47 protein-coding genes and 1 pseudogene are annotated in these 55,167 nt (G+C 67.6%); 18 read left to right on the forward strand and 30 right to left on the reverse strand.

The window, feature by feature from the left end; translation table 11 throughout:
• The 5 genes from VF649_RS05120 to VF649_RS05140 form a co-directional block, all read right to left on the reverse strand.
• On the reverse strand, positions 1 to 1,042 hold a 1,042-nt coding region (locus VF649_RS05120), incomplete at its 3' end, for a TonB-dependent receptor plug domain-containing protein (RefSeq protein WP_331010882.1).
• Positions 1,043 to 1,220: 178 nt separating this feature from the next.
• On the reverse strand, positions 1,221 to 2,159 hold the full coding sequence (locus VF649_RS05125) for a LysR family transcriptional regulator (protein ID WP_331010883.1): 939 nt from the start codon (positions 2,157 to 2,159) through the stop codon (positions 1,221 to 1,223).
• A gap of 59 nt (positions 2,160 to 2,218) precedes the next feature.
• Positions 2,219 to 3,007: an SDR family oxidoreductase gene (locus VF649_RS05130; RefSeq protein ID WP_331010884.1), complete on the reverse strand. Its 789-nt coding sequence runs from the start codon at positions 3,005 to 3,007 to the stop codon at positions 2,219 to 2,221.
• Positions 3,004 to 3,486 (reverse strand): cupin domain-containing protein, encoded by a 483-nt coding sequence (locus tag VF649_RS05135; protein ID WP_331010885.1) that lies wholly within the window; start codon positions 3,484 to 3,486, stop codon positions 3,004 to 3,006. Before VF649_RS05135 ends, VF649_RS05130 begins: the two co-directional genes overlap by 4 nt.
• Before the next feature lie 194 nt (positions 3,487 to 3,680).
• Positions 3,681 to 4,421: a Crp/Fnr family transcriptional regulator gene (locus VF649_RS05140; protein WP_331010886.1), complete on the reverse strand. Its 741-nt coding sequence runs from the start codon at positions 4,419 to 4,421 to the stop codon at positions 3,681 to 3,683.
• Positions 4,422 to 4,674: 253 nt separating this feature from the next.
• Here VF649_RS05140 and VF649_RS05145 point away from each other — a divergent pair, with 253 nt between their 5' ends.
• The 3 genes from VF649_RS05145 to VF649_RS05155 are packed head-to-tail and all read left to right on the forward strand — an operon-like array spanning position 4,675 to position 5,997.
• The gene (locus tag VF649_RS05145; protein ID WP_331010887.1) at positions 4,675 to 5,430 is read left to right on the forward strand and encodes a Crp/Fnr family transcriptional regulator; all 756 of its coding nucleotides are present in this window, start codon (positions 4,675 to 4,677) and stop codon (positions 5,428 to 5,430) included.
• A 12-nt stretch (positions 5,431 to 5,442) separates the two neighbouring features.
• Positions 5,443 to 5,628: a hypothetical protein gene (locus VF649_RS05150; protein WP_331010888.1), complete on the forward strand. Its 186-nt coding sequence runs from the start codon at positions 5,443 to 5,445 to the stop codon at positions 5,626 to 5,628.
• A 60-nt stretch (positions 5,629 to 5,688) separates the two neighbouring features.
• Entirely contained in the window at positions 5,689 to 5,997 is a 309-nt protein-coding gene (locus VF649_RS05155) for a hypothetical protein (RefSeq protein WP_331010889.1), read from the forward strand.
• A 10-nt stretch (positions 5,998 to 6,007) separates the two neighbouring features.
• On the opposite strand, the gene VF649_RS05160 is transcribed toward VF649_RS05155, so the two are convergent.
• Positions 6,008 to 7,096: a glycosyltransferase family 1 protein gene (locus VF649_RS05160; protein WP_331010890.1), complete on the reverse strand. Its 1,089-nt coding sequence runs from the start codon at positions 7,094 to 7,096 to the stop codon at positions 6,008 to 6,010.
• Positions 7,093 to 7,962: a UDP-2,3-diacylglucosamine diphosphatase gene (locus tag VF649_RS05165; RefSeq protein ID WP_414713643.1), complete on the reverse strand. Its 870-nt coding sequence runs from the start codon at positions 7,960 to 7,962 to the stop codon at positions 7,093 to 7,095. The genes VF649_RS05160 and VF649_RS05165 overlap by 4 nt, the downstream gene beginning before the upstream one ends.
• Positions 7,963 to 8,230: 268 nt before the next feature.
• On the opposite strand from VF649_RS05165, the gene VF649_RS05170 reads away from it, so the two are divergent.
• Both VF649_RS05170 and VF649_RS05175 read left to right on the forward strand, forming a co-directional pair.
• On the forward strand, positions 8,231 to 8,899 hold the full coding sequence (locus VF649_RS05170; protein ID WP_331010892.1) for a class I SAM-dependent methyltransferase: 669 nt from the start codon (positions 8,231 to 8,233) through the stop codon (positions 8,897 to 8,899).
• A 19-nt stretch (positions 8,900 to 8,918) separates the two neighbouring features.
• A complete protein-coding gene (locus VF649_RS05175; RefSeq protein WP_331010893.1) occupies positions 8,919 to 9,527 on the forward strand; it encodes a hypothetical protein in 609 nt (202 codons plus the stop codon).
• 1 nt (position 9,528) lies between these two features.
• Here the strand turns inward: VF649_RS05175 and VF649_RS05180 are convergent, their stop codons facing one another.
• Positions 9,529 to 11,193 (reverse strand): aminotransferase class III-fold pyridoxal phosphate-dependent enzyme, encoded by a 1,665-nt coding sequence (locus tag VF649_RS05180; protein WP_331010894.1) that lies wholly within the window; start codon positions 11,191 to 11,193, stop codon positions 9,529 to 9,531.
• A gap of 35 nt (positions 11,194 to 11,228) precedes the next feature.
• On the opposite strand from VF649_RS05180, the gene asd reads away from it, so the two are divergent.
• Complete coding sequence (gene asd / locus VF649_RS05185; RefSeq protein WP_331010895.1) at positions 11,229 to 12,098, forward strand: archaetidylserine decarboxylase; 870 nt, start codon at positions 11,229 to 11,231, stop codon at positions 12,096 to 12,098.
• 12 nt (positions 12,099 to 12,110) lie between these two features.
• Here asd and VF649_RS05190 read toward each other — a convergent pair whose 3' ends face one another.
• The 4 genes from VF649_RS05190 to VF649_RS05205 form a co-directional block, all read right to left on the reverse strand.
• Complete coding sequence (locus tag VF649_RS05190) at positions 12,111 to 14,051, reverse strand: alpha/beta hydrolase family protein (protein WP_331010896.1); 1,941 nt, start codon at positions 14,049 to 14,051, stop codon at positions 12,111 to 12,113.
• Positions 14,052 to 14,121: 70 nt separating this feature from the next.
• Positions 14,122 to 15,585 (reverse strand): mannitol dehydrogenase family protein, encoded by a 1,464-nt coding sequence (locus VF649_RS05195; protein WP_331010897.1) that lies wholly within the window; start codon positions 15,583 to 15,585, stop codon positions 14,122 to 14,124.
• Positions 15,582 to 16,748: a mannonate dehydratase gene (gene uxuA, locus VF649_RS05200; RefSeq protein WP_331010898.1), complete on the reverse strand. Its 1,167-nt coding sequence runs from the start codon at positions 16,746 to 16,748 to the stop codon at positions 15,582 to 15,584. Before uxuA ends, VF649_RS05195 begins: the two co-directional genes overlap by 4 nt.
• A 243-nt stretch (positions 16,749 to 16,991) precedes the next feature.
• Complete coding sequence (locus VF649_RS05205) at positions 16,992 to 17,780, reverse strand: FadR/GntR family transcriptional regulator (protein ID WP_331010899.1); 789 nt, start codon at positions 17,778 to 17,780, stop codon at positions 16,992 to 16,994.
• 114 nt (positions 17,781 to 17,894) lie between these two features.
• Between VF649_RS05205 and VF649_RS05210 the strand changes: the two genes are divergently transcribed.
• A complete protein-coding gene (locus VF649_RS05210) occupies positions 17,895 to 18,797 on the forward strand; it encodes a sugar kinase (protein ID WP_331010900.1) in 903 nt (300 codons plus the stop codon).
• Between the two features lie 57 nt (positions 18,798 to 18,854).
• On the opposite strand, the gene VF649_RS05215 is transcribed toward VF649_RS05210, so the two are convergent.
• The 3 genes from VF649_RS05215 to purS form a co-directional block, all read right to left on the reverse strand.
• Positions 18,855 to 20,831: a DUF4394 domain-containing protein gene (locus tag VF649_RS05215; RefSeq protein ID WP_331010901.1), complete on the reverse strand. Its 1,977-nt coding sequence runs from the start codon at positions 20,829 to 20,831 to the stop codon at positions 18,855 to 18,857.
• Positions 20,832 to 20,975: 144 nt separating this feature from the next.
• A complete protein-coding gene (purQ, locus tag VF649_RS05220) occupies positions 20,976 to 21,635 on the reverse strand; it encodes a phosphoribosylformylglycinamidine synthase subunit PurQ (RefSeq protein WP_331010902.1) in 660 nt (219 codons plus the stop codon).
• A gap of 4 nt (positions 21,636 to 21,639) precedes the next feature.
• The gene (gene purS / locus VF649_RS05225; protein WP_331010903.1) at positions 21,640 to 21,870 is read right to left on the reverse strand and encodes a phosphoribosylformylglycinamidine synthase subunit PurS; all 231 of its coding nucleotides are present in this window, start codon (positions 21,868 to 21,870) and stop codon (positions 21,640 to 21,642) included.
• Positions 21,871 to 22,004: 134 nt separating this feature from the next.
• On the opposite strand from purS, the gene VF649_RS05230 reads away from it, so the two are divergent.
• On the forward strand, positions 22,005 to 22,646 hold the full coding sequence (locus tag VF649_RS05230; protein WP_414713641.1) for a DUF1345 domain-containing protein: 642 nt from the start codon (positions 22,005 to 22,007) through the stop codon (positions 22,644 to 22,646).
• Positions 22,647 to 22,691: 45 nt separating this feature from the next.
• Here VF649_RS05230 and VF649_RS05235 read toward each other — a convergent pair whose 3' ends face one another.
• Positions 22,692 to 23,396: a cytochrome c family protein gene (locus VF649_RS05235; RefSeq protein ID WP_331010905.1), complete on the reverse strand. Its 705-nt coding sequence runs from the start codon at positions 23,394 to 23,396 to the stop codon at positions 22,692 to 22,694.
• Positions 23,397 to 23,530: 134 nt separating this feature from the next.
• Here VF649_RS05235 and VF649_RS05240 point away from each other — a divergent pair, with 134 nt between their 5' ends.
• Positions 23,531 to 24,442: a prephenate dehydratase gene (locus VF649_RS05240; protein ID WP_331010906.1), complete on the forward strand. Its 912-nt coding sequence runs from the start codon at positions 23,531 to 23,533 to the stop codon at positions 24,440 to 24,442.
• Here VF649_RS05240 and nudC read toward each other — a convergent pair.
• Genes nudC through VF649_RS05255 form a run of 3 tightly spaced genes read right to left on the reverse strand, consistent with a single transcriptional unit; the run spans position 24,439 to position 27,595 of the window.
• Positions 24,439 to 25,314: an NAD(+) diphosphatase gene (gene nudC, locus VF649_RS05245; RefSeq protein WP_331010907.1), complete on the reverse strand. Its 876-nt coding sequence runs from the start codon at positions 25,312 to 25,314 to the stop codon at positions 24,439 to 24,441. The two genes, VF649_RS05240 and nudC, sit on opposite strands and share 4 nt — an antisense overlap.
• Positions 25,311 to 26,558 carry a serine hydrolase domain-containing protein gene (locus VF649_RS05250; RefSeq protein WP_331010908.1) on the reverse strand — a complete coding sequence of 416 codons (1,248 nt, stop codon included), beginning with the start codon at positions 26,556 to 26,558 and terminating at the stop codon, positions 25,311 to 25,313. The genes nudC and VF649_RS05250 overlap by 4 nt, the downstream gene beginning before the upstream one ends.
• A complete protein-coding gene (locus VF649_RS05255; protein ID WP_331010909.1) occupies positions 26,555 to 27,595 on the reverse strand; it encodes an A/G-specific adenine glycosylase in 1,041 nt (346 codons plus the stop codon). The genes VF649_RS05250 and VF649_RS05255 overlap by 4 nt, the downstream gene beginning before the upstream one ends.
• Before the next feature lie 14 nt (positions 27,596 to 27,609).
• On the opposite strand from VF649_RS05255, the gene VF649_RS05260 reads away from it, so the two are divergent.
• The 5 genes from VF649_RS05260 to VF649_RS05280 all read left to right on the forward strand — a co-directional run bounded on the left by VF649_RS05260 (position 27,610) and on the right by VF649_RS05280 (position 34,012).
• The gene (locus VF649_RS05260; RefSeq protein ID WP_414713642.1) at positions 27,610 to 28,200 is read left to right on the forward strand and encodes a DUF721 domain-containing protein; all 591 of its coding nucleotides are present in this window, start codon (positions 27,610 to 27,612) and stop codon (positions 28,198 to 28,200) included.
• A 2-nt stretch (positions 28,201 to 28,202) separates the two neighbouring features.
• Positions 28,203 to 28,895 carry a thioredoxin domain-containing protein gene (locus VF649_RS05265; protein WP_331010911.1) on the forward strand — a complete coding sequence of 231 codons (693 nt, stop codon included), beginning with the start codon at positions 28,203 to 28,205 and terminating at the stop codon, positions 28,893 to 28,895.
• A 26-nt stretch (positions 28,896 to 28,921) separates the two neighbouring features.
• The gene (locus tag VF649_RS05270; protein ID WP_331010912.1) at positions 28,922 to 29,680 is read left to right on the forward strand and encodes a thioredoxin domain-containing protein; all 759 of its coding nucleotides are present in this window, start codon (positions 28,922 to 28,924) and stop codon (positions 29,678 to 29,680) included.
• Between the two features lie 27 nt (positions 29,681 to 29,707).
• Positions 29,708 to 33,121: a chromosome segregation SMC family protein gene (locus tag VF649_RS05275; protein WP_331010913.1), complete on the forward strand. Its 3,414-nt coding sequence runs from the start codon at positions 29,708 to 29,710 to the stop codon at positions 33,119 to 33,121.
• A 72-nt stretch (positions 33,122 to 33,193) separates the two neighbouring features.
• On the forward strand, positions 33,194 to 34,012 hold the full coding sequence (locus tag VF649_RS05280) for an aldo/keto reductase (RefSeq protein WP_331010914.1): 819 nt from the start codon (positions 33,194 to 33,196) through the stop codon (positions 34,010 to 34,012).
• A 44-nt stretch (positions 34,013 to 34,056) separates the two neighbouring features.
• On the opposite strand, the gene VF649_RS05285 is transcribed toward VF649_RS05280, so the two are convergent.
• The 5 genes from VF649_RS05285 to VF649_RS05305 form a co-directional block, all read right to left on the reverse strand.
• The gene (locus VF649_RS05285) at positions 34,057 to 35,448 is read right to left on the reverse strand and encodes a UdgX family uracil-DNA binding protein (RefSeq protein WP_331010915.1); all 1,392 of its coding nucleotides are present in this window, start codon (positions 35,446 to 35,448) and stop codon (positions 34,057 to 34,059) included.
• Between the two features lie 43 nt (positions 35,449 to 35,491).
• On the reverse strand, positions 35,492 to 36,739 hold the full coding sequence (locus VF649_RS05290; RefSeq protein WP_331010916.1) for a putative DNA modification/repair radical SAM protein: 1,248 nt from the start codon (positions 36,737 to 36,739) through the stop codon (positions 35,492 to 35,494).
• 92 nt (positions 36,740 to 36,831) lie between these two features.
• Positions 36,832 to 39,327 carry a PhoX family protein gene (locus VF649_RS05295; protein ID WP_331010917.1) on the reverse strand — a complete coding sequence of 832 codons (2,496 nt, stop codon included), beginning with the start codon at positions 39,325 to 39,327 and terminating at the stop codon, positions 36,832 to 36,834.
• A gap of 107 nt (positions 39,328 to 39,434) precedes the next feature.
• Positions 39,435 to 40,547, reverse strand: coding sequence for a glycerophosphodiester phosphodiesterase (locus VF649_RS05300; RefSeq protein WP_331010918.1), 1,113 nt, complete (start codon positions 40,545 to 40,547; stop codon positions 39,435 to 39,437).
• Positions 40,547 to 42,907 carry a TonB-dependent receptor gene (locus tag VF649_RS05305; RefSeq protein ID WP_331010919.1) on the reverse strand — a complete coding sequence of 787 codons (2,361 nt, stop codon included), beginning with the start codon at positions 42,905 to 42,907 and terminating at the stop codon, positions 40,547 to 40,549. Before VF649_RS05305 ends, VF649_RS05300 begins: the two co-directional genes overlap by 1 nt.
• A 194-nt stretch (positions 42,908 to 43,101) precedes the next feature.
• Here VF649_RS05305 and VF649_RS05310 point away from each other — a divergent pair, with 194 nt between their 5' ends.
• Both VF649_RS05310 and VF649_RS05315 read left to right on the forward strand, forming a co-directional pair.
• The gene (locus tag VF649_RS05310; RefSeq protein WP_331010920.1) at positions 43,102 to 44,721 is read left to right on the forward strand and encodes an alkaline phosphatase D family protein; all 1,620 of its coding nucleotides are present in this window, start codon (positions 43,102 to 43,104) and stop codon (positions 44,719 to 44,721) included.
• Positions 44,722 to 44,839: 118 nt separating this feature from the next.
• Positions 44,840 to 47,179: a TonB-dependent receptor domain-containing protein gene (locus VF649_RS05315; RefSeq protein ID WP_331010921.1), complete on the forward strand. Its 2,340-nt coding sequence runs from the start codon at positions 44,840 to 44,842 to the stop codon at positions 47,177 to 47,179.
• A gap of 6 nt (positions 47,180 to 47,185) precedes the next feature.
• Here VF649_RS05315 and VF649_RS05320 read toward each other — a convergent pair whose 3' ends face one another.
• The 5 genes from VF649_RS05320 to VF649_RS05340 all read right to left on the reverse strand — a co-directional run bounded on the left by VF649_RS05320 (position 47,186) and on the right by VF649_RS05340 (position 51,713).
• Positions 47,186 to 47,701, reverse strand: coding sequence for a hypothetical protein (locus VF649_RS05320; protein ID WP_331010922.1), 516 nt, complete (start codon positions 47,699 to 47,701; stop codon positions 47,186 to 47,188).
• Between the two features lie 68 nt (positions 47,702 to 47,769).
• Positions 47,770 to 48,183 carry a hypothetical protein gene (locus tag VF649_RS05325; RefSeq protein ID WP_331010923.1) on the reverse strand — a complete coding sequence of 138 codons (414 nt, stop codon included), beginning with the start codon at positions 48,181 to 48,183 and terminating at the stop codon, positions 47,770 to 47,772.
• A 65-nt stretch (positions 48,184 to 48,248) separates the two neighbouring features.
• Positions 48,249 to 49,634 (reverse strand): dihydrolipoyl dehydrogenase, encoded by a 1,386-nt coding sequence (locus VF649_RS05330; RefSeq protein ID WP_331010924.1) that lies wholly within the window; start codon positions 49,632 to 49,634, stop codon positions 48,249 to 48,251.
• A 10-nt stretch (positions 49,635 to 49,644) separates the two neighbouring features.
• Positions 49,645 to 50,847: a S41 family peptidase gene (locus VF649_RS05335; protein ID WP_331010925.1), complete on the reverse strand. Its 1,203-nt coding sequence runs from the start codon at positions 50,845 to 50,847 to the stop codon at positions 49,645 to 49,647.
• Positions 50,844 to 51,713 carry a hypothetical protein gene (locus VF649_RS05340; RefSeq protein ID WP_331010926.1) on the reverse strand — a complete coding sequence of 290 codons (870 nt, stop codon included), beginning with the start codon at positions 51,711 to 51,713 and terminating at the stop codon, positions 50,844 to 50,846. Before VF649_RS05340 ends, VF649_RS05335 begins: the two co-directional genes overlap by 4 nt.
• 99 nt (positions 51,714 to 51,812) lie before the next feature.
• Between VF649_RS05340 and VF649_RS05345 the strand changes: the two genes are divergently transcribed.
• Together VF649_RS05345 and VF649_RS05350 are read left to right on the forward strand one after the other, a co-directional pair.
• Positions 51,813 to 52,721 (forward strand): ROK family protein, encoded by a 909-nt coding sequence (locus VF649_RS05345; protein ID WP_331010927.1) that lies wholly within the window; start codon positions 51,813 to 51,815, stop codon positions 52,719 to 52,721.
• Between the two features lie 33 nt (positions 52,722 to 52,754).
• A complete protein-coding gene (locus VF649_RS05350) occupies positions 52,755 to 55,016 on the forward strand; it encodes an NADP-dependent malic enzyme (protein WP_331010928.1) in 2,262 nt (753 codons plus the stop codon).
• 29 nt (positions 55,017 to 55,045) lie between these two features.
• On the opposite strand, the pseudogene VF649_RS05355 reads toward VF649_RS05350, so the two are convergent.
• Positions 55,046 to 55,167 (reverse strand): annotated as a pseudogene (locus tag VF649_RS05355) (IS630 family transposase); the annotation flags it as partial.

A 55,167-nucleotide genomic window follows, 5' to 3' on the forward strand; every position in this document is an offset into this window, starting at 1 on the left:
TCCCGGTGTCGAGCGAGATATCGCCGGCCAGCCCCCAATAGTGATTGTCGAGAAACGGCGTGCGCAGTGGTGCCGGGTTGATGAAGCTGCCGGGGATGACCTGCTGCGCGAAAAAGGCGCGCGCGGCGGGCGAAAGAAGACCGGTATAGGGACCGAGATTGGACGGCTGGAACGTGTAATTGGCAGGGGACGTTGCAGTCGCAGGAGTCCCCGGCGAAAATTGTTCGATACCGATATAGCTTGAACCCGGGCCGAAGCCGCCCTGGTGCGAATAGTCGGCGGAGATCCGTACCGACAGAGTGTCGGTCGGTTCGACAAGCAGTTGCGCGCGCACCGCCTGCCCCTTCTCGTCGGAGGTGCCATCGTCATTGTAACCGTCGCGGTCGACGATCTTGCCGGCGACGCGCAATGCAGCACGGCTGCCGATCGGGACGTTCGTCGCGGCTTCGATGTCGCGCGCATCATAATTGCCATATCCGAGCTGCACGGCGGTAGAGGTGACGCCAAGTTTCGGGCGCGCCGGGATGACGTTGATGGCGCCGCCGGTCGCGTTGCGCCCGTACAGGGTGCCCTGCGGTCCTTTCAGCACCTCGATCCGGTCGAGATCGAAGAAGGTACCGGTGGTGGAGGTCGGGCGGCCGAGATAGACGCCGTCGAGATTGAACGCGACCGCCGGATCCGAATAGCCGTTGTTGGTGAAATTGCCGACGCCGCGCACGAAGAAGGTGGCGTTGGCGCCGCCGCCCTGCTGCACCGTCAGCGACGGCACTGCCGCGTTCAGCGTGGCCGCCGTCACCACGCCGGTGGCCGCAAGGTCGCTGGCCGAGACGACATCCACCGCAACCGCCGCCCGTTGCAGGCTTTCCGAGCGGCGTTGCGCCGTGATGATGATGTCGCTCAACCCCGTTTCATCCTGCGGTGCCGGCTGAGCGGCATTGCCGGTGACGGTCGGGGGAACGGGACTGGCGGTTTGTGCATGGGATGCCGTCGCCGTTGCCAGCGCGGTCAGCCCAATTGACGCGATCATCGTGGTACGTCCCATCTCGAACATCCTCTCCTTGCGCCGATGTGACCGGCTTCTGGGCAAAGGGTGGAGCGACCGTGATCATCAGGGAAGACGTTTGTTTTGATCGTTATCGATCCAGAAATGTAATGGGAGGTCGGGTGTGACGGCGGCGCCGCATCGTGAAGCGTGAAGCGTGAAGCGTGAAGCGGCGCGACTATCCGCTGGTCTGGGATGAAGGATAGATGGACGCGATCGGCGACGCGTGCTTGCAGATCTGTTCGCGTAGCCAGATCAGACCGGGATCCTGGGCGCGCGCCGGATGGCACTGGATCACTTCGCGCATGACCGGGAAGTCGAACGGGATCGGCGCGATCGCGAGCGGATGATGTTGTGCCATCATCCGCGCGAGCCGCTCGTGCATCAGCGAGATCCGGGGCGTGCCGACCAGCAGCCATGGCACGATGGTGAAAGAGGATACGATCATATCGATCTGCCGGCGTTTGCCGAGCCTGTTCATCTCGCGGTCGCCGAATACGAGCGTGCGTTGCGCACCGATCGCCACCTGGATGTGACTGGCGCCGAGGAACGCGTCCTCATCCAGTTCGGTGGCGAACAGCGGGTTGTCGCGCCACCCCACCACCACATGCTGTTCATCCAGAAGATGGTCGGCCGGCAGATCCCGCGCGATATAGCCGTCGGGCGTCACCAACAGATCGATCATGCCCTGTTCCAGCTGGCCATGGCTGGTTTCGTCATTGAGCAGCAGTTCGATGCGGACATGCGGCGCAAGTGTCGCGAGCGACTGCGCAAGCGGAACGAACAGCGCCGTCGCGATATAGTCCGAGCATGACAGGCGAAAGGTCCGGTGCGACGACTGCGGATCGAAGCGGGTCGACGTCGCAATCAGGCTTTCGACCGCACGCAGGCTGTCGCGGACCTGCGGCAGCAGGCTTTCGGCGTGCGCGGTGGGCAGCATCCGCTTGCCATACGCCACCAGGATCTCGTCCTCGAAATAGTCGCGCAATCGTTTCAACGCGGAACTGATGGCCGGCTGGCTGAGATTCATCGCCTCCGCGGTCCGCGACACACTGCGCGTCCGCATCAGCGTGTCGAAGACGCTCAGCAGGTTGAGATCAAGACCCTTGAACCGCATGTCGCATTCCGATGGACGACCTTCGCAATGTTCGCGCAGCGCGACGTGCGGTGCCGGACTCAGTTGCCATCGGAGATGGTGGTGCCGCCATCGGCAACCAGATTATGCCCGGTGACGAACCCCGCGGCGTCGCTGGCCAGGTACAGGATGGAGGCCGCGATTTCGCCCGCTTCGCCGGCCCGCCGCAGCGGAGTCAACCCGATCCGCCGCGGCAGATAATGGGGATCCTCCAGGATCGGGCGTGCGAACGGCGTGGCGATCAACCCTGGTGAAATCGTGTTGACCCGTACGCCCTGCGGTCCCCATTCGACGGCCAGGTTGCGTGCAAGCTGCGCCAAGCCGGCCTTGGCGATGCCGTACAGGCCGATGGCCTTGTTGCCGCGCAAGCCCGCGATGCTGGCGACCAGTACGATGCTGCCGCCGCCCCGCGCCGCCATGGCGGGTGCCAGCGCGCCCGTCAGCGTGAGCGCGCTGTAGAGGTTGACGGCAAACAACCGCTCGATCGCAGCGGCACTGGCGGTTCCGAGCGGCCCGACATGCCCCTCGATCCCGCCGTTGCAGACGAGAATGTCGATCGGCCCCGCCGCGCCCGCCATGGCGTGAACCGCCGCCTGATCGGCGAGGTCGGCGGGCAGCGCACGGCCGTGCAGTTCCTCCGCCAGCGCAGCGCAGCGATCGCCCTCGTTGCTTGTGAGCACGAGGCTGGCGCCCGCCCGCGCGAACAGTCGGGCGGCGGCCTCACCAATGCCGCCGGTCGCCCCGGTGATCAACGCGGTTCTGCCGTCCAGGCGAAAGGGGTCGATCACTTCGCCGGGCCGCGCTGCGTCGTTCAGAATGCGGTCGTTCATGGGTGCACCTCCTCCATCACGCGACCATCGCAGACGATGGGGGCGGCCTCGATCAGGACGAACGCGATCCGGCAGGGCGTATCCGGCGAAGGATTATGCCACAGGTGGTTGGTTCCGCGTTGCACGACCACGTCGCCGGCCTTCAGCGCGATTCGGTCGCCACCGTCGAGCACGAGTTCGAGCGCGCCAGACAGGACGATGCCGTAGTCGATCGAGAAACTGCGGTGCATCGGCGATGTCCGGCCCGGCAGCAGATCCACCATGCGGAACACGGATCCGCCGGAGAGGGTCAGGCCCGCCTCGTCCCGCCCGTCATGATCGCCGTTCATGTCGGCGGGAACGGTCGGCGTGGCCCAGACAAACCGGAACGCGGCGTCGCCGCTTGCGATCGTCTGTGGTTCGAGCATGTCGATGCTCCGCACCACCGAATTGCCTTTCGCGTCATGAGTGGTGACGACACGCTGGAATCCAGGCTCCACGCTTCTTCCTCTCCGCTGAGATCAAGCTGCATCGGTACGGCCCGAGCCGGTAGCGTGCAACGTCGCCGGAGATCATAATCGGACCAAGAAGCCGACCAGCGCCGGGTGTCGGGCTGCGACGGGCAGCCGGAGGCCACCGGACCCGGCGTCGGACCGGACGACCAAAGGCCTGAATTATCAGAGGTCCCGCTGGCTCAGGATGGCAGGGTCGGCGATCGTCCGAAGGGACCGATCAACCGTCGGTATTCCGCTTCGGGCGCTCCGTAGGAACTGCCCGCAATCTCTTCGAGGCGGGCGCGGTCGAGGACCGTCACCAGTCCGCGCCTAGCCTGGATCGCGCGGGTGCCCTCCAGCTGGTGCAGCGTCACGGTGACGGAGGACCGCCGGACCGCCAGCATGATCGCCATGAATTCATGGGTGAGTTCCAGTTCGTCCCCGCGGATCCGATCGTGGCACATCAACAACCAGCGGGCGAGCCGTTCGGCCAAGGCATAATGCGCGTTGGACGCGGCCGTCTGCGCCGCCTGGATGATCGCGGTCTGGACGAACCGCAGCAGCACCGCCTGCAGATCCGAGCTTTGCCGACAGGCGATGTCAAGCGCCGCGGCCTCGATCCGCAACGCGGTTCCACCGCCGATCTGCATGAGGGCGCGTGCCGGGGTCTGACCGGCGCGCAGGATGACGGGAATGCCGCACAATCCTTCATCGCCGAAGATGCCGACCTCGATCTCGTCCCCATCCTCCTCGACCGCGATCATCGAACCGACGCCGCCTTCGAGGAAATAGACATGTTCGATCGGCGTATCGGCTTCGATCAGCACCTGTCGCAAGGTGAGGGGAACGCGCTGCAGGTCGGGCTGGAGAAGTGCGAAATCCTCGGAAGTCAGTGCATTCAGCAGGCGATTGGATGTATAGGATTGACTAGGCAGCGGCATTGGAACCCTCCCGATCTTGTGGTCGCCGCAACCGGTGATGCCGGTGCGCGTCAGATCGCTAATGCTGACAATAATAGTCCGGTCGGACTTTCGTGCCAATCAATATGGCGACGATAATATATGTTAGTAACACGCCGGGCGAGTGTCGCCTGCTGCACCCAACTTCAACTTTTCATGTGCGATGGAGAACATATGGATTAACGGGGGGTTAAGCAGCCATAGTGGTTGTGTTTTTATTGCAGGAGTATCCAGCATGACGCAGGACCTTGCCCTTCTGGTCAACCGGCTAGAGCAGCGTCGGCCCCTGGCGCCGCAGGATCGGGAGGCGGTACTGGCACTGCCCTACCAGATCCGCACGATCGCGCATGCGCGGCAGGTCGTGCGGCAGGGGGAACGCAGGGGTGAGTTCTATCTCGTCCTGTCCGGGCTGATCCACCAGCACCGCATCCTGAGCGATGGATCGAGACAGATCACGTCGCTGCATGTGCAAGGTGATATCCTCTGCCTGGAAGACGAGAAGACCGCGTTGAAGTGCGGGGTCGAGAGCATCGGCGAAAGCCAGGTCGCGGTGATCGGGGTGGCGGCGTTCGACCGGCTGTTCGACGCCAGCGCCAGCCTCGCGCGCGCGATCTGGGCAGAGACGTTGGCGGTGGCGTCGCATTACCGGGAGTGGCTCGTCAATCTCGGGCGGCGGAACGCGCGCGAGCGCATCCTGCATCTGCTTTGCGAATTGGGCGTGCGTCTCGAAGCGGCAGGGATTTCGGGCCGCGACCGGTATCAGGTGCCGCTGACGCAGGAACAGATTGGCGACATCACCGGCCTGACGCCGATCCACGTCAACCGGGTGCTGCAGTCGTTGGGGAAAGATGGCGTGATCCGGCGCGATCGCCGCATGATCGTCATCACCGATTGGCCACAGGCTGCGGACATGGCGGGGTTCGATTCGAGCCATATGCAGACGAAGGTGGCGGAAGCCCGCGTGCAGCCCGCAATCTGGCGCGCGGCATGAAGGGACGCCATGATGATCGATCACGACCGTCGTTATTTTCGGGAACGCGCCGAGGCCGAGCTGGATCTGGCACGTCGTGCGACCCATCCGGCCGCGCTGAGAGCGCATCAGGTGCTGGCCGGTTTCTATCTGGACCGGGTGCATAATCCGATCGGCGGTGACGCGGAATCCGGCGGCATCCTGGTCGCCCGCCAATGACCGGCCGGAACTTCCGCCTGCGATCGGCGCTGTGGGATCGGTCCGATCAAGGAGAATGACATGGCGACCAGCCTGACAGCGCGTTTCAACACGCGGCGTGAAGCGGAGATGACGGTCGAGCGTCTGGTGCAGGAACAGGGCATCGATCGCAGCGACATCTTCATCACCGCCGACGATGCGGACAATAGCGCGGGCGAGGCCCTGGCCGGATCCGACACCGAAGCCGGCGCGCCGAGCCCGGAAGATCGGGGCGACGCAGCGCTCAACGGCCGTGTCGCGGTGTCGGTCGACCTGCAGGATGATGCGCGGGTGGCCGACGTGCGGGCGGCTTTTTCCGAATTTCACGCCGACAGCGTGTCCGCCCGCTGAACCAAGACCGTCAGCGCAGCACGGCCTCCGCCGCGGCCGTGCTGCGCGGGGGCGAGGCCGCCATGATCGGTCGCGGCGAGAGACCGGCCACGAATTGGTCGGTGGAGGAGGCCCAGGAAAAGGCCTGCGCATAGGCGGCGCAGGTGTCGCGATCGACCGACAAGGCGCGGGTGATCGCCGCATCGAGATCGTCGTCCAGCGCACCGACCGATCGATCGCCGCCCATGATGCCCCGGCCATCGCGGCCGATGATGTCGAGCGGGCCGGGCACCGGGAAGGCGGCAACGGGAACGCCGCTCGCCAGTGCCTCGATCATCACCAGGCCAAAGGTGTCGGTGCGGCTGGGAAAGACCAGTACATCGGCGGCGCGGTAGGCGGCGGCCAGCGCCGCCCCGTGCAGGGCACCCAGGAACAGGGCGTCCGGATGGGCGGCGCGCAGGTCCGGCAGGGCAGGACCGTCGCCGACGATCAGCTTCGTGCCCGGGCGATCGACCGCGAGGAAGGGGGCAATGTTCTTTTCCGCGGCGACGCGCCCGACGCACAGCATCAGCGGGCGGGGCAGCGCGTCCAACCCGGAGAGTTGCGCCCCGTCGGGTTGGAAGAGGGTGAGGTCGACGCCGCGCGACCAGCGGTGGGTCTGGTGCAGCCCGCGACCCTGCAGTTCCCGTTCCAGCCTTTCGGTCGCCGCGAAGATGCGGGCGGCGGGGGCGTGGAAGCGGCGTAGCACCGGCCAGAACCAATCGGCGGGCATGCCGGTCCGGATCGCGACATAATCCGGAAAGCGGGTGTGGAACGAGGTGGTGAACAGGACGGCGCGATCCCGGCACCAGCGGCGTGCGGCCCAGCCCAGCGGGCCTTCGGTGGCGATATGGACGGCATCGGGATCGGCGGCGGACAGGCGCCGCGCCACGCCGCGTCCGCAGCCGAGCGCCAGCCGGATTTCGGGATAGCTGGGGCACGGGACGGTCCGGAACTGATCAGGAGTGAGCAGCGTCAGCGCGTGCCCGCGATCGCGGAGTTCGGCCGCGGTGGTCTGCAGCGTGCGGACGACGCCGTTGACTTGCGGGGTCCAGGCGTCGCTGACCAGCGCGATCCTCATGCCGCGATCTCCGCGCGCGTGGCCTCCGCCCGCTTGGCCGACAGCGCGGCGCGGGCATGCTCGTGCCAGTCGAGGATTTCCATGCGGCCGTCGGCATGCTCCACCAGTGCGGTACAGCTTTCGACCCAATCGCCGTCATTATAATAGGTGATATCACCGAACGTACGGATTTCGGCGGTGTGGATGTGACCACAGACCACGCCGTCGACCGTGCGATCGGCGGCGGCATGGGCAACGGTTTCCTCGAACCGCGAGATGAACTGGACCGCATTCTTCACGCGGCGCTTGGCGTAGGTGGACAAGGACCAATAGGGCAGTTCCAGCCGCCGGCGGATCGCGTTGTAGATGCCGTTCGCCTTCAGCAGGATCGTGTAGGCGGAGTCGCCGAGGAAGGCGAGCCAGCGTGCATAGAGCACGACCGCATCGAACGCATCGCCATGGACGATCAGCAGGCGGCGGCCGTCCGCGGTGACGTGGATGTCCTCCATCAGCAGTTCGACACCGCCGAAGTCCAGGCCGACATAATCGCGGAACGCCTCGTCATGATTGCCGGGGATATAGACGACGCGCGTGCCGCGCGCGGCCTTTTTCAGGATGCAGCGCACGACGTCATTATGCGCCTGCGGCCAGTACCACCCTTTCTTGATCTGCCACCCGTCGACGATGTCGCCGACCAGATACAGCGTGTCGCATTCGGTGGTGTGCAGGAAATCGAGCAGCAGGCCGGCATTGCAGCCCGGCGTGCCGAGATGGAAATCGGATACGAAGATGGTGCGATATCGGAGTCGGGGTTCGGGCGCCGTCGGACCATCGCCGCCGGACAACCAGTCCGGAAGCGAACGGCGGCCATCCTTGCGGCCACCCATGGTGATTTCGGTGTGCAGGCGCGCCGCAAGATCGACATCGGAAGACATGCCCCAGTCCCCATGTTTGGAAGCGACCACTTGGCCGCTATGACCCTGAGCACCGCAATATAGATCAAGAAAGGCAGTCGTGCTTCACATGGGTGACAGGCATGTCATCGATCATGCTTAATAGCGTTATCGACCGGCAATATAAATGTCACGCTTTGCCGCCACGGTTGTTCGGTACATGGACGTCATCAACGGCCCTGTCCCGCCCATGTGGAGGATTATGGATCAGGATCTTGATCGCCGGATCGTCGCCCGCGCCTATGACCGCTGGGCGCCGATCTATGACATCATCTTCGGCCCGGTGTTCCGGCGCGGGCGCCGCGCCGCGATCGTCGAGGCGGAAAAGCTGGGCGGCCGCATCCTGGAGGTCGGGGTGGGGACGGGCATATCGCTGCCGGATTATGCCCCCGAAAGCCGGCTGGTCGGGATCGACATTTCCGAGGAGATGCTGGAGCGGGCCCGTCACCGGGTGAACGGGCTTGGCCTGCACAACGTCGAGGCGATCCGGGTGATGGATGCCGAGGCGCTGGACTTCCCCGATGGCGCGTTCGACGTCGTCGTCGCCCAATATGTGGTGACCGCCGTGCCGCACCCGGAACGCGCGCTGGACGAGTTCCTGCGCGTCGTGCGGCCGGGCGGCCTGATCGTCATCACGACGCGGATCGGCGCGGAAGGCGGTTTGCGTGGGGGGATCGAGAAGGCGCTGATGCCGATCACCAGTCGGCTTGGCTGGCGCACCGAGTTCGCGTGGAATCGCTATGCGCGGTGGGCGGCGGGGGCGGCCGGCGTCGAACTGGTCGAGCGACGGCCCTTGCCCCCGCTCGGCCATTTCGCGCTGATCTGTTTCCGCCGGGTCGGCGAGGATGCCGGCGCACAGGTCGCGGCGTGACGAACGGGAGAGACGAGCAATGACCGGATTTCGCACGACCCTGCGTGAACAGCGCTGGGACGATCATCGTTATTATCATCATAGCCTGGCCAATCAGGCGCTGCATTTCGTCAGCGCGACGACGTTCCTGTCGGCCTATGTGATCCTGTTCATCGATCCGGCGATCGCCAGCCTGCTCGGCTGGCTGGTGGCGATGACGACGCGGCAATCGGGCCATTTCTTCTTCGAACCGCGCGGCTATGACCATGCCAACCAGGCCAGCCATGCACATAAGGAAGCGATCAAGCTGGGTTACAACCTGTTCCGCAAATGGGTGCTGGTCGGCATCTGGGCGGCGACGCCGATCCCGCTGCTGATCGATCCGACGCTGTTCGGGCTGTTCGTCCCGCATGACGGGCCGGTGACGTTCCTGCGGCATCTGGGGCTGGTGTGGCTGGGGCTGGCGGTGGCGGGCCTCTGCGTCCGGATGGTGCAGCTGTTCTTCCTGCACGATGTCCAGACCGGGCTGGTGTGGGCCACCAAGATCCTGACCGATCCGTTCAACGATTTCCTGCTGTACCGCAAGGCGCCGCTGCGGTTGTTGAAGGGCGAACGCATGGACCAGTCGCTGATCGCGCACGCGCGCTAGATCAGCGACCCCGGCCGAAGCGCGCGGCCAGCGTTTCCCGCAGGATGCGGCGGCGGATCGCCTTGTTCGTCAGGCCGGGTGGCGACCACCACCAGCCGTCCGCCTGCATCGCGCACGCCGCGGCAACGAACCGATCGGCAACGTCGGCGAAGGCGGCATCGTCATAGTCGAGGCTGAAGATCAGACGGCCCGTCCCGACCCAGCTGAGCGCCAGCCCTTCCGCGCGGAGATAATATTGCAGCATCCAGTTGTAGCGCGAGGGACGGGTGTAGAGCACCGTCCAGACCGAGGACATGTTGGCGACCATGACCGGCACGTCGGCATCGCGCAGCCGCCGGTTCAGCAGGGCGGCCCGTTCGTCCCAGCGTGCATCCAGCCCCTCATAGAGCGCCGCAACCGCCGGGCTGTCGAGCCGGTCGAGAAACGCCGCCATCGCACCCATGACATAGGGATGCGCGTTGAACGTGCCGCGTGCGAAGCAGATATCGACGGGGCGGTCGTCCCGGAACCGGCGCATCAGATCGGCCCGGCCGCACAGGACCCCGACCGGCAGGCCGCCGCCCAGCGTCTTGCCATAGGTGATCATGTCGGGCTGCACGCCGAAATACGCGGCCGCGCCGCCACGCGCGAGCCGGAATCCCATGAATACCTCGTCGAAGATCAGCACGATGCCGCGTTCGGTGCAGACCGCGCGCAGCCGGCGCAACCAGTCGGCATAGCCGGCGCGATCGAACCCGGCCTTGCGGCTGCTGTCCACCAGCGCCGAGTCGGAAGGCGCGCCGCTGTTGGGATGCAGCGCCTGCAACGGGTTGACCAGCACGCAGGCGATGTTGGTGCGCGTCGCCAGGACATGCAGCGTGCGTTCCGACATCTCCGCCAGCGTATAGGTGCCGTCGGCGGGCGTGGGATTGCCGATGCCCGGCTGCACATCGCCCCACCAGCCATGATAGGCGCCGCAGAAGCGCACCAGATGCGACCGGCCGCTATGATAGCGGGCGAGGCGGACGGCCTGCATCACGGCTTCGGTACCGGACATGTGGAACGATACTTCGTCCAGCCGGGATATGGCGCGCAGCCGCGCGACATTGTCCTGTACCACCGGGTGATAGGCACCCAGCACCGGGCCAAGCGCCGCGACCCGCGCCGACCCGTCGGCGATGCAGTCGCGGTAAAAGTCATAGCCGAACAGGTTGACGCCGTAGGACCCGGTCAGATCTTGGAAACGATTGCCATCGAGATCAGTGACGACGACGCCGTCCGCCCGATCCAGGAACGCCCCGACCGGCAGCGCGTCGCGCACGACGCGCGCATATTGAAAGGGAACGCGGTAGCGGCTGGTGAATTGCAGGTCGGACAGACCCTCCCGCAGCCGGCTGGTCTGCTCCAGCGTCTTTGCGAAGCGGGTGCGATACTGCGCCGACAGGCGCGCGAAGCCGGTGCGCCGGGCGGTGACGACGGCATCCGGTGCATCGTCCGACGCGAAGAAACGGTCTTCGCCATAATCGTAGAAGGGAATCTGCCCGGCGAGGCGGCGGCCCCAGCGGGCGTGGCCGGCGATCGAGCGATGTTTCGCCCGCGACAGCGCGAGCCGGGGAACGCCGGCGGCCAGCGCCAGCGCCAGCCCTGCTGCGGATCCGAGGCCGTAGCCGAGAAAGGTGATGTTCATGATCCGGTGCGGTACCGGTCACCGGAGAAAGCTTCATGACACTGCGTGAAACGCTGGGCCGCATCGTCGCGCAGGAGGATCTGAACTTCCTGCTCACCAACCGCCTGCCGCGGCGGATGGCGACCACGCTGGTCGGACGGCTGAGCCGGATCGAGCAACCGCTGGTGGCGCGCGCCACCATCGCGACGTGGCGCTATTTCTCCGACGTCGACCTGAGCGACGCGGCGGAGGATCGGTTCCGGAGCATGCACCACTGCTTCACCCGCGCGCTTCGGCCCGGAAGCCGGCCGCCCGATCCTGATCCGGCCATCATCGCCAGCCCCAGCGACGCGATCGTCGGCGCGTGCGGGCCGATCGACGGCGACACCGTGTTGCAGGTGAAGGGGTCGCCCTATCGGATCGGCGAACTGGTTGGCGACGCGGACGTGGCGGCGCCGTTCCGCGACGGCCGCTATGTCACCTTGCGGCTGACGGCGGGCATGTACCACCGGTTCCACGCGCCGCACGATGCGCGGGTCGATTGGGTGCGGTACCTGTCTGGTGACACCTGGAACGTGAACCCGATCGCGCTGCGCCGGGTCGAGCGGCTATTCTGCCGGAACGAGCGTGCCGTGTTGCGGCTGACGCTGACGGACGGGCAGTGGCCCCTGCTGCTGGTGCCGGTGGCGGCGATCCTGGTCGCGGGTATCCGGCTGCATTTCCTGGATACCGAGCGTTTGTTGCGCGCCGGCGGACCGCGCACCGTGCCCTGCGCGGCGACGGTCGTGAAAGGCGAAGAGATGGGCTGGTTCGAGCATGGATCGACCATCCTGATCTTCGCGCCGCCGGGGTTCACGCTCGCGCCCGGCATCGCGGAGGGCAGCCGCATCCGCGCGGGACAGGCGTTGTTGCGGATGCCGGATTGACGCCGGCGTCGATCAGGCGGGATTATGGCGCTTCAGAAAGGCCTCCATCGCCTCCAGGAAGGTCTTGCGATCTTCGGCGCGGCTGAAATGATGGTCGGCCAGCGGCTGTTCGAGATAGTCGACCGGTTTGCCGGCCTTGCGCAGCCTTTGCACCAGGTTGCGGGATTGGCGGACGGGCACCACCCGATCCTTGACCCCGTGGACGATCAGCATCGGGATCGAGAATTGCGCGGGAAAGTTGATGGGCGAGACGCCGGTCAGATCGGGTGCCTGCTTGCGCAGCCAGTCCTTGCTGGCGCCCGAGCCGAGGAAGCGGCCGTTGTAGCGCAGCATGGCGTTCAGATCCGACACGCCGGCATAGGAGATGGCACAGCGATAGAGCGATCCATCACGCTGCGCCGCCCGTTCCACGGCATAACCGCCATAGGAGGCGCCGACCATGCAGACCCGCTTCGGATCCGCGATCCCCTGCGCCGCCAGCGCGGTGACCGCGTCGTTCAGGTCGTCCTGCATGGCGAGGCCCCATTGTCCTTCCCCCTTGGCGGTGAACGGCGTTCCGTAACCGGAGGAGCCGCGATAATTGGGCTGGATGACCGCATAGCCGCGATCAGCCAGAAACTGCGTCCACCAATCCCATTCCTCGGTATCGCGCGCGAACGGACCGCCATGCGGTAGCACGATCAGCGGAAGGTTGGTCCCTCGTGCCTTTGGCAGCGTAAGGATCGCGGCGATTTCCAGCCCGTCGCGGGCCTTGTACCGCAACGTGCGCACCGGATGCAGCCGGCGGTTGCGGAACGCGTCGTTGGTATAGGCAAGATGATCAAGCGCCCCGGCCTTGCGATTGAACAGCAGCAGCAGGCCCGGCGCATCCGGCCCGCCGGCACGCAGGATCGCGGTCTGGTGATCGTCGCTGACCGACACGATGCTGACGCGGGCGCCCTTCACCATCCTGCCGGCCTCCGCCTCCAGCGCGGCGAGATCCGGGTCGATCCACCGCGTCGCGGGACCTTCCTCGTTGATCCGGACGCCCGTCAGACGATCACCGGCCGGATTGCTCAGCAGTCCTGCCAGATCATAGCCCTTGCTCGCTTCCAGCTGTTTGCCGCGTTTCAGGGTGGTCAGTTCGAGTTCGTACAGCACGCTGAACCCGTCGGCGTCATCGGCGATCATCAGCGCCTTCGTCCGGTCCGGAAGGAATAGCGACGGCATGACGACCGGATCATCGCGGGTCTTGGCGCGATCGATGATGCGGAAGGGCTGATCGGCGGCGGGGCGGTAGAGCACCCGCGTGGAGCGGCCATCGTCGCCGTGCCCCACCCCCATCCGGACGGTGCCTTCGCCATCGGCATACCAGTCCCGGACCCCGACCTTTGGAGCCATCACGGTACGGTGGCGGCCGGTGGAGACGTCGAACGCATCGACATGCGGCCAGAAACCGGGATCGTTGGTGTAGATCGACGTCTGATAGGAGAGCAGGATTTTCGGGGTGCCGTCATGGGCGGACCAGATCATGTCATCCGCATTCTGGCCGGCATCTTTCGCGGCCAGAGGCACGACCTTCTTGCCGTCCGCCTTCACGCCCATCGCGCGGGTGACGTACCAGTCGTCGCCTCCGACGACCTGCGTCTGGCCGACACCGACGGTGAGCCAGTCGTCATTCACCCACCGCCACCAGTTGAGATCATTATCCCCCAGCCCAAGCAGCCGCCGGGGGCTGCCGTCCACCGGCAGGATGGCGAAATATTGCGTGCCGTTGATGGCGATGCGGGCGGCGATCAGACTGCCATTGGGGGAAAGCTGCGGGCTTTCGATGGGCGGCAGCTGCGCAAATTCGGCGACCATATGCACGGTCGGCGACGGGGAGGATGCGGAGGTCGGCACCGTCTCCGCGGCCTGCGCCGGCATGGCCACGGCCATGCCGCCAAGCGCCAGTAGCGCGAGGCTCCGTCCCATCATGTCTTCCCCCGGATCTCGTGTCGTCCCAGGGCGCATGCTGATCGAAGCCGCGAACCGCCGCAAGCGTTCAGATTTCGGCGATGGCCGCGGCCGGTCCCTTTTCGAGCCAGCGGCGGAGGGTGGCCGCAAGCGCGGTGGAAAGAAGCGGGCGATCCCGGAAGCCAGCCGGGAACACGCCGGTATCGGTGACGAACCGCAGGGTCAGGCGATCGACGTCGTGGCTGCCATCCGCCCACAGCAGGCGACACCGGTCCGCCAGCGGATCCGAGACGGCATGGGGGCGGCCATCGCCATGATGCCCGCGCATGTGGACGATCCAGGCCGCGACCCCCAGCATGTGGATCGGGCTGTCCAGGCCGGCATCCGCGCGTTCGATGATCGTGGTGAGCCAGCGTTGCGCGATCTTCTGCGACCCGTCGGCCGCAATCTGTTCCAGCCGGTGGCGCAGGTCGACATTGCGGAACCGGTCGAGCAGCGCCGTGCAGTAAGCGGGGATGTCGAGACCCGGTGCCGGCATGATGCTGGGTCCGGATTCCGTGCGCATCATCCGCTGCACCAGGGGGCCGAGCGCGGAATGGGCGACCGCGTCGGCGACATGTTCGAGCCCGAGCGCCAGACCGGCATAGGCAAGCAGCGAATGGCTGCCGTTCAGCAGGCGGAGCTTGGCGGTTTCGAATGGCTGGACATCCTGCACGAATTGCGCGCCGCCAAGCTCCCAACGCGGGCGGGGGCCGGCAAAGCGATCCTCGATCACCCATTGGTGGAAGGGTTCGGTCGTGATCGCGGCAGCGTCGCGCAGCCCGAGTGCGACGGCAACGCCCTCCAGATCGGCCGGCGCGACGGCGGGAACGATCCGGTCGACCATCGTATCGGGATACGTGACCTTGTCCTCCGCCCAGGCGCGCAACCCGGGATCACGCGCATCGAGATATTCGGCCATGAGGCCGCGGAGCAGCCGCCCGTTTCGCGACAGATTGTCGCAGGAGAGAAGCGTGAGCCCGCCCGCCCCGTCGGCGCGCCTGCGGGCGAGGCCCGCCGCGATCAGCCCGAGCGTCGTGGTGGGGGCGCCGCCGCGCAGTTCGGCGGCGATGGCGGGATCGGCATCGGCCAGACCACCAGTCGCGGGCAGGCGGTGATACCCCTTTTCCGTGACGGTCAGCGTGACGATGTGCGTCGCAGGATCGGCCAGGGCGGCAATCGCCGCGTCCGGCGTTTCGGGTGCGACCAGCACGGTCGCGATCGATCCAATCAGGCGGCGGCGCGTGGTGCCGTTCGCGCGTTCGGCAAGCGTATAGAGCCCGTCCTGCGGCACCAGCGCGTCACGGACCTGAGCGGATCGCAGCGACACCCCGGTGATGAGCCAGTCGCGGTCGCCCGCCGCCAGCGCGGCATCGGTATAGACCGCCTGGTGCGCGCGGTGAAAGGCACCGATCCCGAGATGCACGATGCCGCTGCGCTGTCCCGCGCGAACATAGCCGGGCCGCGCGACATCGGCCGGAAGCGCCATGCAGGTCTGCGACGACAGCCTCATCCGTGGGCCGCGGCATAGGCGATGCCGCGTTCCAGACCGCGCAGTTCGGCCAGACCGCGCAGCCGGCCGATCAGGGAGTAGCCGGGATTGGTATCGCGGCCGAGATCGTCGAGCATCTGATGCCCGTGATCGGGGCGCATCGGGATGCTGCGACCGGATGCCGTCGACAGCCTGTGGACGGCGGCCATGACGGCGGCCATGTTCGCGCTGCCTTCCAGATGTGCCGCCTCGTGAAACACGCCGTCGGGTTCGCGTTGGACCGAGCGAAGATGCAGAAAGCCGATGCGGTCGCCCAGTCGTTCGACCATGCCGGGCAGATCATTGTCCGCGCGCACGCCGAGCGAGCCGGTGCAGAAGCACAGCCCGTTCGACGGGTTCGGCACGCGCGCGAACAGGGTGGCGAGATCGGCTTCCGTGCTGACGATCCGCGGCAGGCCGAAGATCGGGAAGGGAGGATCATCGGGATGCACGACCAATTGCAGCCCCAGTTCGTCGGCGACCGGGCATACCGCCTGCAGAAAGGCGATATGGTTGGCGCGCAGCCGGTCGGCATCGACATCGGCATAGGTGCCGATCGCGTCCAGGAATTGCGGAGAGGTGAAGCTTTCCTCGCTGCCCGGCAGGCCGGCGATGATCGTCCGTTCCAGCCGGGTGCGATCCGCGGCGGACATTGCTGCGTAGCGCGCCGATGCCGCCGCGACCATCGATGGCGCATAGTCGCGGTCCGCGCCCGGCCTGCGCAGGATGTGGATGTCGTAGGCTGCGACCGCTTCGGGTTCGAACCGCAAGGCGCGCGCGCCGTCCGGCAGTTCGTAAGCCAGGTCCGTGCGGGTCCAATCCAGCAACGGCATGAAATTATAGGTGACGACGCGGATACCGCCTGCGGCCAGGTTGACGAGACTTTTCCGATAGTCAGCGATCAACATGTCCCAACGCGGGCCACGAATCTTGATGTCTTCGTGGACGGGGAGGCTTTCCACGACGGTCCAGCCGAGACCCGCCGCCTCGATCAGCGCGCGCCGGTCGCAAATCGCGTCCAGTGTCCAGACCGCTCCGTTCGGCACGTCGTGCAAGGCGGTGACGACTTCGGTCGCGCCAGCCTGTCGAATTCCCGCGAGCGATACCGGATCGCCTGGCCCGAACCAGCGCATCGTCTGCGTCATCAACACCCGATCATGTCCCCCCGGAGTTCTGTCAGCTGGCTCGGCGCGTCAGCGCGGGATCACGACCGCGGGGCGGGCGAGGACGGCGACGGGATGCGCATGTGTCCGCAGGGAAATGCCGTCCGATGTTCGCCGCATTGTACCCCGCTCCGCATCCTCAGGTGATCGGGATAACAGAAGCAAAAGTGGACGACCAGAGCAAGCTATTTTGGTATTACCAAAAATGATGCCGCGATGGTCCCGCTACGATGCCGGGCTGGACGAATAGCGCGCGCGTTTGCTGGCGACGAGCTTGCGCGCCTCTTCGACCGCGCGTTCCTCGGTCGTGAACAGCAGATGATCCATCACGGCCGACAGATGCGCCCGCATGGTGGCGCGTGCCGCGATCGGATCATGCCCCCGCAACGCGAGCACGATCGCACTATGTTCCGCCACGACCGGCCGGATCTTCGCACTGCGCGCCTTGTCATGCAGCAGCGCGCATTCGGGAGAGGTGGAGCGCAGGCGCCACAGATCCTCGATCGTCCGCGCGATGCCCGCATTCCGGGTCGCGCGCGCAATCGCGAGATGGAAGGCCTGATCGGCGTCTTCGGTCACGTCGCTGTGCAGATTTTCGGCGGCGATCGCCTCCACCAGCCGATCCAGCGCGTCGAGTTCGTCGTCCGAGATATGGATCGCCGCCAGGGCCGCTGCCTCGCCCTCGAACACCATCCGAGCTTCGGTCAATTCGAACGCCGTGATCGCGAATCCGCGCATGTCGTCCTGCGCGGGCAATCGGCGAACAAAGGCGCCGGATCCGACCCGCACCTCGATATAGCCCTGCACCTCCAGCGCGATCAGCGCTTCGCGGACGGCCGGGCGACTGACATTATGTTCGGCCGACAATTCGCGTTCCGCGGGCAGGCGATCGCCAATGCCATATTTGCCCGACGCGAGATCGGCGAACAGCCCGCGTGCCAGGCGCTGATATAATCGCTCGCCGGAAATCGCGTCATCACCGGCGAACGTCACGGCCTTTGGCCTCAACGACATACTGCTCTCCAGCGCGCGGACTTACCAATTGAGTTGCGCTTCCGACGATCTATAACGCGGGTCATGCGAACGCAAACGGACGCACCCTGAAAACATCGTGGAAGAGGGGCGTTGATGGCCCGGATCGTGGTAATCGGCGAAGGCATGATCGAACTGGCCAGTCCGGGCGGTGGCTGGCGGCTGGGTTATGGGGGCGACACGCTGAACACCGCGATCCATCTGGCCCGCTTCGGCCATGACGTCGCCTTTGCCACGGCGCTGGGTTCCGATCCGTTCAGCCGGGATCTGACGATCGCGTGGGAGAAGGAGCGGATCGACACCAGCCTGATCCTGACCGATCCGCACCGGATCGCGGGTCTGTATGCCATCCGGACCGATGCCGCGGGCGAACGCAGCTTCACCTACTGGCGCAGCGACAGCGCCGCGCGACAGCTGTGCGGGTTGCCGGACTGGCGCCGGATCGTGGCGGCGGCGGAAGCGGCGGATATCCTGTGCCTGTCGCTGATCAGCCTGGCGATCCTGCCGCCGGCGGGGCGGGAAACGCTGATGGCGCTGTGTCGGCAGGTGCGGGGTGCGGGCGGCAGGGTCGTGCTGGACGGGAATTACCGCCCGCGATTGTGGGAGAATGTGGACATCGCGCAGGCGGTTCGCACGGCCGCGATCGGCTGTTGCGACATCGGTCTGCCGACGCTGGAGGATGAGGCGGCGCTGTGCGGCACGCCCGATGCCGCGACGGTGGCAGACCAGTGGCGTGCGCTGGGGGCTGGCGAGGTTGTGGTCAAGACCGGATCGGAGGGCTGCCGGATCGACGGGACGACGATCGCACCGCCACAGCGGTTGTCGCCGATCGACACCAGCGGTGCCGGCGATGCTTTCAACGCCGGATATCTGCACGGACGCCTGATCGGTCATGATCGACCGGCATCCGCGATGATCGGCCACCGGTTGGCGGGATGGGTGGTGATGCAACCCGGCGCGGTGCCGGCGCAGGCCGCGGATGCGCCCTACGCCGTCTGAACCCCGGTCGGTCGAAATGGCGGCAGCGCGGCCGCCGCCATTCGCGACCCCAAACGATCAGAGCGCCAGGCGCGCGCCGATCGTGAAGTTGTAGAACTGGCGCTGATTGTCGAATTGCGCATCATAGTCGGCGACCAGCGAGAGCGGGCCGTTTCCGGAAATGTTCAACGCCGCGCCGGCATTGTAGAAATCCTTGTAGAGCGGCGTCGTCACGAAGTTGAACTGCGATCCGATCCCCGGCTGCTGGAAATTCGCCACGATGTTGCGGGCCTGATCCCGGAACTCGTACATATAGCCGCCGCGGACCTGCGGGCGGACGGTGGCGCCGGCAATCTCGAACTTCATGCCGACGCGGGCGCCGACGTTGGAACGGATCGACACCCGGTTCATGTCGTTCGGCAGGACCAGCGCGAAGGCCGCGCCGGGCGCTTCGGAAAAGGCGTTGATCTTCAGATCGGCATAACGGACCTGCGCGAAGGGTTCCAACTCGAACTGGCCGAGCTGGAAGCTGAGCCCGGTTGCCGCGCCGCCGGTGACGATGCGGCCGCCCGTCCGCGCGGTCGTCGATCCCGAGCCGTTGCCGAACGTGATGGTACGGTTCAGTTTCCAATCGAGATCGGTGTAGCTGCCCCAGGCATCGACATAGACCGGGCCGACGCTGGCCGTGCCATAGGCGCCGGCGTACCAGCTCTTGAGCGTGCCATCGGCCAGATTGCCGACCGCCAGGCTGGCATTGGTATTGCTGTAGCCGCCGAACACGCCGAGCGCGACCGTCGGGGTCAGCCGGTAATCGGCCCCGCCCAGGAAATGATATTCGTCGGTCTTGGTACGGTAGCGATCCTGCGCGGCATCGATCTTGCCGAAGCGCCCGCCACCGCTGATCCAGGCGCCGACCCTGCCATTTTCATCCAAAGTCGCCCGGCTGCCGTCGGTGTTGACGGCGTTGCCGCGCAGATCGCGGGTGTAGCGAAGCACGGTCGATTCCTGCGATTCCAGGACGCCGTAGGAGATGTCGGGCAGGTTGGAGAAGGCGGCCGGCGTCAGCGCCTGCAGCAGCGCGGATTGCGCGGCGGGGTTCCCGGTCTGCGCATCGATGCCGTTGAAGATGGCGAGCGTCGCGTCGTTCGGGGTGGTCGTGAAATTGTCGAGCACGGTGCCGACATTCTGCTGGTTCTGGGTCTGGCCCATCGACTGGAACGAGGCGAGTTCGACCGCGAGGCCGTTATAGGTCGTGTTGCCGGAGATCGCGCCGAGTGCCGTGGCAGTGCCGTTGGCGAGATTGACCTGGTAGAGCGAGGTCACCCCGGTGGTGGGATTGGTCAGCGTGGCATAGGCGGTGCCGCTGCGGCTGATGTCGAAGCCGACATTGCCGTTGGAAGCGACGCCGGTGCTGCCGACCGAGAACAACGTGCCGCTGTTCGGACTGACCGTGGCATTGCCCTGTGTCGCGAGGCGCGCGGTGCCGCCGGCCGTGTCGATCACATAGAGCGTGGTGGTCGTCGCGCCGGCGATGTTGTTGGTATAGGCGGCACCGGCCAGGGCGGGGGCCGTGCCCGCACGCGCATCGGTCGCGGCGTATGCCAGCGTGCCGTCGGTCGCGGCCAGCGTACCGTTGGTCTGGTTCAGGCGCAGGTCGGCGCCATTGGCGTTGACGTAGCGGATGCGATCGACGGTCGGATTGAAATCGAGCCCGGCGGCGGCACCGTTGACGTTGGCGGCGGCGGTGATCGGCGAGCCGACCGCCGCAGCGACGCCGGTGCGGCCGTTGATCGAATAGAGCTGGCCCGCATTGTCGAGGGCGTAGAGCAGGCGGGGACTGGCCGGGCGATAGTCGAAACCCTGCAGCACGCGATTGGCGGCGATGCCAGTGATCGCGGTCGTCCGCGTGATCGTGCCGGGCGTGGCGGCATTGACGGACACGAGCGCGTTGGTTCCGGACCGAAGCGTCTGGACCGACTGCGCCGATGCGGTTCCACCAAAGATCGCAAGGCTCGACCCGATCAGCAGCGCCTGTCTCAATTTCGTCGTCGGCATGTCCCACTCCCTCGTGTTCCGCCCATTGGCGGGCTGTGCGAGATACGCGTGGGAAGGCGGCATTGATGCAGCCGGTGCAAATCAGCGCCAATAAAGGTCAGGCTGTGGCCTTTATGCACCACAGACCGGGCCGGCATGCAAAGGTCAGTGAGACAGCAATGCTTCGAACAAGCGCCGGCCATCGGTGCCGCCATGCGCGGGTTCGACCCGACGCTCGGGATGCGGCATCATGCCCAGCACGTTGCCGGCCGGATTGACGATGCCGGCGATGGCGCGCGCCGAGCCGTTGACTGCGCCGGCGTAGCGGAATGCGACCCGGCCCTCCCCCTCCAGCCGATCAAGCGTATCGGCATCGGCGGTATAGTTGCCGTCATGATGCGCGACCGGTACCGTGATGGTTTCACCGAGCTGGTAGCCGCGCAGGAACGGGCTGTCCGCCGCGCCGACCGTCAGATCGACATCGCGACAGACAAAACCGAGCCCGGCGTTGCGCATCAGCGCCCCCGGCAGCAAGCCGGCTTCCGTCAGCACCTGGAAACCATTGCAGACGCCGAAGACGCTGACCCCGCGATCGGCCGCCGCCGCGACGGCGCGCATGATGGGGCTGCGCGCGGCCATCGCGCCCGAGCGCAGATAATCCCCGTACGAAAAGCCGCCGGGCACGCCGACGAGATCGATCCCGTCCGGCAATTCGGTTTCCCGGTGCCAGATCATGACCGGCGCGGTGCCGGTGACGTCGCGCAGCGCCACCGCAAGATCGCGATCGCAATTGGAACCGGGAAAGACGATGACCGCGGTCTTCATGGCGTCAGGCCCGCTCCATCCGGTAGTTTTCGATGACGGTGTTCGCCAGCAGCTTCCGACACATCGCATCGATGTCGGCATCCGTGGTGCCGTCCGCCAGATCGAGTTCGATCAGCTTGCCGACGCGGACATCGTCGACACCGGAAAAGCCGAGCCCCTCCAGCGCGTGCGCGATGGCGCGGCCCTGCGGATCAAGGACGCCGGGTTTCAACGTGACGTGGATACGGGTCTTCATGGCCTGCCTTCGGGCTGGTTTTCGCGCGCTCTATGACGGGGCTGGCGCGCGGGGGCAAGGTGATACCGACTCCCGCAGTGCCCGGCGGCATGGCATGGCGGGTGGGGACGAGCAGGATGACGCAGGAGAAACGCGTGGCGACAGGCATCACCCACCGGATCGCGCCGCCGCGATTCCTGCTGTTCGCGCTGCTCGCGTCGATCGGCGTGCCGGTGGCGGTGATGCTGTTCGGGTGGCGCCTGGGCGTGATGGCGGGATTCGACGTGGCGGGAGCGGGATTCCTGCTGTCCACGATCCCGCTGTTCGGGCGGCAGGTGGACAGTATCCGGCGGTCCGCCCCGAACAACGATGCCAACCGCGTGCTGTTGCTGGCGATCACGGTGGGCGTGATGCTGGTCATTCTGGTCGCGGTCGCGGATGAACTGTCGCAGAAAGGCGCGCCGGAACGCGGGACGGTGCTGCTGATCCTCGCGACGCTGGTCTTGGTCTGGACGTTCAGCAACATGGTCTATGCGCTGCACTACGCGCACCTGTTCTACCTGCCCGACGCGAGCGGTGCGGACCAGGCAGGGTTGGGTTTTCCCGACACCGAAACCCCGGATTATTGGGATTTCCTGTATTTTGCCTGCACGCTGGGCATGACGTTCCAGACATCGGATGTGGAGATCCGGTCACGGCAGATCCGGCGGGTGGTGCTGTTCCACTCGCTGGCGGCCTTCGCGTTCAACCTGGGCGTGGTCGCGTTCAGCATCAACGTGCTGGGCGGAGGCGGATAGACCGGTGACGCCCACCCCCTCCCCCGAGGGGGAGGGGCGTAACACCTATTCCTTTTCCTGCGCGCTGGTGCCGGACGTGGCGGGCGCGGCTTCGCCAGCGACGTTGCCCTTGGGGCTCTTGGCGGCCTGTGCCTCGGTCTGGACCGTGGAGGCGCCGCCTTCCGGCGTGCTGGGCGTACCGGACGTGCCGGCGGCAGGCGGCGCGGCAGCCGCCTCCGCCGGTGCGGCGGGCATCGGCAGCGGACTGTCGCTGGTCGAGTTCAGATAGGCGATGACGTTCGCGCGATCCTCCGGCTTGGACAGGCCCGCAAAGGTCATCTTCGTGCCGGGGGCATAGGCTTTCGGACTGGTCAGCCACTTGTTGAGATTGGACCAGTCCCAAACGCCCGGCACGCCTTTCAGCGCATCGGAATAGGGAAAGCCGGCAACATGGCCGTGCGGCTTGCCGACCGCGCCGTAGAGGTTGGGGCCAACGCCGTTGGGTCCACCCTTTGCATCGGTGTGGCAGGCGGCGCATTTCTTGAAGACCTCCGCACCCTTTTCAGGGCTGGCGGATGCCAGATAGAATTCGATCGGCTTTTCCGCGGCAGCGGCACCTTCGCCGGCCTCCGCCTCGACCCCTTCGACGACATAGCCCATTTTTTCGGGCCGGCCGCCGTGGAAATATTCGCCGGTCACGATCGACAGGCCAAGGGCGGCGATGCCGCCGAAGAGCACCCAGCCCGCGATGGTATTGCCGCGATCGTCCATGCCGTACGAAACTCCCCTGGGTGTGCGCCCCCGGTCGTTTCCGCGCCGGGCCAGCGACCTTTAAGTGGCGAACGGGCGCATCGCAAGCGTGCTTGCCGCTTCTGCCGTTCCTGCCTAAGCGCGGGCGCGTCGATATGGAAACCTATCCCGCCCCCGCCCGCGCGCTTGTCGCCGCGATGACCGCCGCCGTATCGGTCGACCCCGACCGGGGCGTTTCGTTCCAGGGGGCGCCCGGCGCCAATTCGCATATCGCGGCGCGGACAGCGTTTCCGGACGGCCTGCCGCTGCCCTGTTTCGCGTTCGAGGACGCAATCGATGCGGTGCGCGACGGGCGTGCCGACTGTGCGATGATCCCGATCGAAAACTCGCTGCACGGCCGCGTCGCGGACATTCATTTCCTGCTGCCCGAATCGGGACTGGTGATCACGGGCGAGCATTTCATGCCGATCCGCTACTGCCTGATGGCCTTGCCGGGCACGGGATTGGCGGAGGTGCGGGAAGCGGTCAGCCATCCGCAGGCGCTGGGCCAGTGCCGCGGCTGGCTGCGCACGCGCGGGATCCGGCCGGTGAGCTATCCGGATACGGCCGGGGCGGCGGCGCTGGTGGCCGAACAGGGCCAGCGGTCCCAGGCGGCGATCGCGCCGGAAATGGCGGCGGCGCTCTATGGGCTGGAGGTGATCGCGCACGGACTGGAGGATGCCGCCCACAACATGACGCGGTTCGTGGTGCTGGCCAAGGCGCCGCCGGCGGGGCCGCCGCCGGAGGGGCCGAGCATGACCACCCTGATCTTCGAGGTGCGGAACGTGCCGGCGGCGCTGTACAAGGCGATGGGCGGGTTCGCGACCAACGGCATCAACATGACCAAGCTGGAAAGCTATCAACGCGGCGGCAGTTTTGCGGCGACCGAATTCTACTGCGATGTCGAGGGTCGGCCGGAGGATCCGGGGCTGCACCGCGCGCTGGAGGAACTGGCGTTCCATACCAAGTGGATGCGGGTGCTGGGCACCTATCCGCAGGCGCGCGCGCGCGGCGTGATCCGCGCCTAGCCGCCCTGTTCCGCCAGCCAGCGCGCGAACAGCGTATGGGCGATGGCGTAGGACGGCGGCGCGATGAAGCGCGCACCCGGCGTGGCGGAAAGCGCCGCGCGAACATTGTCGGCGCTGGCCCAGAAGGCATGTTCCAGTTCGTGGTCGTCCAGCCGGAGCCGATTGTCGGCGACCGGGGCGATGCAGGCGATCATCAGTTGCGACGGGAACGGCCAGGGCTGGCTGACCAGATAGCGGACCGTGGTGGCGGTTACGCCGGCTTCTTCCGCCAATTCGCGGGCGACCGCCTCCTCGATCGATTCGCCGACCTCCACGAAACCCGCGAGCGCGGAGTAGCGCCCCTGCGGCCAGGCGCGTTGACGTCCCACCAGCACATGGCCGTCATGTTCGGCCAGCATGATGACGACCGGGTCGGTGCGGGGAAAATGTTCGGCGCGACATGCGGGGCAGCGGCGGCCCCAGCCGGCGCGGAACAGCGCGGTCATCGTGCCGCAATTCGCGCAGAAGCGGTGGCGGGCATGCCAGTCGATCAGGCTGCGCGCGACCGCGAAGGTGGCGGCTTCTGATGGGGACAGCCGATCGAGGATGATGTTGAGCGCGGGGCTGCGCCGCGCCGCCGGTGGGACCGGGAATGTCAGCGCGACGAAATGCGGCCGACCGTCCATCAGGCCGAGCAGCGCAAGTTCGGCGTCGGGCGCGGCTTCGGCCAGACTGCCCCAGTCCAGCGCATCATCCGCGGCCAGTACCGGATCGAGTGCCGTCATGCGGAGCAGGCGCGCCCCGCGATCGGACATCGCATCGGACAGCGCATCGGCATTCTGGCGGAGATGATCGACCCGGTCCAGCCGAGAGCCGGTGAAACCGGGGATCATGCCGCGACATCCCGGTAGACAGCGGTTCGCAGATCCTCGTTCACCGACAGGGTCGCAGGCGGCATGTAGTTCAGGAACACCCCACCACGCAGCGCCCGGCGGCGATCGACCCAGCCGATCGTACCGGCGGCACCGGCCCAGCCGAACGTACCGGCCCCCGGCCCACGGAGCGAAACCCGTCCCCCCGCGCCAAACCCGCCACCATCCGGGCCGCCGAAGTCGGCGGGCAGGATGGCATTTGCGGGGAGCAGGTTCGACATGGCGAGCCGCGCGGTGGCGGGCGCCAGGATGCGGGTGCGGCCGATCGCGCCCTCGCCCAGCAGCATGAGCAGGAAGCGGTCATAATCGCGCGCGCTGGACACCAGACCGGCCCCGCCGAACGGAAATGCGGCCGGATGCGCATAGACGCTGGTCGGTCCGGGATCGAGCGGCTTCAGCCCGTTCTTGCCCACGCCGTAGTTGGTGGCCAGCCGCGCGAGCGCTGCGGCCGGGACGGTGAAGTGCGTGTCGCGCAGCCCGAGCGGCACGAAGATGCGGGTGGCGAGGAACTGATCGAAGGGGATGCCGCTCGCGACCTCGATCACGCGGCCGAGCAGGTCGAGCCCGAGCGAATAGCGCCAGGCGGTGCCGGGATCCGTGAGTAGCGGCACCGTGGCGAGGCGATCGGCAAAGGCCGCCAGCGACGGCGCGGTGGCCGGGCCGGGATCGTTGGCGCCGACGCGCGCCGGGGTGAGGCCGAGCCGGATATAATCGTCGCGGAGCGGGCTTTCGCCATCGATATGGTAGCTGAGACCTGCGGTGTGGGTCAGCAGGTGGCGGACGGTGATCGGCGCCTTCGCCGGGCGGGTGGTGCGATCCTTGCCCGGATTGGCGAGCACGCGGAGCGTACCGAAGGCCGGCAGGAAATCGGCGATCGGCTGGTCCAGCCCGAGCTTGCCCTGTTCGATCAGCAGCATCGCGGCGATGCCGGTGATCGGCTTCGTCATCGAATAGATGCGCCACAGGCTGTCGCCGCCGACCGCCGGCGCCGCGGGGTCGACCGCAAGCCGGCCGCGCGCGATGATGATGGGCGGAGCGAAGCCGCGACCGATGGCGACCACCGCACCGGGCAGGCGAGCCGGCACGAAGCGATCCAGCACTGCGTTCACCGCCGGATAGGCCGGGCCGCGTGCCAGCGCAGCAGCCGGTGCGAACGTGGAGAGGCCAGCGAGCAGCGTGCGGCGATCGAGCAGCAGATCAGTCATCGGGGCGTCTCCAGAGCCAGGGTCGCGGCCTTTGCGAACAGGGTAGGAAGCCCCGCGGCCCGCAACGCGTCGCGCGGCCACCATGTGCCGCCCATTTCGGGTGCGATATCGCGTTCGACCACCGCGCGAAAGAGGGTGAGCGTCAGGCGGAAATGGGTGAAGGCATGAACGACCGTGCCGGGAACAGGATGCCAGTCGGCCTGGATCGGCGGCGTTTGCGCGACCGGCGCGTCGGTCCAGTCGCCCGTCGGCAGCGCGCGCATGCCGCCGAGCAGCCCACGGGGCGGGCGCCGGACCAGCAGCACGTCGGTGCCCCGTTCGACCCACCAGATCGGGCCGTGCCGTTCGGGCCTGATCGTTTTCGCGGCTTTGACGGGGAAGCGGGCGGGATCGCCGGCGCGCGCCGCGGCACAGTGCGGGCGCAGCGGACAGAGGATGCAGGCCGGCGCCCGGACGGTACAGATGCCGGAGCCGAGATCCATCATCGCCTGCGCGAAATCGCCGGCCCGCTGGTCGGGCGTGATGACATCGGTGGCGGCGCGGATCGCGGGGCGGGCGGCGGGTAACGGCGTGTCGATCGCGAACAGCCGGGCGACGACGCGTTCGACATTGGCATCGACCACCACCGCGCGCCGGCCAAACGCGATCGCGGCGATCGCGGCGGCGGTATAGGCCCCGACGCCCGGCAGTGCGCGCAGGCCGTCCTCGGTATCCGGAAAGCGCCCGCCATGATCGGCGACAACGGTGCGCGCGCAGGCGAGCAGGTTGCGCGCGCGTGCATAATAGCCAAGCCCCGCCCAGGCCGCCATCAGATCGGCATCGTCGACGGCGGCCAGATCCGCGACCGTCGGCCAACGCGCGGTGAAGCGGAGGAAGGCGGCGCGCACCGCGGCGACGGTCGTCTGCTGCAGCATCACTTCCGACAGCCAGACGCGGTACGGATCGGGCGCGGCAGTGCCGGGCGCGGCGCGCCAGGGAAGGACCCGGTGGTGGACGTCATACCAGGCGAGGAGCGCCGTTGCGGCATCGACGGACATGGGGTCGCTATGGCATGGAGCGCGACATGAAGGAACCGACGACGAGTCAGCCCAAGGCGAAGACCGCCGGCAAGGCTGCGGCCAGGCCCGACGTGCCGGAGCGCAAGCGCGGCGGCGCGGCGCGCGCAGTCGCGGACATGCTGCCGGATGTAGGGCGTGCGGCATTCCGGCGATTCGGATTCGTGCAATCGTCGGTCGTGACGCGCTGGCCCGAGATCGTCGGCGACCGCTATGCCGGGGTGTCCAGCCCGGAGTCGATCCGCTTTCCGCAAGGGACGCGATCGAACGGCGTGCTGACGCTGACGGTCGAGGGTGCGCATGCGGTGATGATGCAGCATGTCGCACCGGCGATCGTCGAGCGGGTCAACCGGTTCTTCGGCTACCCCGCGGTAGCGCGGATCGCGATCCGGCAGGGCCCCGCGCACCGGCGGCGAACTCCGTCGCCGGTGCGCGGGGCGGCGCCGGTGTCGCAGGAGATCGGCGACAGCCTGCGCGCGATCGCCGATCCCGAACTGCGCGCCTGCCTGGCCGGGCTGGCGGGTGCGCTGGCGGCGACGACGGGGCCGCCGATCCTGGATATTCCTGTCATGGGCAAGGTGCGATGACGATGATGCGGTATGTGGCAGCGGTGATGGCGGTAACGTTGGCGGCGGCGGGGGGTGCGCAGGCAGCGCCGGCGCGCGCTGTCGACTGGACCAAGACGATCGCGACCACCCCGGCGGGCGCCTATGTGATGGGCAATCCGCGCGCCAAGGTGAAGCTTGTCGAGTATCTGTCGCTCAGCTGTTCGCACTGTGCGGCGTTCGCCGCGGAAGGGCTGCCGACGCTGAAGCGGGCCTATATCGCCCGGGGGCTGGTCAGCCTGGAGGTGCGCAACGCCGTACGCGACGGTTTCGATTTTGCCGGCGTGATGCTGAGCCGGTGCGCCGGCCCGGCAGGCTATTTTCCGGCGAGCGAGCAGATCCTGGCGACGCAGCCCGTGTGGATGCCGAAGGCGCAGGCGTTTTTCGAAGCGCAGCAGGGCCTGCCCCAGCCCGGCAGCGAAGCCGAAGCCGTGCGACGGATGGCGACAGCCGCAGGGTTCGACCAGATGATGCAGGCACGCGGCCTGACGCCCGCGCGCGTCACGGCGTGCATGGCCGATCCAAAACAGACCGCGATCGTGACCGCAATGACCGCGGAGGCGTTCAACACCCGCAAGATTCCGGGTACGCCGACCTTCCTGATCAACGGCGTGATGGCGCCGGAGACCGCCACCTGGGCGACGTTGCAGCCGAAACTGGCCGCCGCGCTGCGCTGATTTCCCTTATCGGAGACGATTTCGACATGAACAGCCGGACCCTATTGATGCTTGGCCTTTCCACGCTGGCGCTGGCCGGGTGCGGCGACAAGACCGCGGAGAATGGCAGCGCCGCCGTGGTGACCGCGCCGGCCAGCCCCGTGGCCGCGACGCCGCCGCCCGCGGGTTCGGACTGGACCCAGGTGGTCAGCAAGACGCCGGATGGCGGGTTCCGGATGGGCAACCCCGACGCGCCGGTCAAGCTGGTCGAATATGGTGCGCTCAGCTGTTCGCATTGCGCCGTGTTCGAGAAGGAGGGGCTGCCGGAACTGCAGACGCAGTTCATCGCACCGGGCAAGGTCAGCTATGAGTTCCGCAACTACATGCTCAACGTGCTGGACGTGCCGGCGGCGTTGCTGACCCGGTGTCGCGGCGCGGAACCCTTTTTCAAGCTGAGCGAGCAGATGTTCGCCAATCAGGCGATGCTGTTCGACGGGGTGAAGGGCATGACCGAGGCGGAGCAGGCGCAGATGCAGGCCCTGCCGCCCGAGACGCAGTTTCTGGCATGGGGCAAGAAGCTGAAGCTGATCGACTTCTTCCGCGTGCGCGGCGTGCCCGAAGCGCAGGCGACCGCGTGTCTGACCGACAAGGCGGCGATCGACGAGCTGGGCAAGATGAGCGCGCGCGCGACCAGCGAGTTCAACCTGCAGGGGACACCGACCTTCCTGATCGGCAACAAGCCCGTGCCGGACGTGGCCGCCTGGGAAGGGTTGAAGCCGATCCTGACCACCGCCGTCGGCGGATAAGCCACCGCGACCGGGGGCGGGGCGGCCATGCAGATCGGTACGCTCCGCCTGGTCGGGTTCAAGAGCTTCGTCGAGCCGGCGGAGCTGACCATCGCGCCCGGGCTGACCGGGATTGTCGGGCCGAACGGGTGCGGCAAATCCAACCTGCTGGAAGCGATGCGCTGGGCGATGGGCGAATCCAGCCCACGGTCCTTGCGCGGCTCGGGGATGGACGACGTCATCTTTGCGGGCACCACCATCCGCCCGCCGCGCGACTTTGCCGAGGTCATGATCCGGGCGGAGCGCGCCGGCGACGGTGATACGATCGAGATCGTCCGCCGGATCGAACGTGGCGCGGGGAGCGCGTACCGGATCGACGGCCGTGACGTCCGGCAGAAGGATGTCGCGCTGCTGTTTGCGGATGCGGCGACGGGGGCGCATTCGCCGGCGCTGGTCAGCCAGAACCGGATCAGCGCGGTCATTTCCGCAAAGCCTGCGGAACGGCGGCAGATGCTGGAGGAAGCGGCCGGCATCGCCGGGCTGCATGTCCGCCGGCGCGATGCCGAGCAGAAATTGCGTGCCACCGAGGGTAATCTGGAGCAGCTGGGCGCGCTGCTGAGCGAGCTGGAGGCGCGGGCCGCGACGCTGCGGCGGCAGGCCCGGGCGGCGGACCGGTACCGCGCGCTGAGCGCCGAGATCCGTATGGCGGAGGCGCGGCTGATCTGGGCCCGGTGGCGCGATGCGAAGGCGGCGGCCGATGCCGCGCATGCCGCCGCCCGGATCGCGGAGGCGGCCGTGGCAGATGCCGCGGAAACGCAGCGACAGGCCGCGCTGGCGCAGGCGCGCGCGCTGGCGCAGGCGACCGAGGCCCGGGGTGCGCGCGAGGCGGCGCGCGGCGTTGTCGGAGGATTGCGCCAGCGGGTGGCGACGACGGCCGCCGAACGCGACCGGGCGCTGCACCGGGTGGCGGAACTGGACCGTGCGCGGGCGCAGATTGCGGGCGATCTGGCGCGTGAGGATCGGCTGGGCGTGGATGCGTCTGAAGCGCTGGCGGCGCTGGGCGCCGAGGACCGGGCGCTGGCCGACGCGCTGGCACGGGCGATGGCGGCACAACCCGCGCAGGATGCGGGGTTGCAGGCGGTGGAGAATGGCGCGCGCGACGCCGAACTGACGCTGGCGCAGGTGCAGGCGCGGCAGGCGACCGAGCTTGCCGATATCCGCGTCGCCAATGCGGCATGGAGCGCGGCGCGCGAGCGGCTGCGCCGCGCGGAGGCGGATCAGGCGGCGGTGACGCGCGACGGCACCCGGCTGGGCGAGGTCGCCCCGCTGCAGGCCGCGCGCGACGCCGCGGGGCGGGCGGCGGTCGCGGCACTGGCGGCGCGCGATCTGGCGGCGGCGGAGATCGCGGGCGGCGAACAGGCGCGCGATGCGGCGGCGCAAGCGCGCGATGCGGCGGAAGCGCAGCGATCGGCGGCCGCGGCGGCGCTGGCGGCGCTGACGGCCGAGGCGGGGGCGATCGACCGGGCGCTGGGCGCGACCGCGGCGCAGGGTGACCGGGCGCTGGCGCGGTTGCGCGTGGCGCCGGGATATGAACGCGCGTTGGCGGCGGCACTGGGCGACGATCTGGACGCGGTGATCGGGATCGGACCGCGCGCATGGACGGGTGGCGGGGCGGCAACGGGCGACCCCGCCCTGCCACCGGGGGTGGAGCCGTTGGCGGACCGGGTGGCGGGGCCGGTGGAACTGGCGCGGCGGCTGGCGCAGGTCGGCGTGGTGATGGCGGATGACGGCGCGGCGGTGCTGGCTGTCGGGCAGCGGCTGGTGACGCGCGACGGGCGGCTGCGGCGCTGGGACGGGTATGTCGCGGCAGATGTCGGAGCGGCGGCGGCCGAGCGGCTGGTGCGCGTCAACCGGCGCGCGGCGCTGGCGGAGCAGATACCGCCGGCGCAGGCGGCAGTGGCGGCCGCGAATGACGATATGGCGGGTGCGGTGGCGGCGCTGGCGGTAGCGCGCGACCGGATCGAGCGGGGCCGACGGGGACAGGCGGAGGCGGAGGACGCCGGCCGGCGCGCGCGCCGCGACGAGGATCAGGCCGCTGCGGCGATCGATCGGCTGACCGCGGACCGTGCCGCGTTGGCCGTGCGGGCGGCGCGGATGGCGGCGGACGTGGAAACCGCGCGCGATGCGGTGCAGGCGGCGGCCGACGCGGTGGCGGGGGTGCCCGACGGTGAAACGACCCGGATCGCGGTGGATGCGGCGCGGGCCGCGGCCGTGGTGGCGCGCGATGCCGTGGCCGCCGCGCGTGCACGCGCGGCGGCGGCTGCCGCCGGCATTGCCGCCGACCGGCGGCGGCAGGACGTGGTCAGGGCGGACATGCGCAGCTGGCGGGCGCGGGCGGGGGACGCGGCGCGGCGGATCGACGAGATGACGCGCCGCGCCGCGACGCTGGCGGATGAAGCCGCGACGTTGGCCGGGATCCCCGAACAGCTGGCCGACGCGATCGCGCAGCAGCAGGGCGCGGCCCGCGCCGCCGGTGATGCCGCCGATCGTGCCGAGCGGCTGGAGCGGGACGCAGAGGCGGAACGGGCGCGGGCGGACCTGGCGGCGGCCGCCGGGACCGAAGCGCTGGCGACGGCGCGCGAGCAGCGGGCCGGAGCGGTGGCGCGGGCGGAGGCGGAAGATCTGCGCCGGGTGGAAATGGGCCGGGTATCGGGGGAACGATTCGCATGTCCCGCGGCGGTGTTGCCGGAACGCGTGATGTTCGATCCGGCGGCGGTGCGAACGGTGGCCGACGAGTCAAAAGCGCTGGAACGCGCGAGCGCGGACCGCGAGCGGATCGGCCCGGTCAACCTGGTCGCGGCGACCGAGCTGGCCGAAGCGGAGGGGGCGGGGCGCACCCTGGCGGCGGAGCGTGACGAGCTGGCGCAGGCGGTGCAGGCGCTGCGCGGATCGATCGGACAGCTGAACCGCGAAGGCCGGGCCCGGTTGCAGGCGGCGTTCGAGGCCGTGGACGGCCATTTCCGACGACTGTTCACCACCCTGTTCGGCGGGGGCGAGGCGCATCTGGCGTTCGTCGATTCGGACGATCCGCTGGAGGCGGGGCTGGAGATCATGGCGCAGCCGCCCGGCAAGCGGCTGGCGACGTTGACGCTGCTGTCCGGCGGGGAACAGGCGCTGACGGCGGTGGCGTTGATCTTCGCGCTGTTCCTGACCAATCCGGCGCCGATCTGCGTGCTGGACGAGGTGGATGCACCGCTGGACGATGCGAACATCGAGCGGTTCTGCGACCTGCTCGACCGGATGACGGCGGAAACCGAGACCCGGTATCTGATCGTGACGCACAATGCCGTGACGATGGCGCGCATGCACCGGCTGTTCGGGGTCACGATGGTCGAGCGGGGGGTGAGCCGGCTGGTGTCGGTCGACTTGGGCGCCGCCGAGACATTGCTGGCGGAGGCGTGAGCGGGACGGGGCGAAGCGTGCATCCTTGGCGCGTGCCGGTCGTTCCCCCGCCGATGATATCCGGAGAGCGCGATGACCGACCAGCCAAGCCTGACCCTGAACGACGGCCACAACATGCCCCAGATCGGGCTGGGCGTGTACCAGATCCCGGATGACGATACGGCGCGGGTGGTGCAGGCTGCGATCGATGCCGGGTACCGTGCGGTCGATACGGCGGCGCTGTACGGGAATGAGGCCGGCACCGGAGCAGGTATCCGCGCGCGGACCGAGACGATCTTTGTCACGTCCAAATTGTGGCGCGACGATTTCGGCTATGATGCCGCCCTTCGCGGGTTCGATCGCAGTTTCGAAAAACTGGGGCTGGAGTGGATCGACCTGTTCCTGTTGCACTGGCCGTTCGTGGAACTGGACCAATTCGTCGAAAGCTGGCGCGCGCTGGTGCGGTTGCAACAGGACGGACGGGTGCGATCGATCGGGGTGTCCAACTTCACCATCGATCATCTGGAACGCATCATCCATGATACCGGCGTGGTGCCGGCCGTGAACCAGATCGAGCTGCATCCGAGTTTCCAGCAGGTCGAGCTGCGCGCGTTTCATGACGAAAACCGGATCGTGACCACCAGCTGGAGCCCGCTGGGTCAGGGTGCGGCGCTGGAGGAGCCGGTGCTGGCGCGGATCGCGGAGAAACATGGCAAGAGCCCGGCGCAGGTGGTGCTCCGCTGGCACATCGAATCCGGCCTCTCGGTGATCCCGAAATCGACCCGGCCGGAGCGGCTGGCGGAGAATATCGCGATCTTCGACTTCGCGCTGGACGCGGAAGACCATGCCGCGATCGGGACACTGGACCGGCGCGACGGGCGGATCGGGCCAGACCCGCGGACGATGGCCTGACCCGTGCCGCCGACCTCACCCCTCGCCCGACAGGGGATGAGGGTTCAGGCGAAAGCTTCGGCGCGGTTTCGGGCGGTGGTAAGGTCCTCGACGAAGCGGGCATATTCTTCTTCGGCCTGCACGCGATCGGGCAGGCGGAGGAGGTAGCTTGGGTGGACGGTAACCCAGCATTCACCACCGTCGGGTAGCGTGATCGCGGTGCCGCGCGATTTCGAGATGGTGACCACGCGGCCGAGTAACGCGCGCGCGGCCGTGGCGCCGAGTGCAACCGTGACGGGTGGGCGGACCAGTACGCGTTCCTGATCGAGCCACCAGCGGCAGGCGTCGATTTCCGGCCCGGCGGGCTTGGCATGGATGCGGCGTTTGCCGCGCGGTTCGAACTTGAAATGCTTGACGGCATTGGTGACGTAGACGCGGGCGCGGTCGATGCCGGCGGCGGTGATCGCGCGGTCGAACACCTGACCGGCCGGGCCGACGAACGGGCGGCCTGCAATATCCTCCTGATCCCCCGGCTGTTCGCCGACAAACATCAGGCGCGCGTCGGTCGGACCTTCGCCGAACACCGTCTGCGTCGCCGGACCGTAGAGCGGGCAGCGGGTGCAGCCGCCGGATTCCTCGCGCAGCGCCTCCCACGACACGCGGGCATTGCCACCGATATCCGCATGCGCCGCCGCGATCATTCCGCTCTCCCGCTTTTGTGCGCTGGCCAGCAATTCGGGCACGAGCGCGGTTTCCAGCATGTTCTTCCAATATTTGCGCGGCATCTCCTTCGTCATCGCGCCGACCTTGACGCGGGCGGGATTGAAGATGGCGGCGTAATAGGTCTTCCAGGTTTCTTCGAGCGGATCGCCATCGGGCGCATCGGCGCGGTGCGCGCCGGGGGTAAACGCGAGCGTGTCACCATCCCAATGCACCGACAGTTCGGGGGTCAGGATCGACCAGTGCATGGTGGTGAAGCGGCGCGCGAAGAAATCCGCATTGGCGCGGACGATGTGGTTGTCGGGTTCGAACCAGGCGACATAGCGGGGTTCGGCGCCGTCGACCGCAATCTCGCGGAAGCGGACGAACGCCCGCATCTTGTGCATGTCGCGGCGCACGTCCTTGGCCAGATGTTCGATCCGGCGGACCAGGGGATCCGCCTGATCATCCAGCAATTTGGGCTGGGCGCGGATCCGGGTCAGCAGGGTGTAGAGCAGTGCGAAGCGTTCGGGATCGCGGTGGCAGAGCGCCCGGCGGGCAAGATCGACAAAGGGGCGCGGGACCGAGAAGGCGCCGGAGGGCGCATCGGGCGCAGGCTGATCCGCAAACAGGTCGGCGGGCTGGTCGCCCACCTGCCACACGACGGCATCGGGCGCGACACCGGCCAGCGCCAGCGTACGAGCGGCGGTACGCCAACCGTCAAAATCATCCTCGCTGGCCAAAGTTGCGACGTGCATCGTCAGGATAGACGCATGAAGCGTTCCGGGGTTGCCGCCCGGATCAGGCGGCGAACAGTTCCAGCTGCTCCGTCTTCGGTGCAATCCGGTTTTGCAGGTCGGCGCGGTCGGTGAGGGCGACCGGACGCCAGTCGGTGGCGGCGATGAACGGCCGTACCTTGGCGATCGACACGGTGAGCCGTCCGACATCGTCGAGGCGGAGCGCGCGCCACTTGCGGCTGACCAGGATGGCGTTCACCGCCTTCACCCCCAGGCCGGGGACGCGGAGCAGCGCCTCGCGCGGGGCGGTGTTGACGTCGACCGGGAACATTGCACGAAACTTGAGCGCCCAGGCGAGCTTGGGGTCGATATCGAGCGGGAGCATGCCGTCGGCACCGGTGGCGGCGACGACCTCCTTGGGCTGGAACCCGTAGAAACGCATCAGCCAGTCCGACTGGTACAGGCGATGTTCGCGCATCAGTGGCGGGCGTTGCAGCGGCAGGATCGCGGACGCGTCGGGGATCGGGCTGAACGCCGAATAATAGACGCGGCGGAGCGCGAAGCGATCGTAGAGGGTGGAGGCGCGGGTGACGATATCGCCGTCATTCGCACTGTCCGCGCCGACGATCATCTGCGTCGACTGGCCGGCAGGCGCGAAGCGGGGTGCGGTCCGGTACCGTCGTTTCGCGTCATGACCGTCGTCGATCGACGTTTTCATGGTCTGCATCGCGCCATCGATCCGCTCCGCCGACTTTTCGGGCGCCAGCCGCTTCAACCCGCCGACCGTGGGCAGTTCGACGTTGATCGAGACGCGGTCGGCGTGGAGCCCGGCCTGATGCACCAGTTCGGGATCGGCATCGGGGATGGTCTTCAGATGGATATAGCCGCGAAAGTCGTGATCCTCGCGCAGCGACCGTGCGACTTCGACCATCTGTTCCATCGTGTAGTTGGACGAGCGGATGATGCCGGAGGAGAGGAACAGCCCTTCGATATAGTTGCGGCGGTAGAAGGCGAGGGTGAGGTTGACGACCTCCTCCGCCGAGAAGCGCGCGCGGCGGACGTTCGAGCTTTTGCGGTTGATGCAATAATGGCAGTCGAAGATGCAGCTGTTGGTCAGCAGGATCTTGAGCAGCGAGATGCAGCGTCCATCGGGTGCATAGGCATGGCAGATGCCCATCCCCTCGGTCGAACCGATCCCCTTGGTCTTGCCCTCGCTGGAGCGTTTCGCCGTGCCGGACGACGCGCACGACGCATCATATTTGGCCGCGTCGGCGAGGATGGCCAGCTTGCCGCGGGTATCGAGTTGCGCCATTTGTTCGATATATGTTCAGGGTCGGTAGAAGTCCAGTCCGGGCCCTGAAAAGTCGGTACCCCGGCCGTAAACCGGGGTACCGTTCCAAGCGATCAGAGGCCGATCAGCCCGCCATCGTTCCGGGTGATGACGATGGTAGCCGAGCGGGGACGCGCGCTGCCGGTGGTGGCGCCGGTTTGCGTCGCGGGCCAGCTGCTGCTGATCGCGGCGGGGGTGCCGCCTTCGCCGGGATGCTGGATGTTGACGAACAGCGCGCGGCCGTCGGGCGTGCTGTCGACGCCGGTGATCTCGCATTCCTTCGGTCCCACCAGGAAGCGACGGAGGGTTCCGCCCGGCGCCTTGCCGATGAAGGTCGACTGGCTGCGCGTGCTGTCGTCGGCACCCAGATTGACGATCGTGCGGGCGGCGCCGTCCCCGACCGTACCCGGCAACGCGGCCAGCATCATGCAGTTCGTCTGATCGGTGAAGGCGCCGTCGTCGGTCTGGATCCACAGCAGCGGATTGACCTGCCCCGTCGGATTGGTGGCGCGGGAGAACCAGAGACCGTCCGGGCTGGAAAAGTCGTTGGTGGCGTCGAGCCCGGACAGGTTGATGTTGGCGGGGTTGAGATCCGACCCCGCGCCGAAGGCATAGATGTCCCAGCGGAACGTCGTCGCTTCCGACGTATCCCCGGTTTCGCGCAGGCGGATGATGTGCCCGTTGGGATTGCCACGCTGCGCGGCGCCGTTCTTCGGATCATTATAATAGCGCGGGTTGGCGGCGTCGGTGCCGGCAAGCGTGCGCGAGCTGTTGTTGGTGAGCGTCAGATAGACTTCGCCGGTCTGCGGATTGACCGCGGTCCATTCCGGACGATCCATCCGCGTCGCGCCGAGCGCGTCGCCGGCAAGGCGCGCGTTGGCGAGGACGTCGGCCTGATCCGCGAAGGGATAGGCGGCGTTGGCGGCCGTCAACGGACCCTGTCCGAACACCAGCGGCAGCCAGACGCCGGCGCCGGTGGCGTCAAAGCGCGCGACGTAGAGCGTGCCGGCGTCGAGATATTTGTCACCCGTGGCGAGCCGGTCGGTCGGGGTGGCGTCCGCCGACGACCAGGGCGTGGCGGAGACGAACTTGTACAGATATTCGTTCTGCGCGTCGTCACCCATGTAGAAGGCGAGGCGGCGGCCGGCGACCGGCACCGACGGCCAGCAGCCTTCATGGTTCATGCGACCGAGCGCGGTGCGCTTGCGCGGGGTGGAGGTCGGCAGATAGGGATCGATTTCGACGACCCAGCCGAACTGGTTGGCTTCGTTGCGGAAATCGCCGCTGCCGTCCGCCGCCGCGCTGGCGACCGCATTGATGTTCCACCGGCTGTAGAGCGTGCTGGTGGCGTCGGCCGGTGTCACCGTGCTCCAGCGATTATTGCCCGGGCGGTTGGTGGTGACCGCAAGACCATAGCGGTTGAGCGCCACCACCGTCCTGGGCGCCGTCGCAGCGCGGACGGCATCATCGGTGGTGTCGCGACGGAAATAGCCGGCCCAGTTTTCCTCGCACGTCGTGTAGGTGCCCCACGGCATCAGGCCATTGGCGCAGTTGTTGATCGTGCCGCGGCCCCGCGTGCCATCGGTGGAAAAGCGGGTGCGCAGCAGCGCCGCGCCGCGGACCGGGCCGTTGAACTGCATCGGCGTGAGCGGCGTGATCCGGCGATTGAGCACGGAGTTCTGGACATAGGCCCAGGCGCCAGTCGTGCCTTTCGCGATCTCCACCACGCTGACGCCGTGGCATTCCATTTCCTTCAGCGCCTCCGCTTCGGGGCGGGCACCGCCCACCAGCGTCTGACCGTTCGGATGCAGATAGGCGGCCGTGATGTTTTCATGGTTCATCACCAGCAGGCCACGGCTGCTGTTGTTCGCATCCGGCGTGTTGGCACCCGCGAGCAGGCCGAAATAGGACATGCCGTCATGATGATCGCCGGCGCGGGCCGAAAAGCCGCTGTCGCTGCCGTCATTGGCAAAAGCGGTGGTGGATGCCGTGATCGGATCGCCCAGCCGGTAGAGAATGGTGACGGTATAGCCCGACGGCACCGCGACGACATCGGCCAGCGATTTGGGAACCGCCGTGAAGTCGAGCGTGGCTGGCGCGACGGTGATCGTGCTGTCCGCCGTGGCGGTGGCGCCGAAGCCGTCGGTCGCGGTGAAACGGAAGACGAGCGGTGTGGTGGTGGCGACGGCCGGCGCGATGAAGGTGGCCGAAGGCGTACCGGAGTTGGTGAGCGTGACCGTGGGACCCGATAGCTGCGTCCAGATCGTGCTGGAAACGCTGCCGCCCGGATCACTGGCGGTGCCGGCAAGCGTCACGAGCTTGCCCGAGGTGGTGGCGGCGCTTTGTCCCGCGGTGACGGTGGGCGGGCTGTTCCCCTCCGCATCCGACCCACAGCCGGACAGCAGGGTGGTGCCGAGCGCGGCCATGGTCAGCGCCGAGACGCCGCCGAACATCGTCTGGCGACGGGAATAGCGGCTGTCGACGATGTCTGCGAGCGTCGGCCCGGTGCTGCGGTTCGTGTCGATCCCACCGTCGCAATAGGGTTCGTCGAAAGAAAGGATGTCGTGCATGTCAGGGGGCCCCCGCCAGATCGGTTTCCACGTCTGGCTAGGGGCGTTCCACGTCAGTCCCGTGCAGTTTTGTTTACGGATTCATTACGGATCGGTCATGTTCCGGATCAGCCCGTCGGTTGCAACGCGGCCCTGCCGAGCGCGGGATCATCGGTGAAGAAGCCGTCGATGCCGGCCGCGACGTAGCGGCGGATCTCCGCGATCGATCCGGTCGGGTTGCGGGCGTCGTCACCGGCGTCGTCGCGGAAATCGGCCGCGAGGAAGCGGTTTTCGGGGCGGAACGTCCAGGGGTGGACCAGCAGCCCGGCAGCATGGGCATCCGCCACCAGCCGGGTGGGCCGATCCAACCGGCCATCGGGACGGAGCGGGATGATCGCACGCGTGGCGGGTGCAACGACATCGGCGTAGGTCGCCATGTCCCGCAGGCCGGCGGCGGTCGCCATCTGCGCGAAGCTGGTGGTGCCGCCCGCCTTTGCCACGTCGGCGGGCCGGACATCGCCGTCGCCGATCAGCTGGGCCAGCCGGAGATTGGCGGGGCGGCCGAGCCTGGACCGCAAATAGCGGAGGTTGGCGATTTCAAACGACTGCACCTCCACCGGCGCGCGGCGGGTATAATCATGCGCGGCAAGGGTCGCGATGAAGCGGTCCTCCAGCGGCATGCCGATGCCGGCGAAATAGGTGCCGTGCTTGAGTTCGGGGATCAGGCCGATCATGCGGCCGCGGGCGGCGGCCTCGGCGGCGGCGAAATCGATGATTTCCTCGAACGTCACCAGCTGGAACTGGCCGTCATAGCCGGCGCTGACCGGGCGGACCCGGCCCAGCCGCTCGACCGCGCGCAGCGTCTTCAGTTCGGCGAGCGTGAAATCCTCGCAGAACCAGCCGTCCTGCGCCTCACCATCCACGGTCTTGCGGGTGCGGCGGCCGGCGAACTCCGGATGGCGGGCGATGTCGGTGGTGCCGGCGATGTTGTTTTCGTGACGCGCGATCAGGATGCCGTCGCGGGTGACGACCAGATCGGGTTCGATGAAATCCGCGCCGTCCTGGATCGCCTTGGCATAGGCGGCCAGCGTATGTTCGGGGCGGAGCGCAGAGGCGCCGCGATGCGCGATCACCAGCGGGGTCGTGGCAGGGGCCGGCGCGGCGCGGGCGGTGGCGGCCAGCGCGGCGGCCCCCGCCACGGTGCCGAGAGCGCCGCGGCGGGTAAGACCATGGCCGCCCATCAGAAACCGACCGACAGCGTGGCGAACCACTGACGCGGGGCGATCGGGAAGGTGTTGTAGGTGAGCGATGCCGATCCGACACTGACCGTCGAGGTGCCGGTTTCCTTGGTGAGATTGGTCACGTTGACGCTGACCTCCGCCTTCTGCACGAACCCGGTGGGCGACATCGGAATGGTGTAGCCGATCCGTGCGCTGGCGAGGAAGTAGCTGGGTACGGCCTGGTCATTCGTATAGGTCGCGAACCGCTTGCCGACATAATCGCCGATCGCCTGGACATCGACCGGCCCGAGGCTGAGCGTCGCCACGGTCTTGTTGAGCCAGGTCGGCGAGCCCGGTACCTTCTTGCCCTCGGTCGGGACGGTGGTGGTGCCGGACTGGTAATTATCCTGGTAGATGGAGCGGTTGTAGGACAGCGCATTGTAGAGCGAGAAGCTCTGCCCGAACCGCAACGTCAGGGCGGCATCGACACCGTCGGTCTTCACCGAACCGACATTCTGGATGATCGCGGCGCCGCCCGCGATCGATCCGCCGGGCACCGCGTTGACGCCGAGCAGGCGATCCTTGAAGTCGACATGATAATAATTGATCTGGCCTTCGATGCCGGTCAGCGGGCCGAGCGCGACCGGGCGGCGGGTGCGGAGACCGGCTTCATAGGTCCAGGCGGTTTCGGGATCGACCTGATCCTTGAACAGATCGAACGCGGCCTGGCTGCCGAGGCTCCAGGGCGACAGGCCGCCGGCGCCGTAGGTCTGGAACTGACGCAGGTTGCGCTGGGCATTGACGAAGACCTGTTCGGTGGGCGTCGCATCCCATAACAGGCCGAGTTGCGGCAGGAACCACTTCTTGGTGGTGATCCGCCCTTCCGGCAGGCCGATCGACCCCGGCAGCGAGCCGACGATCGGCTGGACCGGGACGGTGCCCTTGCCGAATTGCAGGCTGGACTTGAACCCGGCCTGCACCGTCAGCGTCGGGATCGGCTTCCAGGCATCCTGGATATGGAATTGATAGACGTCGTTGCGGATCTCGCTGCCATATTGGGTGAAGAGCGGGTTGGTGGGGCGTTCATAGGGTGTGCTGGGATTGTTGACGTCAAGCGCATACCAGCGGCGATAGGCGGACGAGCTGTTGTTTTCGTACCAGCCGCCGAGTTCGATGCGGTGGTTGCCGAGTTCGACGTCGAGCGTCGAGATGACGCCGGCGCGGTCGATGCGATATTCGGTGGTGCGGGTCGCATAGCCGGAATTGCCGGTCTGCACCTTCAGATTCTGACCCGGGAAATAGAGCGCGAACAATGTGGGCAGGCTGGCGACGGTGATCGGCCCGGCGACGACGCCGTAGCCGTCATTATTGTGGTAATAGCCCTGGTTCGACCAGGTGACATTGTCCGCGATGGCCCAGTCATATTTGGCGTAGGCGAGGTAATCGGTGCGGATCGCGGCGCTGTAATAGTTGCGATAGTTGACCCCGTCCGCCGCCGGGGTGGCGCCGGTGGCGGAGAGATAGGTGAGCGCCGAGGCGAAATCCGGATAGAAGAAGGGCCGCGTATAGGGCTGGAACGTGGTGGTCGGGCTGCGAACCGTGCTGTCCTCGTTCGGTTCGGTCTTGTCGGAATAGGCGGCGTAGAGCGTCAGCTTGCCGTCGGCATCGTCATGGACGAACTTGGCGTTGGCCTGATACCCGCCCTGACGACCGTTGAAATCCCATGCGCGCGCCTTCTGCCGGACACCGGAAATGTAGAGGCTGTTGCCGTTGCCAAAGGTGCCGCTGTCGAGCCGGACGAAGGTGCGGGACGTGTCATAGCTGCCGATCGTCTGCGCGACGGCGAGGCCGCCTTCGCTGCGCGGATCGCTGCTGAACGTCTCGATTGCCCCGCCCAGATTGCTGGTGGACGGCGTGCCGAGATCGGCGGCGCCGGTCGACAGGATGACCGAGCCGACATTTTCCGAAATGACGGCGCGTTGCGGCGAGAGGCCGTTGTAATTGCCGTAATTCTGATCCCCGAGCGGGACGCCGTCGAAGGTGTAGCCGAGTTGCTGCGCATTGAAGCCGTGAATGAACAGCGAGGTGTTCTGTTCGTTGTTGCCCCAGGGATCGGCGGTGACGAAGGTGACGCCGGGCAGCGTCTGGATCGCCTTCAGCGGATTGATGCCGGGCAGGATCTTCTGGATTTCAGGGCCGGCGATCTGCGTGACCGACCGCGTGGTCTTGCCGGTGACGACGATGGTTTCGGCGGTTTCGGCATCGGCCGGCGCGGCGGCGGCAGGGATGTCGGCGGCCGGCGCGGCCACCGCGTTGCCCGCGAGCAGGGCCGCGGCGGCGACGCCGGTCAGGCAGGCGCGACGGGTCGTGTAAAGGATCATGGCAAGTCCCCGGAAAAAGGTACGGGCTCCTTCAGGCGGGAGCGTCGAGCCGGCGCTTCGGCCTGATCCATGTCAGTTGCATGAAAGCCGCAAGACGGTTCCGAGACATGACGGCGATGTCACGCACCGCTGTCATCGTTGCGTCTTCTACGAAGATTAGGCGCCGAGGCCGAACCGTTTGCCGAGGCCCTGCCATGATCCAGATCGACCGCCGCCTGCTCCTTCGTTCGTCCTTGCTGGGGTTGGGTGCAGCGGCCGTGCCGGGCTGGGCACTGGCACCGCAGGTCGGGTTCACCCACCATGTGGCCAGCGGTGAGCCGGGACCGACATCGATCCTGCTATGGACCCGGTTCGTGGGGAAAGCGGACGAGAGCCGGCTGCGGGTCGAGCTTTCCGAGCGGCCGGATTTCGCGCGGATCGCGGGTGGCGGCGACGGCGTCGCGCAGGCCGAGCATGACCATATCGTCAAGATCACCGTCACGGGGCTGACCCCCGATCGCTGGTATCATTACCGTTTCATCGCGCCGGACGGCACGGTGTCACCGGTCGGCCGGACCCGGACACTGCCGGTGGGCGAGACGCGCGCGTTCAACCTGGGCGTCTTTTCCTGTTCCAACATCGGCTTTGGCTATTTCAACGCCTATGGCCATGCGGCGGCGCGGCGCGACATCGACCTGATGCTGCACCTGGGCGATTATCAATATGAATATCGCCGCGGCGAATATCCGGACGCGGCCGAAACCCCGCCTGGCCGGCTGGTCGAACCGGCGGAGGCCACCGTCCATCTGGCGGAATATCGCGCGCGTTATGCGGCCTATCGCCGTGACCCGAGCCTGCAGGCGCTGCATGCGCGGTTCCCGATGATCCTGATGTGGGATGACCATGAAAGCGCGAACGACAGCTGGGAAGGCGGGGCGGAACATCACGACCCGGCGACCGACGGCCCGTGGAGCGTGCGCAAGGCGGCGGCGGTGCGGGCCTATCGCGAATGGATGCCGGTATCAGACGATGACTGGGCGGAATACCGGATCGGCGATCTGGCGGCGCTGTTCCGGCCGGAGGAGCGACTGACCGCGCGGACCAAGCAGTTGAGCCTGGTCGCGACCGCGATGGCGGGCAAGGCGGATCTGAACGCCGCGCTGGCGCGGTTCCGGGACGGGCCATGGTCCGATCCGGCGCACACGCTGATGGGGCCGAAGCAGGAGGCGTGGTTCGCCGCGCGGATGCAGGCGGCAGCGAAGACGACCAAATGGCAGGTGTTCGCGCAGCAGGTGAATGTCGGGCTGACGCGGATGCCCGACGTGGCGGCGGAGTGGCTGCCGAAAGACGCCGCGCCCGGCATATCGGCCTATATCCAGGCAGCGATCGCGGGCGCGAAGCTGGGTCTGCCGTTCAACATGGACAGCTGGAACGGCTATCCCGCGGCGCGATCACGGATGCTGAAGACCGGGCTGGATGCGGACGCCAATCTGGTCGTGCTGTCGGGAGACAGCCACAATGCGTGGGCATTCGACCTGATCGAGGACGGCGCGCCGGCGGGGGTGGAATTTGGCGGGCACAGCGTCACGTCGCCCGGTTATGAATCCGAACTGCGCGGTGTCGATCCGGCGCGGGTCGCGACGGCGCTGGTGACGGCCAGCCCCGAACTGCGCTGGGCCGACACCGCGCGGCGCGGCTACATGACCGTCGCGCTGACACCGGAACGCGTGACGACCGAATGGCTGTTCCTGGACACGATCCGCACGCCGTCGCTGGCGCTGTCCGGCCGGCACCGGGCCAGCGTGCGTCGCGGCGCCCGGCGGCTGGAAGTGTGACGGATCCGCAACGATTGTCATCAATCCGTCGCGGGACAGTCATCGCACTGACAAGTGGGACGGCCATGCGCGGCCAGCGCGAGATGTGCATCGGCATCCGCGCCCAAGGGGAATGATCATGACTGCCCATCGCGCCTGCCTGCTTGCCGGAACCGCTTTCCTTGTCCTGTCCGCCGCGTCGGCGCGCGCGGAGGATGTGCCCGCCGCAGCGCCGGCGGATGCCGCCGCCGCCGCCGACATGGGTGCCGCCGATCCCGCCGACGGATCCGAGATCGTGGTGCTGGGTTTCGGCCAGGCGCGGCAGGTGCAGACGATCACCAGCCGCGACATCGCGGTGCTGACCCCGGGTACGACGCCGTTGAAGGCGATCGCCAAGCTGCCCGGCGTCAATTTCCAGACCGCGGACGCGTTCGGTGCCTATGAATGGTCGTCGCGCATCTCGATCCGCGGGTTCAACCAGAACCAGCTGGGCTTCACGCTGGACGGCGTGCCGCTGGGCGACATGAGCTATGGCAACAGCAACGGCCTGCACATCAGCCGCGCGATCATTTCGGAAAATCTGGGATCGACGTCGGTCGCGCAGGGCGCCGGCGCGCTGGGCACCGCATCGACCGGCAATCTGGGTGGCACCATCCTGTTCACGTCGCGGGCGCCGTCCGAGGACACGGACATCGCGGTGTCGGGTACCTATGGCAGCGATGCTACCTATCGCGGGTTCGTGCGGCTGGACAGTGGTGACCTGACCGGTAACGGGCTGAAGGGGTATGTCAGCTATGGCTATCTGAAAACCGACAAGTGGAAGGGGTTCGGCGAACAGCGTCAGCACCAGGTGAACGTCAAGCTGGTTCAGGACCTGGGCGACCGTGGCAGCATCAGCGGCTTCTTCAACTTCTCCGACCGGCGGGAGCAGGATTATCAGGATCTGAGCCTGGGGCTGATCAACCGGCTGGGCTACGGCCTGGACAATATCGCCAACGACTTCCCGTTGGCGACGCGATTGGCGCAGGTGTATCAGAACCAGGCGACGCGCGCCGCGTCACCGACCGCGGCATTGCCCTATCCGACGATCGGGCTGGTGTTCCCGGCCCCGTATCAGACGGTCGACGATTCCTATTTCGATGCCGCCGGGTTGCGGCGCGATTATCTGGGCGGGGCGACGTTCGACGGCAAGCTGACGGATGCGCTGTCGGTGCAGCTGACCGGATATTTCCACAACAATCACGGCCAGGGATTGTGGTTCCTGCCCTATACGCCGACGCCGGGCGGATCGCCGCTGTCGGTCCGATCGACCGAATATGACATCACGCGCGGCGGAGCGCTCGGCCATATCGCCTATGAAACCGGCCCCAACCGGCTGGAGATCGGCGGCTGGTACGAATCCAACGCGTTCCGCAATGCGCGCCGGTTCTACGGCCTGGCCAACCAGGCGACACCGTCGCGCGACGCGCTGTCGTTCCAGTCCGATCCGTTCGCCACGCAGTTCGACGTGAAGTTCGATACGACCACCGCGCTCTATTATGTGTCGGACCGGCTGGAGCTGGGCGACCTGACGCTGAATGGCGGATGGAAGGGGTACAAGGTCACCAACCGCGCGAACCGGCTGGTCGGGACGCTGGCGTCGGGCACGATCGATGCGAAGGACTATTTCCTGCCGCAGGCCGGTGCGGTCTACACGATCGGCGGTGGTGCGGAACTGTTCGCCACCTTCACCCAGAACATGCGCGCGTTCACGTCGGCCGCGGTCGGCGGATCGCCGTTCGCGACCACGCAGGCCGGGTTCGACCTGATCCGCAATTCGTTGAAGCCCGAACGGTCGAACAGCTATGAGGTCGGCGGACGGTTCCGCGCCGGCGGTTTCCAGGGGTCGGCCGCGGCCTATTATGTCGATTTTTCCAACCGGCTGCTGTCGCTGGTGAACGGGGTCGCGTCGGTCGGCAATCCGACGACGCTGCAGAATGTCGGCGACGTCCGCAATTACGGGTTCGAGGCGACCGCGCTCTACAAGCTGATGCCGGTGCTGTCGCTGTTCGCGTCCTATTCCTATAACAGTTCGGAATATCGCGACGATGTGCTGAACACCAACGGATCGCTGAATACCGCGACCGCGGGCAAGACCGTACCCGACAGCCCCGAGCACATGGTGAAGGGCGAGATCGTCTATGACGACAGCCGTTTCCTGGCGCGGATCGGTGCGGACTACATGTCGAAGCGCTACTTCACCTATGAGAACGACCAGTCGGTGCCGGGACGCGTGCTGCTGGATGCGACGATCGGCTATACCTTCGCCACCGAGGGGCCGCTGAAGGGCTTTGCGATCGAGGGCAGCGTCACCAACCTGACCGACAAGAAATATGTCTCGACCGTCGGCAGCAACGGCTTCGGCCCGCGCGGCGACAACCAGACCTTGTTGGCAGGGGCGCCGCGGCAGTTCTTCGTGACGCTCCGCCGCGGCTTCTGACGCCGGTCAGCCGAACAGCCAGCGGCCGAGCATCCGGCCGAACGGGAAGGTGAAGGCACCGGCGATCAGCAATGCGCCGGTGACCAACCCACGGATCAGGCGACGGTGGCGCGCGATTTGATGCCGCCGCGCGCTGATCACCATGGCGGGGACCATCAGGAGGGTCCCCGCCGACAGGATGTGGATCGCACTGAAACCACCGCTGGTGCGGATCGTGAAGCTGAGCGCCGCGGTCAGCACCATCGCGACGGCCCAGATTCGGCCCAGCCGGCGATGGCGGCGATCCCCGCGCCGGCGGAGCAGCATGATGGGTGTCAGCCCGAGCGCCACGACGATGGTGGCGAGGTGGAGCCAGACATTGGCCGGAACCAGCGCCCATTGCGCCTGGCCCCGCGCCAGAGCGGCGACAACGCAGGCGAGCAGTGCGATCGATCCGAAGGCGAGCAGGCGTTCATACGTATCGGGGGCCAGCGGATACGCCGCCGTTGCGTCCGCCGGAACGGATTCGATCTGTGTCGCCATGGTCGTGCGTTCCCCCCGGATGATGCGGTGAGAGATTTTACGCTACGGACCTGTCGAGGCAAGCGGGATCAGGGCGCGTCCGGTGATGCCTGACGCCGATCATAATCGCGTTCGGCGCGGGCCTTTGCCAGAAACTGCTGAAAACACCCGGTCTGTCCGTTCGAACCGCCGGTGTTGCAGCTGTTCGGCAGGCCCTGGCGGTTGACATATTCCAGGTCGAGCGAGCGTGCACCCCATGCCATGGCGGGTTGATCCGATTTCGGCTTGTTCCGAAAGCGCTTGGGCAGGCGGTAGCGCTCGTTTTCGGGCATGCGCGCGCAGATCACGATCTCGTCGCCGGTGCTGCGCGGGCAGGGGTCGCTGCCGAACACGGTCAACTGTGAAATCCGTTCGGGTGGCGTGGCGCTGACCTTGGGCATGTCCTGCGCCCCGACGGGAGTAGCGACCGCGACCAGCAGCGGCAGGAAAGCAAGCGTCTTCATCACGGCAACCTCTTTCGAACGGGACGTGCAGCAAAGGGTGCGGCGCCTGAGCCGAAGCTGAACGATCAACGGTCGCACCGATCCAGCACCGTCAGCGCGTCGCGCGCCGCGCGTTGCAGGATTTCAGGGATGGTAGGGTGATAATAAGGCTGGTCGGCAAGATCGCCCAGCGACAGCCCGGCGGACAGGGCGAGGGCGAGCAGATGACCGATCTGTTCCGCATCCAGGCCGACGATGGCTCCGCCGAGCAGCTCCCCATCGCAATCGGCATAGAGCCGGAGCAGGCCATCGCCGCCGCCGTCGATATGGACGCGGCCATTATCCTGGAAGGTGGCGGTGCCGACGATGGTATCGGACGGCAGCGCATCATGCGAACAGCCGACCGCCACGATCTGCGGATCCGTGAAGATGACGCTGAATGCCGGCAGGATCGGATCGCGGCGCATGGCGGCCGGGCAGGCAGCATTATGCCCGGCGAGCCGGCCGGAGCGTGCGGCTTCGTGCAGGACCGGACGACAGCCGCGTGCGTCGCCCGCGACGAAGATACGGCTGTCGCCGCAACGACCGGTGGCGGCGTCGAAATGCGGCGTGCCATGATCGTCGCGGGCCAGGCCGCTGGCGTCCAGCCCGATGCCGTCCAGTGCAGGCGGCCGACCGACTGCGGCGAGAATGCAGTCAAAGGTTCCTTCGCCGCTGCTGTCGCCATCCCAGCGGAGATGCGCGCCGGTGGGGGTCGGCGTGGCGGTGCGGAGTTCACTGCCAAGCCGGAAATCGATGTCCGTCGACAGCCGCGCGCGTGCGACGCGCTGGACGTCGGGATCGGCGATGTTGCCGATGGCGGCAGCCTTGTCGATCAGCGTGACGCGCGTGCCCAGCCGGGCGAAGGCGGCGGCAAGTTCCAGCCCGATCGCCCCGGCCCCCAGCACCGCCAGCGTGGCGGGCGGCCTGGCGATGTCGAAGATCGTATCGCTGCTGTGAACCCAGGCGCGCACCGGATCGAGCAGATCCGGCAAGGTCGGCGCGGTGCCGACCGCGATCACGATGGCGGCCGCGGCCACATCGGGACCGTGCGTCACCGCGAGCCGATCGGGTGCGACGAAGCGGGCGCGGCCGGTGATGCGGCGATCGGCCGGGATGGCATGCACGTCCTTCAGGACGGCGCCGACGAAATAATCGCGTTCGCGGCGGACGCGGTCCATGACCGCAGCGCCGTCCACGACGACCTCGCCCACCCGGATTCCGAAACCGGCGGCCTGGCGTGCATGATGGGCGGACCGGGCGGCCGCGATCAACGCCTTTGACGGCATGCAGCCGGCGCGGGCGCAGAGCGTGCCGCCGGGGCCCGGATCGATCAGCACGGCGTGCGCACCGGCATCGGTGGCCGCACGGTAGGCGGCGAGCCCGGCGGTGCCGGCGCCCAGGATGGCGACGTCGCAGTCGATACAGTTCATGGCTTTGGTCTCATCCTCCGTTCAACATCGAAGCGGGTGTGGCGGGCCCGACCGCTATGGCCGAACGGAGCAGGGCCGTCGCGCGGATCATGGCCGGGTCGACGCCGGCGCGCAGTTGCGCCAGCGATTGGGACACGGGAATAGCGGGTGTGATCCCGACCCCCTCGAGCCGGCGGTCGGCGGCGGTGCGAATATCGAAGACCGCCACCCAGAGTTCGCCGCCGTCCGGCAAGGCGGTGCGCGCGGCGCCGGTGACGGCACCAGCGGTGGGTTCGCCGATCACCCGGCCACGGCCGCTGTCCTGAACCAGCGCGGCCAGTATTTCCGCGCCGCTGGCGCTGCGCGGGCCGACCAGCACGGCGACCGGGCCCAAAAAGGCACGGCGGCGGGCCGGGACGATCGGGATGGCGAGCGTGCGGCCGCGGGCGACGCGTTTGAGGAGCGTGCGTCTTTCGGGGAACAGCAGCCCGGCAACCCGTGCGACCGCCAGCGCCTCGCCGCCTTCATTGTCGCGCAGGTCGAGGATGAGGGCGGCGGGCGGGTCTTCGTCCAACCGGTCGGCGATCCAGCGGGCGGTGTCGTCCTCGAACGCCTCGAACCCGATCAGCAGCATGTCGTCGGGCAGCCGGGTCGCGCGGCGTGCGGGTTCGGGCGGCAGCAGCACGCTGACCAGATCGAGCGTGCGGGGGCGATCGGCGAGATCGCGGAAGGTGAAACGGCCATGCTGGCCGGGCGCGGGGTGCCAATCCTCGTCGATGGCATGGCCATCCACCGCGGTCAGCACCCAGCCCGGGCGAACACCGGCGGCCGCGGCCGGACCGCCCGCGCGGACGGACAGCACGCGCCACGCACCGTCGATCGGATAGGTCGACAGGCCGAACTGCGCGCTGTCGGTCCCGGCGTCGCGCGCGGCGTCATAACGCACGGCATCCGGCGCGCGGATATAGACATGGCTGTCGCCGACCGTGGCAAGCATCGCCGACAGGATACGGTACAGCGCCGCGCCGTCGGCTGCGGCGAGCGCCTGCGGACGGTATCGGGCATAGGCGTCGTTCCAGGCATCGCCCAGCCGGTCGCGATCCCAGTAGCGGCGGTCGACCTCGTCCCAGACCTGGTCGAACAGCCGGGCGTTCCGATCCGCGCCGGTGAGCGGCGCGGCGGCGGCCAGCGCGACGCCCGCAAATCCGGTCAGGACAGCACGCCGGGTCGTCATGCGCAGAACAGGGTCAGCAGGCGGGTCCTGGGCACGAACCAGATATCCGGACAGCGCGCGAGCAGATCGCGACCCAGCGTGACCGCCGCGATCGCGCGCTGTGGCGGCGCCCGTCGTGCGGTCACGCGGATATCGGCCGGTTCGGGCGGCGTGGTGCCGGGAATTGGGGGCAGCAGGGTATCGCCGCGGAAGTCGGTGGTGCGGACGAGCAGACGATCGACGGAAAAACCCGCCAGGGCGACCGGGCGATCCAGCGTCATGCTGCGGACCGGACGCGGAATGCCGAATGCGCGTGTCTCGGTGGCCTGCGTTCCCGTGAAATGTCCGCCGCCGGCGCGGGCGAGGGCCGCAGCGCCGGCACCGGTGGCCAGGGTCGCATCATGCGCCAGCGTGAACAGGACCAGCACCGAGCCGCCCGCGGTGGCGCCGCGGGTGAACAGGCCGAAGCCGGGTCGGCGTTCCAGGCGGAGCGAGATCGGACGCGTCGCCCCGGTTGCGCCGCGGATGAAGCGGATTTCCGCAAACGGCAGCAGATCGGGCGCGATTTCCCCATCGACGCCGGAACAGCAGGGATTGGGATAGCTGGACGCGGTGACGGGGACCGCGCGGCCGGCGATCGTGAGCATTGCGGGCGCGACGCGGCCCGGCACCATGACCCGGCCGACCTGCGCACCGCCATCGGATTCGAACGCCAGCCGCCGCAGGCGCGCCGCGGCATCGGGATTGAGTTCGACCACGGCATGCTGATCCAGCGCGACGCGCAGCCGGAGCGGAACGCCGTCGATGGCGGCATCCACCACCGGATCGTCACGATCCAGCGTCAGTGTGGCCGGCGCGGCGGCAGCCAGAAGGAACGCGATGAGCATGACAACGCATGTGGGTATGGCGTCCACAAACGTCATCCGGTAGCGGCAACCGCGCCAAAGGTCTTGCCAAAGCCGGCCGGTCCGCCGCAAAAGCGCGCCATGACCGAACCTCTTTATGCCGGCGTCGAGCTGGGTGGCACCAAATGCATCTGCATCCTGGCATCCGGACCGGATCAGGTGCTGGCGACCGCGAAAGTGGATACGACCGATCCCGAAACGACGATGGCGGGGATCGCCGCGGTGCTGGCCGAATGGAATGTCGGCACGCGCGCGCAGGCCCTGGGCATCGGCAGTTTCGGGCCGCTGGAACTGGACCCCACCGCCCCCGATTATGGGCGGATCGTGCGGACGCCCAAGCCCGGCTGGTCGGATACCGACGTGGCGGGCCGGCTGGGCGCGGCGACCGGATTGCCGGTGATGCTGGACACCGATGTCGCGGGCGCGGCGCTGGCGGAGGCGCGCTGGGGCGCGGCGCAGGGGTTGTCGACCCATGCCTATGTGACCGTGGGGACCGGGATCGGTGTCGGGATCGTCGCGGGCGGGCAGACGGTGCGCGGTCTGGGCCATCCCGAAGCCGGCCATTTGCGGATCGCGCGGATGCCGGGCGACAACTGGCCCGGAAACTGCCCCTATCATGGCGATTGCGTCGAGGGGCTGGCCGCGGGGCCGGCAATCGAGGCGCGGGCGGGCTGCCATGCGGCGACGCTGGGCCCCGACGATGCCGTGTGGACCGGGGTGGTGCATGCGGTGGCGATGCTGCTGCACAACATCGTGCTGACCACCGCGCCGCAGCGCATCCTGCTGGGCGGGGGCGTGCCGACCAAGCAACCGCAACTGATCCCGCAGATCCGGACCGCGCTGGTCGAAAGCCTGGGCGGCTATGCACAGGCCGGACGGATCGCCGACGACATCGCGCAGTTCGTGGCGGCGCCGGCGTTGGGCGACATGGCCGGACCGCTGGGTGCGATCGCGCTGGCGGCACTGGCAATCCGCGACGGGGTTGCCTAGAGCGGCGCCGCGCATCGAGAAGGACGTTACGGCATGGATGATGATTTTCGGCAGGCAGCCCTGGATTATCATCGCTATCCGCATCCGGGAAAATTGTCGGTCGAACCGACCAAGCGCATGGCGAACCAGCGCGATCTGGCGCTGGCCTATTCCCCCGGGGTCGCCGCAGCGTGCGAAGCGATCGTCGCCGATCCGGACCAGGCCCGCGAACTGACCGCGCGTGGCAATCTGGTCGCGGTGATCTCCAACGGGACCGCGGTGCTCGGGCTGGGCAATATCGGGCCGCTGGCGGGCAAGCCGGTGATGGAGGGCAAGGCCGTCCTGTTCAAGAAATTCGCGGGGCTCGATGTGTTCGACATCGAGGTGGATGCCACCGATCCCGACCATTTCGTCGAGGTGGTGGCCGCGCTGGAGCCGACGTTCGGCGGCATCAACCTGGAAGACATCAAGGCGCCGGAATGCTTTGCGATCGAGGCGAAGCTGCGCGCGCGGATGAACATCCCGGTGTTTCACGACGATCAGCACGGTACCGCGATCGTGGTGGCGGCCGCGGTGCGCAACGCATTGCTGTTGCAGGGCAAGCGGATCGAGGACGCGCGGCTGGTGACGTCGGGCGCCGGCGCGGCGGCGCTGGCCTGTGTCGACCTGCTGGTCGCGATGGGGATGCAGATCGACAATGTGACGATCACCGACATCAAGGGCGTGATCTACAAGGACCGCGATGCCGACATGCTGCCCAACATGGCGCGCTATGCCCGGACGACGGATGCGCGAACGCTGGGCGAAGTGGTGGCGGGGGCCGACATCTTCCTGGGCCTGTCCGCGCCGCGGGTGTTCAAGCCGGAATGGCTGCCGCTGCTGGCGGACAAGCCGCTGATCCTGGCGATGGCGAACCCCGAGCCGGAGATCCTGCCCGAACTGATCGCGGAGCATCGCCCGGACGCGATCGTGGCGACCGGACGGTCGGATTATCCGAACCAGGTCAACAACGTGCTGTGTTTCCCCTATATCTTCCGCGGGGCGCTGGATTGCGGGGCGACCGCGATCACGCCGGGGATGGAGATTGCGGCGGTCGAGGCGATCGCGGCGCTGGCGCGGGCGGAACCGGACGAGACGGTGGCGCGCGCCTATGGCGGGCGGTCGCTGCTGTTCGGGCCGGGACACATCATCCCGGCGCCGTTCGATCCGCGGCTGGCGACCGAAGTCGCGCCGGCGGTGGCGCGGGCGGCGGCGGCCGACGGGGTGGCGACGCGCCCGATCACCGATTTCGAAGCCTATCGCCGCAAGCTGCAGGTCTTCACCTATCGGTCGAACCAGCTGATGACGCCGGTGTTCGAGCGCGCGCGCGGCGAAACCAAGCGCATCGCCTATGCCGAGGCGGAGGATGAACGCATCCTGCGCGCGGCACAGATCGTGGTGGATGAACGGCTGGCCAAGCCGGTGCTGGTCGGGCGGCGCGATGTCATCATGCAGCGAATCACGGCGCTGGGCCTGCGCATCCGCGAGGGCGAGGATATCGAGATCGTCGACCCCGCGGCGGACGAGGCGCTGTTCGCGCCGCTGATCCCGCACTATCAGACGCTGGTCGATCGCAAGGGCGTGACACCGGCGGCGGCGGAGCGGCGGCTGCGCAACCGGCCGGCGGTGGCGGCGGCGATGCTGTTGAAGACCGGGCATGTCGAAGCCGCGCTGTGCGGTGGCAGCGCCGACTGGTGGCAGCAGACCGCCTATGTCCTGCCGATCATTCCACGCCGGGCCGATGTGACGCGGGTGTCGGCAATGACCGCGCTGATCGTCGGTGAACGGACGCTGTTCTTCTGCGACACGCATATGAACGTCGATCCATGTGCGGAAGAAGTGGCCGAAATGGCGGTGCTGGCCGCGCGCGCGGTGCGCGGGTTCGGGATCGTGCCGAAAGGCGCGCTGCTGTCGCACAGCAATTTCGGTGCCTCCAATTCCCCGCAGGCGCGCAAGATGCGCGATGCGTTGAAGCGGATCCGGGTGCTGGACCCCGAGTTGGAGATCGATGGCGAGATGCACGCCGATGCCGCGTTGAGCGCGCCGCTGCGCGAACGGATCGTGGGATCGAGCGCATTGACCGACAGCGCCAACCTGCTGGTGTTCCCGACGCTGGACGCGGCCAATATCTCGATGACGCTGCTGGCGGCATCCGCGGAGGGGCTGGTGGTCGGGCCGATGCTGCTCGGCATGTCGAAGCCGATCCATGTGCTGACATCGGCGGCGACCGCGCGGACGGTGGTGAACATGACCGCGCTGGCGGTGGCCGCGGGATAGCGGGTTCGCTGCGCTAGAGCGTGACCGGATCACGTTGGTGCGTACCCTGAGTTGACGAGGTAGTTGCTGCATTCGTCGGGCGAGAAGCAGTCGAGGAGGGAGCCGATACGCTTCCATGTTGCATCGACGGATCGCTCGTCTGCTTTGCGCA

The sequence above is a fragment of the Sphingomonas sp. genome, from assembly GCF_036387535.1.
Classification (GTDB): domain Bacteria; phylum Pseudomonadota; class Alphaproteobacteria; order Sphingomonadales; family Sphingomonadaceae; genus Sphingomonas_R.

Coding starts and splice junctions, on each gene's coding strand:
- uxuA (WP_331010898.1), bottom strand. CDS start 16,748: ATGACGCAGACGATGCGCTGGTTCGGGCCAGGCGATCCGGTATCGCTC.
- asd (WP_331010895.1), top strand. CDS start 11,229: ATGACACTGCGTGAAACGCTGGGCCGCATCGTCGCGCAGGAGGATCTG.
- VF649_RS05305 (WP_331010919.1), bottom strand. CDS start 42,907: ATGATCCTTTACACGACCCGTCGCGCCTGCCTGACCGGCGTCGCCGCC.
- VF649_RS05250 (WP_331010908.1), bottom strand. CDS start 26,558: ATGACTGATCTGCTGCTCGATCGCCGCACGCTGCTCGCTGGCCTCTCC.
- VF649_RS05260 (WP_414713642.1), top strand. CDS start 27,610: ATGGAGCGCGACATGAAGGAACCGACGACGAGTCAGCCCAAGGCGAAG.
- nudC (WP_331010907.1), bottom strand. CDS start 25,314: ATGATCCCCGGTTTCACCGGCTCTCGGCTGGACCGGGTCGATCATCTC.
- VF649_RS05330 (WP_331010924.1), bottom strand. CDS start 49,634: ATGAACTGTATCGACTGCGACGTCGCCATCCTGGGCGCCGGCACCGCC.
- VF649_RS05325 (WP_331010923.1), bottom strand. CDS start 48,183: ATGAAGACGCTTGCTTTCCTGCCGCTGCTGGTCGCGGTCGCTACTCCC.
- VF649_RS05125 (WP_331010883.1), bottom strand. CDS start 2,159: ATGCGGTTCAAGGGTCTTGATCTCAACCTGCTGAGCGTCTTCGACACG.
- VF649_RS05265 (WP_331010911.1), top strand. CDS start 28,203: ATGATGCGGTATGTGGCAGCGGTGATGGCGGTAACGTTGGCGGCGGCG.
- VF649_RS05195 (WP_331010897.1), bottom strand. CDS start 15,585: ATGAGGCTGTCGTCGCAGACCTGCATGGCGCTTCCGGCCGATGTCGCG.
- VF649_RS05350 (WP_331010928.1), top strand. CDS start 52,755: ATGGATGATGATTTTCGGCAGGCAGCCCTGGATTATCATCGCTATCCG.
- VF649_RS05155 (WP_331010889.1), top strand. CDS start 5,689: ATGGCGACCAGCCTGACAGCGCGTTTCAACACGCGGCGTGAAGCGGAG.
- VF649_RS05165 (WP_414713643.1), bottom strand. CDS start 7,962: ATGGGTGGCCGCAAGGATGGCCGCCGTTCGCTTCCGGACTGGTTGTCC.
- VF649_RS05255 (WP_331010909.1), bottom strand. CDS start 27,595: ATGTCCGTCGATGCCGCAACGGCGCTCCTCGCCTGGTATGACGTCCAC.
- VF649_RS05345 (WP_331010927.1), top strand. CDS start 51,813: ATGACCGAACCTCTTTATGCCGGCGTCGAGCTGGGTGGCACCAAATGC.
- VF649_RS05205 (WP_331010899.1), bottom strand. CDS start 17,780: ATGTCGTTGAGGCCAAAGGCCGTGACGTTCGCCGGTGATGACGCGATT.
- VF649_RS05285 (WP_331010915.1), bottom strand. CDS start 35,448: ATGCACGTCGCAACTTTGGCCAGCGAGGATGATTTTGACGGTTGGCGT.
- VF649_RS05215 (WP_331010901.1), bottom strand. CDS start 20,831: ATGCCGACGACGAAATTGAGACAGGCGCTGCTGATCGGGTCGAGCCTT.
- VF649_RS05240 (WP_331010906.1), top strand. CDS start 23,531: ATGGAAACCTATCCCGCCCCCGCCCGCGCGCTTGTCGCCGCGATGACC.
- VF649_RS05320 (WP_331010922.1), bottom strand. CDS start 47,701: ATGGCGACACAGATCGAATCCGTTCCGGCGGACGCAACGGCGGCGTAT.
- purS (WP_331010903.1), bottom strand. CDS start 21,870: ATGAAGACCCGTATCCACGTCACGTTGAAACCCGGCGTCCTTGATCCG.
- VF649_RS05340 (WP_331010926.1), bottom strand. CDS start 51,713: ATGCTCATCGCGTTCCTTCTGGCTGCCGCCGCGCCGGCCACACTGACG.
- VF649_RS05315 (WP_331010921.1), top strand. CDS start 44,840: ATGACTGCCCATCGCGCCTGCCTGCTTGCCGGAACCGCTTTCCTTGTC.
- VF649_RS05300 (WP_331010918.1), bottom strand. CDS start 40,547: ATGGGCGGCCATGGTCTTACCCGCCGCGGCGCTCTCGGCACCGTGGCG.
- VF649_RS05280 (WP_331010914.1), top strand. CDS start 33,194: ATGACCGACCAGCCAAGCCTGACCCTGAACGACGGCCACAACATGCCC.
- VF649_RS05275 (WP_331010913.1), top strand. CDS start 29,708: ATGCAGATCGGTACGCTCCGCCTGGTCGGGTTCAAGAGCTTCGTCGAG.
- VF649_RS05335 (WP_331010925.1), bottom strand. CDS start 50,847: ATGACGACCCGGCGTGCTGTCCTGACCGGATTTGCGGGCGTCGCGCTG.
- VF649_RS05140 (WP_331010886.1), bottom strand. CDS start 4,421: ATGCCGCTGCCTAGTCAATCCTATACATCCAATCGCCTGCTGAATGCA.
- VF649_RS05270 (WP_331010912.1), top strand. CDS start 28,922: ATGAACAGCCGGACCCTATTGATGCTTGGCCTTTCCACGCTGGCGCTG.
- purQ (WP_331010902.1), bottom strand. CDS start 21,635: ATGAAGACCGCGGTCATCGTCTTTCCCGGTTCCAATTGCGATCGCGAT.
- VF649_RS05310 (WP_331010920.1), top strand. CDS start 43,102: ATGATCCAGATCGACCGCCGCCTGCTCCTTCGTTCGTCCTTGCTGGGG.
- VF649_RS05190 (WP_331010896.1), bottom strand. CDS start 14,051: ATGGGACGGAGCCTCGCGCTACTGGCGCTTGGCGGCATGGCCGTGGCC.
- VF649_RS05290 (WP_331010916.1), bottom strand. CDS start 36,739: ATGGCGCAACTCGATACCCGCGGCAAGCTGGCCATCCTCGCCGACGCG.
- VF649_RS05150 (WP_331010888.1), top strand. CDS start 5,443: ATGATCGATCACGACCGTCGTTATTTTCGGGAACGCGCCGAGGCCGAG.
- VF649_RS05210 (WP_331010900.1), top strand. CDS start 17,895: ATGGCCCGGATCGTGGTAATCGGCGAAGGCATGATCGAACTGGCCAGT.
- VF649_RS05160 (WP_331010890.1), bottom strand. CDS start 7,096: ATGAGGATCGCGCTGGTCAGCGACGCCTGGACCCCGCAAGTCAACGGC.
- VF649_RS05145 (WP_331010887.1), top strand. CDS start 4,675: ATGACGCAGGACCTTGCCCTTCTGGTCAACCGGCTAGAGCAGCGTCGG.
- VF649_RS05295 (WP_331010917.1), bottom strand. CDS start 39,327: ATGCACGACATCCTTTCTTTCGACGAACCCTATTGCGACGGTGGGATC.
- VF649_RS05130 (WP_331010884.1), bottom strand. CDS start 3,007: ATGAACGACCGCATTCTGAACGACGCAGCGCGGCCCGGCGAAGTGATC.
- VF649_RS05170 (WP_331010892.1), top strand. CDS start 8,231: ATGGATCAGGATCTTGATCGCCGGATCGTCGCCCGCGCCTATGACCGC.
- VF649_RS05175 (WP_331010893.1), top strand. CDS start 8,919: ATGACCGGATTTCGCACGACCCTGCGTGAACAGCGCTGGGACGATCAT.
- VF649_RS05235 (WP_331010905.1), bottom strand. CDS start 23,396: ATGGACGATCGCGGCAATACCATCGCGGGCTGGGTGCTCTTCGGCGGC.
- VF649_RS05180 (WP_331010894.1), bottom strand. CDS start 11,193: ATGAACATCACCTTTCTCGGCTACGGCCTCGGATCCGCAGCAGGGCTG.